The sequence below is a fragment of the Veillonella sp. VA141 genome (assembly GCF_003992175.1).
Classification (GTDB): Bacteria; Bacillota; Negativicutes; order Veillonellales; family Veillonellaceae; genus F0422.
Genome location: NZ_RQVM01000002.1, coordinates 57,672 through 115,342 on the forward strand (window position 1 = coordinate 57,672; position 57,671 = coordinate 115,342).

48 protein-coding genes, 7 tRNA genes and 1 other RNA gene (2 of these 56 cut by a window edge) are annotated in these 57,671 nt (G+C 39.8%); 4 read left to right on the forward strand and 52 right to left on the reverse strand.

The window, feature by feature from the left end:
* The 36 genes from EO112_RS02535 to EO112_RS02710 all read right to left on the reverse strand — a co-directional run.
* Positions 1-914 carry the 5' portion of a hydrogenase small subunit gene (locus EO112_RS02535; protein ID WP_126940718.1) on the reverse strand. Its footprint begins 229 nt before the window's first position, so the window shows 914 of its 1,143 coding nt (coding positions 1-914); its start codon is at positions 912-914; its stop codon lies beyond the left edge, outside the window.
* A 133-nt stretch (positions 915-1,047) separates the two neighbouring features.
* Positions 1,048-1,365: a co-chaperone YbbN gene (locus tag EO112_RS02540; protein ID WP_009353085.1), complete on the reverse strand. Its 318-nt coding sequence runs from the start codon at positions 1,363-1,365 to the stop codon at positions 1,048-1,050.
* 43 nt (positions 1,366-1,408) lie between these two features.
* An RNA gene (gene rnpB, locus EO112_RS02545) (RNase P RNA component class A) lies at positions 1,409-1,762 on the reverse strand.
* A 67-nt stretch (positions 1,763-1,829) separates the two neighbouring features.
* On the reverse strand, positions 1,830-2,939 hold the full coding sequence (locus EO112_RS02550) for a Nif3-like dinuclear metal center hexameric protein (RefSeq protein ID WP_127162777.1): 1,110 nt from the start codon (positions 2,937-2,939) through the stop codon (positions 1,830-1,832).
* Between the two features lie 92 nt (positions 2,940-3,031).
* Entirely contained in the window at positions 3,032-3,736 is a 705-nt protein-coding gene (locus EO112_RS02555) for a class I SAM-dependent methyltransferase (protein WP_127162779.1), read from the reverse strand.
* A 58-nt stretch (positions 3,737-3,794) separates the two neighbouring features.
* Positions 3,795-3,869: transfer RNA gene (locus EO112_RS02560), tRNA-Ile, on the reverse strand.
* Positions 3,870-3,874: 5 nt separating this feature from the next.
* Positions 3,875-3,960 (reverse strand) — tRNA-Leu (locus EO112_RS02565).
* A gap of 15 nt (positions 3,961-3,975) precedes the next feature.
* Positions 3,976-4,051, reverse strand: a tRNA-Phe gene (locus tag EO112_RS02570).
* A gap of 44 nt (positions 4,052-4,095) precedes the next feature.
* Positions 4,096-4,171: transfer RNA gene (locus tag EO112_RS02575), tRNA-Asp, on the reverse strand.
* 94 nt (positions 4,172-4,265) lie between these two features.
* Positions 4,266-5,054: a carbon-nitrogen family hydrolase gene (locus EO112_RS02580; RefSeq protein WP_127162781.1), complete on the reverse strand. Its 789-nt coding sequence runs from the start codon at positions 5,052-5,054 to the stop codon at positions 4,266-4,268.
* Positions 5,055-5,062: 8 nt separating this feature from the next.
* Positions 5,063-5,689, reverse strand: coding sequence for a serine O-acetyltransferase EpsC (gene epsC / locus EO112_RS02585; protein WP_009353111.1), 627 nt, complete (start codon positions 5,687-5,689; stop codon positions 5,063-5,065).
* A gap of 62 nt (positions 5,690-5,751) precedes the next feature.
* Positions 5,752-6,666: a cysteine synthase A gene (gene cysK, locus EO112_RS02590; protein WP_009353107.1), complete on the reverse strand. Its 915-nt coding sequence runs from the start codon at positions 6,664-6,666 to the stop codon at positions 5,752-5,754.
* Positions 6,667-6,769: 103 nt separating this feature from the next.
* Entirely contained in the window at positions 6,770-7,756 is a 987-nt protein-coding gene (locus tag EO112_RS02595; protein WP_127162783.1) for a molybdopterin-binding protein, read from the reverse strand.
* Position 7,757: 1 nt separating this feature from the next.
* Complete coding sequence (locus tag EO112_RS02600; RefSeq protein ID WP_062401384.1) at positions 7,758-8,135, reverse strand: CrcB family protein; 378 nt, start codon at positions 8,133-8,135, stop codon at positions 7,758-7,760.
* A 361-nt stretch (positions 8,136-8,496) separates the two neighbouring features.
* Complete coding sequence (locus EO112_RS02605; RefSeq protein WP_009353123.1) at positions 8,497-9,912, reverse strand: aspartate ammonia-lyase; 1,416 nt, start codon at positions 9,910-9,912, stop codon at positions 8,497-8,499.
* A gap of 360 nt (positions 9,913-10,272) precedes the next feature.
* Positions 10,273-10,503 carry a 30S ribosomal protein S18 gene (gene rpsR / locus EO112_RS02610; protein ID WP_009353119.1) on the reverse strand — a complete coding sequence of 77 codons (231 nt, stop codon included), beginning with the start codon at positions 10,501-10,503 and terminating at the stop codon, positions 10,273-10,275.
* Positions 10,504-10,541: 38 nt separating this feature from the next.
* Positions 10,542-10,952: a single-stranded DNA-binding protein gene (locus tag EO112_RS02615; protein WP_127062033.1), complete on the reverse strand. Its 411-nt coding sequence runs from the start codon at positions 10,950-10,952 to the stop codon at positions 10,542-10,544.
* Between the two features lie 21 nt (positions 10,953-10,973).
* The gene (rpsF, locus tag EO112_RS02620) at positions 10,974-11,258 is read right to left on the reverse strand and encodes a 30S ribosomal protein S6 (protein ID WP_009353064.1); all 285 of its coding nucleotides are present in this window, start codon (positions 11,256-11,258) and stop codon (positions 10,974-10,976) included.
* A gap of 178 nt (positions 11,259-11,436) precedes the next feature.
* On the reverse strand, positions 11,437-13,269 hold the full coding sequence (locus EO112_RS02625) for a carbon starvation protein A (protein WP_127162785.1): 1,833 nt from the start codon (positions 13,267-13,269) through the stop codon (positions 11,437-11,439).
* 266 nt (positions 13,270-13,535) lie between these two features.
* Entirely contained in the window at positions 13,536-14,546 is a 1,011-nt protein-coding gene (gene dusB, locus EO112_RS02630) for a tRNA dihydrouridine synthase DusB (protein ID WP_062401379.1), read from the reverse strand.
* Entirely contained in the window at positions 14,530-15,297 is a 768-nt protein-coding gene (locus tag EO112_RS02635; RefSeq protein ID WP_127162787.1) for a type III pantothenate kinase, read from the reverse strand. The genes dusB and EO112_RS02635 overlap by 17 nt, the downstream gene beginning before the upstream one ends.
* A 1-nt stretch (position 15,298) precedes the next feature.
* Positions 15,299-16,282, reverse strand: a complete 984-nt coding sequence (locus EO112_RS02640) for a biotin--[acetyl-CoA-carboxylase] ligase (protein ID WP_062401377.1) — start codon at positions 16,280-16,282, stop codon at positions 15,299-15,301.
* Between the two features lie 214 nt (positions 16,283-16,496).
* A complete protein-coding gene (ftsH, locus tag EO112_RS02645) occupies positions 16,497-18,404 on the reverse strand; it encodes an ATP-dependent zinc metalloprotease FtsH (RefSeq protein ID WP_126940725.1) in 1,908 nt (635 codons plus the stop codon).
* Between the two features lie 75 nt (positions 18,405-18,479).
* Positions 18,480-19,016 (reverse strand): hypoxanthine phosphoribosyltransferase, encoded by a 537-nt coding sequence (gene hpt / locus EO112_RS02650; RefSeq protein WP_009353069.1) that lies wholly within the window; start codon positions 19,014-19,016, stop codon positions 18,480-18,482.
* A 22-nt stretch (positions 19,017-19,038) separates the two neighbouring features.
* Positions 19,039-20,334, reverse strand: a complete 1,296-nt coding sequence (gene tilS / locus EO112_RS02655) for a tRNA lysidine(34) synthetase TilS (protein WP_127162789.1) — start codon at positions 20,332-20,334, stop codon at positions 19,039-19,041.
* Positions 20,321-21,229 (reverse strand): phosphatase, encoded by a 909-nt coding sequence (locus EO112_RS02660; protein WP_127162791.1) that lies wholly within the window; start codon positions 21,227-21,229, stop codon positions 20,321-20,323. The genes tilS and EO112_RS02660 overlap by 14 nt, the downstream gene beginning before the upstream one ends.
* Positions 21,230-21,327: 98 nt before the next feature.
* Positions 21,328-21,627 (reverse strand): septum formation initiator family protein, encoded by a 300-nt coding sequence (locus tag EO112_RS02665; protein WP_009353118.1) that lies wholly within the window; start codon positions 21,625-21,627, stop codon positions 21,328-21,330.
* A 163-nt stretch (positions 21,628-21,790) separates the two neighbouring features.
* Complete coding sequence (locus EO112_RS02670; protein ID WP_009353080.1) at positions 21,791-23,197, reverse strand: pyruvate carboxylase subunit B; 1,407 nt, start codon at positions 23,195-23,197, stop codon at positions 21,791-21,793.
* Between the two features lie 256 nt (positions 23,198-23,453).
* The gene (locus EO112_RS02675; RefSeq protein WP_009353121.1) at positions 23,454-23,774 is read right to left on the reverse strand and encodes a hypothetical protein; all 321 of its coding nucleotides are present in this window, start codon (positions 23,772-23,774) and stop codon (positions 23,454-23,456) included.
* Positions 23,775-23,893: 119 nt separating this feature from the next.
* A complete protein-coding gene (locus EO112_RS02680; RefSeq protein WP_127162793.1) occupies positions 23,894-24,796 on the reverse strand; it encodes a hypothetical protein in 903 nt (300 codons plus the stop codon).
* Positions 24,797-24,804: 8 nt separating this feature from the next.
* Positions 24,805-25,749, reverse strand: coding sequence for a phosphodiester glycosidase family protein (locus EO112_RS02685; RefSeq protein WP_127162796.1), 945 nt, complete (start codon positions 25,747-25,749; stop codon positions 24,805-24,807).
* 101 nt (positions 25,750-25,850) lie between these two features.
* Positions 25,851-26,330, reverse strand: a complete 480-nt coding sequence (folK, locus tag EO112_RS02690) for a 2-amino-4-hydroxy-6-hydroxymethyldihydropteridine diphosphokinase (RefSeq protein ID WP_127162798.1) — start codon at positions 26,328-26,330, stop codon at positions 25,851-25,853.
* Positions 26,330-26,692 carry a dihydroneopterin aldolase gene (gene folB / locus EO112_RS02695; protein ID WP_009353117.1) on the reverse strand — a complete coding sequence of 121 codons (363 nt, stop codon included), beginning with the start codon at positions 26,690-26,692 and terminating at the stop codon, positions 26,330-26,332. The genes folK and folB overlap by 1 nt, the downstream gene beginning before the upstream one ends.
* Positions 26,692-27,525 carry a dihydropteroate synthase gene (gene folP, locus EO112_RS02700; protein ID WP_127162800.1) on the reverse strand — a complete coding sequence of 278 codons (834 nt, stop codon included), beginning with the start codon at positions 27,523-27,525 and terminating at the stop codon, positions 26,692-26,694. Before folP ends, folB begins: the two co-directional genes overlap by 1 nt.
* Positions 27,518-28,084, reverse strand: a complete 567-nt coding sequence (gene folE, locus EO112_RS02705) for a GTP cyclohydrolase I (protein WP_127162802.1) — start codon at positions 28,082-28,084, stop codon at positions 27,518-27,520. The genes folP and folE overlap by 8 nt, the downstream gene beginning before the upstream one ends.
* Positions 28,085-28,093: 9 nt before the next feature.
* Complete coding sequence (locus EO112_RS02710) at positions 28,094-29,650, reverse strand: ABC-F family ATP-binding cassette domain-containing protein (RefSeq protein WP_127162804.1); 1,557 nt, start codon at positions 29,648-29,650, stop codon at positions 28,094-28,096.
* A gap of 172 nt (positions 29,651-29,822) precedes the next feature.
* On the opposite strand from EO112_RS02710, the gene EO112_RS02715 reads away from it, so the two are divergent.
* Complete coding sequence (locus tag EO112_RS02715; protein ID WP_127162806.1) at positions 29,823-30,665, forward strand: pyridoxamine kinase; 843 nt, start codon at positions 29,823-29,825, stop codon at positions 30,663-30,665.
* Between the two features lie 9 nt (positions 30,666-30,674).
* Positions 30,675-31,271, forward strand: coding sequence for an ECF transporter S component (locus tag EO112_RS02720; RefSeq protein ID WP_127162809.1), 597 nt, complete (start codon positions 30,675-30,677; stop codon positions 31,269-31,271).
* A 148-nt stretch (positions 31,272-31,419) separates the two neighbouring features.
* Here EO112_RS02720 and EO112_RS08425 read toward each other — a convergent pair whose 3' ends face one another.
* Both EO112_RS08425 and EO112_RS02725 read right to left on the reverse strand, forming a co-directional pair.
* Positions 31,420-31,518 (reverse strand): putative holin-like toxin, encoded by a 99-nt coding sequence (locus EO112_RS08425; RefSeq protein WP_370106508.1) that lies wholly within the window; start codon positions 31,516-31,518, stop codon positions 31,420-31,422.
* Between the two features lie 273 nt (positions 31,519-31,791).
* Entirely contained in the window at positions 31,792-32,175 is a 384-nt protein-coding gene (locus EO112_RS02725) for a thioesterase family protein (protein WP_127162811.1), read from the reverse strand.
* A 234-nt stretch (positions 32,176-32,409) separates the two neighbouring features.
* Between EO112_RS02725 and relB the strand changes: the two genes are divergently transcribed.
* Both relB and EO112_RS02735 read left to right on the forward strand, forming a co-directional pair.
* Positions 32,410-32,631, forward strand: a complete 222-nt coding sequence (relB, locus tag EO112_RS02730; protein ID WP_127162813.1) for a type II toxin-antitoxin system RelB family antitoxin — start codon at positions 32,410-32,412, stop codon at positions 32,629-32,631.
* Positions 32,616-32,882, forward strand: a complete 267-nt coding sequence (locus tag EO112_RS02735) for a type II toxin-antitoxin system RelE/ParE family toxin (RefSeq protein WP_127162815.1) — start codon at positions 32,616-32,618, stop codon at positions 32,880-32,882. Before relB ends, EO112_RS02735 begins: the two co-directional genes overlap by 16 nt.
* A 401-nt stretch (positions 32,883-33,283) precedes the next feature.
* Here EO112_RS02735 and EO112_RS02740 read toward each other — a convergent pair whose 3' ends face one another.
* The 14 genes from EO112_RS02740 to EO112_RS02805 all read right to left on the reverse strand — a co-directional run.
* On the reverse strand, positions 33,284-45,988 hold the full coding sequence (locus EO112_RS02740; RefSeq protein ID WP_127162818.1) for a YadA-like family protein: 12,705 nt from the start codon (positions 45,986-45,988) through the stop codon (positions 33,284-33,286).
* A gap of 1,541 nt (positions 45,989-47,529) precedes the next feature.
* Positions 47,530-47,606 (reverse strand) — tRNA-Arg (locus tag EO112_RS02745).
* Positions 47,607-47,712: 106 nt separating this feature from the next.
* Positions 47,713-47,786 (reverse strand) — tRNA-Gly (locus EO112_RS02750).
* 11 nt (positions 47,787-47,797) lie between these two features.
* A tRNA-Pro gene (locus EO112_RS02755) sits at positions 47,798-47,874 on the reverse strand.
* A gap of 276 nt (positions 47,875-48,150) precedes the next feature.
* Positions 48,151-50,235 carry a DUF4261 domain-containing protein gene (locus tag EO112_RS02760; protein WP_127162820.1) on the reverse strand — a complete coding sequence of 695 codons (2,085 nt, stop codon included), beginning with the start codon at positions 50,233-50,235 and terminating at the stop codon, positions 48,151-48,153.
* A gap of 78 nt (positions 50,236-50,313) precedes the next feature.
* On the reverse strand, positions 50,314-50,538 hold the full coding sequence (locus EO112_RS02765) for a DUF4911 domain-containing protein (protein ID WP_062401305.1): 225 nt from the start codon (positions 50,536-50,538) through the stop codon (positions 50,314-50,316).
* 27 nt (positions 50,539-50,565) lie between these two features.
* Entirely contained in the window at positions 50,566-51,798 is a 1,233-nt protein-coding gene (locus tag EO112_RS02770) for a U32 family peptidase (RefSeq protein ID WP_009352930.1), read from the reverse strand.
* Positions 51,791-52,399, reverse strand: coding sequence for an O-methyltransferase (locus EO112_RS02775; protein WP_127162822.1), 609 nt, complete (start codon positions 52,397-52,399; stop codon positions 51,791-51,793). The genes EO112_RS02770 and EO112_RS02775 overlap by 8 nt, the downstream gene beginning before the upstream one ends.
* Positions 52,389-53,396 carry an endolytic transglycosylase MltG gene (mltG, locus tag EO112_RS02780; RefSeq protein WP_127162824.1) on the reverse strand — a complete coding sequence of 336 codons (1,008 nt, stop codon included), beginning with the start codon at positions 53,394-53,396 and terminating at the stop codon, positions 52,389-52,391. Before mltG ends, EO112_RS02775 begins: the two co-directional genes overlap by 11 nt.
* Before the next feature lie 233 nt (positions 53,397-53,629).
* On the reverse strand, positions 53,630-53,902 hold the full coding sequence (locus tag EO112_RS02785; protein WP_009352989.1) for a DUF1292 domain-containing protein: 273 nt from the start codon (positions 53,900-53,902) through the stop codon (positions 53,630-53,632).
* A 10-nt stretch (positions 53,903-53,912) separates the two neighbouring features.
* Positions 53,913-54,323, reverse strand: coding sequence for a Holliday junction resolvase RuvX (gene ruvX / locus EO112_RS02790; RefSeq protein WP_126939628.1), 411 nt, complete (start codon positions 54,321-54,323; stop codon positions 53,913-53,915).
* Positions 54,323-54,583 (reverse strand): IreB family regulatory phosphoprotein, encoded by a 261-nt coding sequence (locus tag EO112_RS02795; RefSeq protein WP_009352873.1) that lies wholly within the window; start codon positions 54,581-54,583, stop codon positions 54,323-54,325. The genes ruvX and EO112_RS02795 overlap by 1 nt, the downstream gene beginning before the upstream one ends.
* 53 nt (positions 54,584-54,636) lie before the next feature.
* On the reverse strand, positions 54,637-57,246 hold the full coding sequence (gene alaS, locus EO112_RS02800; RefSeq protein WP_127162826.1) for an alanine--tRNA ligase: 2,610 nt from the start codon (positions 57,244-57,246) through the stop codon (positions 54,637-54,639).
* 127 nt (positions 57,247-57,373) lie between these two features.
* Positions 57,374-57,671: the final stretch of a metal ABC transporter permease gene (locus EO112_RS02805; protein WP_127162828.1), read on the reverse strand. It continues 506 nt past the right edge of the window; only the last 298 of its 804 coding nucleotides appear in the window; the start codon falls outside the window, past its right edge; its stop codon occupies positions 57,374-57,376.

Below are 57,671 nucleotides of genomic sequence, written 5' to 3' on the forward strand. Positions count from 1 at the left end.
TCCCAGAATCCCTTTTCAGAGCAACCAATACAACCATGTCCAGATTGAATTGGATAGGACAACCCATTCCACCAACGCAAATTACCACAAGAGTTATATGTTTCTGGTCCACGGCAACCTACTTTATATAGACACCAACCAGCTTTCGATGCATCATCATCAAAATGTTCCACAAACAATCCAGAATCAAAGAAAGGACGACGATAGCATGTATCATGGATACGATTGCCATAAAATTGTTTTGGCCTTCCTTCCACATCAAGCGGTGGAATTTCACCAAATAAAGCATAATGCATAATCACACCAGTCATGACCTCTGGAATTGGAGGGCATCCCGGTACTTTAATGATTTTTTTGCCTTTTACAATAGAAGAAACAGACACTGTATTCGTTGGGTTCGGTTTTGCCGCTTGAATACCGCCCCAAGCTGCACAAGAGCCGTATTCGATGATGAAAGCAGCCCCTTCAGCGCATTCTTTCAATACATCTACAAATGGACGTCCACCAACTTGGCAGTAAGATCCATTTTCATCCAATGGAACGCCACCTTCAACAGCTAATACATACTTACCTTTTTTACTTTCTAACAAGTGATGTAAATGATGTTCAAATGGTTCCCCTGCTGCGGCAGCCAAGGTATCATCATACTCTAAGGCAATCATATTTAAAATCACATCAGATGCGAAAGGCGATGTGGATCGAATGAAAGATTCGTCACATCCTGTACATTCATGACCATGCAACCAAATCACCGTAGGTAATTCTTTTGTTTCTGCCGCTGCCACGACTTTATTGGTCAATGCTGGCGGCAACCCTAAAATAGCAGTTAAAGCTACACAGGATTTCATAAAAGTACGTCGACTTAATTTACGTTCTTGGAATAATTTCCAAAGACTATTCAATGATTCTTTCACAAAAAAGCCCCTTTCTTGCAATAACTTTATAGCATCTCTACAAATTAATATACTATCCATAGTATATCATGAAAGATATTCCTTCTATAGAACATTAATCACTAATTTGTAAAAATAATTTTATATCCTCTATTTATAGTTTCAATAATTTACGTACAGAAGCTGCCTTCTTATAGCCTCCTACGCGATCTTTCTCTTTTCCTTTTTTATAGCAGATAATTGTTGGTACACCTTGCACATCTTCTTTTAAAGCAATCTCTTTAGCTACGTCAATATCAATAGCAATCATGCGTGCTACACCTTGCAATTCATCATGTAACACATCCAGTTCTTCTTTCATAGATTGACAAGGAGAACACCATTCTGCTGTAAAGCAAGCTAAGACGATTTCATCCTCACCTTTTACAACAGCTTTAAAATCTTCATAGTTGTTAATCGATTCTAGTTTCATCACAATACCTCCTACAATAACAAAACCGCTCCGAAGAGCGGTTTTGAGCAAGCAATCAATAAGCCGAGTTCTGTCCTGCTTTCGCAGTGGCGATTATCTTTCTAGGCGCATAGTTGCCTATACGCTCAAGCGGCACAACCCGAAAGGTAGGCGGGCAACCCTTAACCCTTTCCTATTCGGCCTTGCTCCGGATGGGGTTTACCGAGCATACATGTTACCATGTACCTGGTGCGCTCTTACCGCGACCGTTCCACCCTTACCACCCGAAGGTGGCGGTTTACTTTTCTGTGGCACTATTCCCTATGGTCACCCACGCCGGCCGTTAGCCGGCATCCTGCCCTATGGAGCTCGGACTTTCCTCAAGTCAAGTAGACTTGCAATCGCCTTTCATACTTACTGTTTAAGTCTAGCATAGACCACCGAGAGGGTCAATACCTCTCTTATACATTATAAACCGAAAGTGCTTAGACTTCAAAGAAAAAATCTCTTTGCACTTTACTTTCTATGACCTCTACTTCTTGAGTTGTGAAAATTCTTTCTATCATTCGTTTCAATACTGTTTGGCTCATGTATTCTGTACCATAATGGCCCGCATCCACAACTGTGATTCCTAATTCTTTTGCTAGTTGCATATCATGGTATTTGACATCCCCAGTAATATACACATCTGCTTTTTGCTTAGCTGCTATCTTAATGAACTCCGCTCCACTACCCGTGCATAGACCTACACGTTGAATGGATGATTGCTTAGCTCCACCCCAACGCAATGTACTATGAGGGAATGCAGATTGTAATACTTCTTTGAACTCCTCTATCGATAGTGGTTGCGGTAAATTCCCAATGCGACCAATATAGTGTGCATCATACGCATTCTCTAAGGCTACTATATCGTAGGCAATTTCTTCATACGGGTGGGCTTCTTTCATAGCCGCTAACACCTGACCCAATAGATTTTTAGGCACTACCGTTTCCACACGTTCTTCTGGCACAGTTTCAATCGCCCCTACCTGACCAATGAAAGGATTCGTCCCTTCTAAGGGCAAGAACCTCCCTTCTCCAGCAACAGAAAAACTGCAATGACTGTACGCGCCGATATGACCTGCCCCCGCGTTGCCCATGGCTTGGCGAAGTTGTTCACTATGTGTAATAGGTACATAGACAGCCACTTTATAAGCCACGTCACGTCCCGTTTCTTCTAACCCTTGTATATCTTGTAACCCTAGTCGTATAACCACTTCGTCATTAAGACCACCAGCTGTAACATCTAAATTCGTATGCGCACTATACACATTAATCCTATGGCATAATAGATCTTTAATCATCTTTCCTTGCATCGTATCCGTGTTGATAGATTTTATACCTTTGAAAATCATCGGATGATGTGTCACAATCGCATCTACCTGTTGCTCTATCGCTTCTGCTACTACTTCTGGCGTCACATCTAATGCCGTTAACACACGTTGCACAGTTGAACTCATAGATCCCACTTGTAATCCGCAATTATCCCAAGACTCTTGCAACTGCAATGGCGCTTGACTTTCAATGGCTTGAGCAATATCTTTCATAGTTACCATATATACCTCCTATCCACCATCTCAAGGTATGATGTAACGTTCCATACTCATCAATGGTTATACTTTTTTAATGGTGAAAGTTTCACCTGCACCTATTGTAAAATACCTTGTAATGCCTTCATTTCTTGTTCCATCACCTGAACAGCATCACTAGATTTCGCTGTATCACGCATATGTTGTAGGATAGATTGCAACGTTTCAATTCTACGTTGTATGTGCTGTGTCCAAACTTCAGATTGTTCTTGTTGTAACAAAGCACCATATTCCCATAACATCGATTCTCTAGATAGCTCATTATACACGGAAGTAGCGCCTCGTTGTACTAACCACATGTCATAATATTGGTTACCCTCTACTAAGCATGCTTCTTGGACAATACCATACCCTTGATCTACTAAAAATTGTTTCAACTCTCGTCGATGGCTTTGTGGTTGTAATACATAGGTATGTAACAATTCAGGACCTACCGTAATAATGTGTTGCATCAATTCTCCACCCATGCCGCAAATGACTGCGCAGTCTACTTCTCCTTCTTTTGTGACAGCTAATCCATCTCCTAATCTACATGTAATATAATTTTCTAATTTCCGTTCTTTTACCAATCCTTTAGCAGATTCCAAAGGGCCTTGATTCACATCAATAGCGATAACTTGTGTAGCCACTTTTTCTTCTATGCAAGCCACTGCTAAATACCCATGATCGGTACCCACATCTGCCACCGTTTGACATTGTGGAATCATATGTAATACTTGTTCTAATCGTTTTGAAAGTGCCATATCTGTAATCTTCTCTTTCATTATACAATGAACATCTATAGATAACAAAAACCATCTCACAATGTGAGATGGTTTCTTATGGTGGGCCCACCTGGATTTGAACCAGGGACCGACCGGTTATGAGCCGGTTGCTCTACCCCTGAGCTATAGGCCCTCGTTTGGTGCGGATGATGGGACTTGAACCCATACGAGCGTACGCTCACCACCCCCTCAAGATGGCGTGTCTGCCATTCCACCACATCCGCATGAGGATATGTATATGGTGCCTCAGGGCAGAATCGAACTGCCGACACACGGATTTTCAGTCCGTTGCTCTACCGACTGAGCTACCGAGGCAAATATATAAATCGATATATTTGCTTAAAAATAGGTAAAAAAAATGGCGACCCCGATCGGATTTGAACCGACGATCTTCGCCGTGACAGGGCGACATGTTAACCGCTACACCACGGGGCCGTGTACTGAGTACTTATATACTATACCATAGGTATTACATCTTGGCAATACCTATGGTCAATTATATATATTCCTAAAATGCATACTAATTCTATTAATAACAATTTGGTTTTCTATCACGGAACACATTAATTTTAGAGCGAATGTGGTCTACAATGTCTAAATCAATAGTTACTATGTGAGTTTGCGGCGTTTCATCACATTCTAATAACACTTCACCCCAAGGGTCTACTACCATCGAGTGACCTGCCATTGGTAATTTACCAATAGTTCCACAACCATTAACACTACAGAAAAACATTTGATTCTCTATAGCCCTAGCTTGATTTAATATTTGCCAATGATGTAAACGTAACAATGGCCATTGAGCTGGCAAAAAGAATAATTCTATCCCTTGTAATGCTGATTTACGAATTAGTTCGGGAAAACGAATATCATAACATGTAGCACTGGAGCAAAGCACACCATCTAATGTAAAGTTATGAATCGAATTACCACCTGTAAAATATTTATTTTCTTTGGCAGGACTAAACCCATGCATCTTATCATACGTAGATAGCACTTCCCCTTTGCGGTTGTATACATAGGTTCTATTGTAGATAGAGTCTCCTTCTTTAACAGCTACTGATCCACCAAAGATATTCACATGTTCTGATTGTGCCAATTCACCCAACAAAGCTTGCGTCCGTTGACCTGATTCATCTGCCAATGCATGTAACTGTGGACCCGTCATAAAGCCCGTATTCCAAGTTTCTGGCAATACTACTACATCCACGCCTTGCTTAGCAATCGCTCGTACACAAGTTTCCACTGTTTCAAAATTACTATCTATTTGTCCAATCTCTGTAGCTAATTGAATGATACCTAATCGTAACTCTTTCATAGTTCCTCCTAAATGTGCCAAGCCATATGATCAGTAAAATCATTTGGCTCTAATGGCAACGCATGCCGTCGTGGTACATAGGATCCTTTGTCAAAACGATCTACTTTAGGGCGACGATATATAATATGCTCTGGTTCCGTTTCAAAAATGATCACATTCTTTGGTACATCTCGTTTAATGACCAGATTACAGCCTATTTTTGAACCTTTTCCTACCGTAATATCACCTAGCACCTTTGTGCCTGCACCGATAAGCACATCATCTTCCACCGTAGGATGACGTTTTATCTTACGAGAATCCATCCCTCCGAGAGTCACCCCATGAAACAGTGTCACATTATCTCCTACAATAGCAGTTTCACCAATGACAACCCCCATACCATGGTCAATAAATAAGCCTTTACCAATTTTCGCACCTGGGTGAATTTCTATGCCCGTTACTCGACGTGCATGTAATGCTACTCGCCGGGCCAAAGTAAACCAACCTTTTCGATATAGACGATGCGCAAAAAAATGCCAAAATAATGCTGTTATATGAGGATATGTCCACACTACCATATACCAAGAGGTAGCAGCTGGATCAGATTGTAATACACGCTGTATATTGTATCGAATAGAATTCCATACCTCTCTCATAAATTCCTCCCTATACACAGATAGCATGGCCTAGACCATGCTATCTTTTGTATCACAATCGATTAAGAATGAATCCAATCTACACTTTCAAATTGAATCATAGATAGATATTTTTCTACTCCATCTGGAGCTACCACGACAACGTCTACATCTGGGAATTTACGACCATATTGACGAGCCACAAAAATCGCAGCTGCTGATGAAATACCAATACCAATACCAGTTTCACGCATGAAGTTAGCTACTTCTTCGATGGCATCTTCATCGGTTACTGTTTGTACTTCATCCATCAAAGAAGAGTCGAAGTTTTCTGGAATAAATCCAGCTCCAATACCTTGAATTTTATGAACCCCACCAGTACCGCGAGAAATAACTGGAGATCCTTCCGGTTCTACGGCCACCGCTTTAATATATGGGTGTTGCTCTTTTAAAGCTTTTGTTACACCTGTGAAGGTGCCACCTGTACCAATGCCAGCTACGAAGATACCTACGTTAGGCACATCGCGCAAAATTTCTTTCGCTGTTGTTTCATAATGTGCATGTGGATTTGCTGGGTTAACAAATTGCCCCAAAGTCACTGCATTAGGATAGTTATCAAGAATTTCTTGTGCCTTTCCAAGAGCACCTTTCATACCTAATTCTTTTGGAGTTAAAATTAATTGTGCTCCATAGGCTTTAATTAATTCACGACGTTCCTTACTCATACTTTCAGGCATAATAATGATTGTTTTAATGGACAACATAGCACCTAGCATAGCTAAAGCAATACCGGTATTACCACTTGTGGCTTCTACAATAATAGTATCGTTTTTAATTAAGCCTTTTTCTTGCGCATCTTGCAACATACCAAGAACAGCACGATCTTTTACACTGCCACCGGCATTGTATTTTTCTAATTTCACATATACATTAGTATCTGGAATTCGATAAATTGGTGTGTTTCCAATTAAGTCAATTGCATTTTTTACAACAGCCATACTTATTCTCCTCTACTTAGACTTCAATATAAAACACTTAATTTTATTCCTATTCTATAGATAGGATTTGATTTTGTCAACTACATTCTTCTCAAAATTTTACTTATTTTGATTGAAAGCCACCATGCCCCATACGAATGCAATCTTCTTTTGTGATTCGTACATCTGCTAATAAACGTGGCGTTATCACATCAAAAGCGCTCGGATTATTATACAACACACCACCTGGTACCCCCAGTACTGGCGTACCATCTTCCAAATACGCAATGCACACCATCGAGCCTGGCAACACTGGTAGCCCATAAGTAACTACTTCTTTCGCACGACGTGCAATGGCACCTGGAGTTAAATCATCAGGATCTACACTCATACCACCCGTGCAGAATATAATCTCTGCCCCTTGGGACTTTACTTTGTCTATGGCCTCCACAATTTGATCTGTATTATCTGGCACAATTTCATGAGCTACCAGTTCCACACCATAGTCCGCTACACGGTCTTGGATAACTGCTGTGAAAGCATCTTGAATGCGCCCTACAAAGACTTCACTACCTGTAGTAACAATACCCATTTTTTTACGCACAAATGGATAGACTTGTAAGATAGGCTCCTTACCTTCACGTAATCGTTTCGCTTCTTCTAACTGCCATGCTTCTAATAATAATGGAATACATCGCATGCCTGCTACCGGTTGCCCAGCTTTTACAGGTGTGCCGTGTAATCTTGTAACAATGGTCAACTCCCCAATACTATTGATCTCATGCAATCCTTCCACATCCACGGTCAATACACCATCATGATTTGCCAAGGCTTCAATTTTGCCTTGTTGTACTGGGGTAGGGCTGAGAGATGGATGTTCACAGAAACGATATAATTCTTCTGCTACTTGCTCCTCATGAACCAAATTATAGTCGGATTCTTCCATTACATAAATATGCTCTTTTCCTAGTTGCAATAATAATTCCACATCTTCCGCTCTGATGATGTGTCCTCGTTTAAATGGTGTGTCTTTCACCTCTCCAATGACGATGCGCACAATATCGTGGCATAGCGCTTGACCCACTGCATCTTTTACATGTATTTCTTTCATTTTAGTATCCCCACATTCGTTTACCAATGGTGAAAGCTAGCCCGCACAGGCCATACCCAACCAATACCTGTCCACCCATGTAGGATAGCATATACCACAAACCTTTCTCTTGCAGCATATATCCTTCAAAGATAAAGGTAGAAAAGGTTGTCAGCCCACCTAAAAACCCTGTAATACATAACAGTTTAACCCAAGGTGATACATTAGGTTGCCCTTCAATATATGCCATACCCAATCCAATGAACATGGACCCTATGATATTTACTAGCACCGTTCCCCAAGGATACAGTGCTCCTTTCGTGACCATATACTGTCCAATGCCATACCGCGTCATGGCACCAATAGCCCCACCAATAGCCACTGCTATATATACATTCATAATCAAACTCCTTTATTCCTTTATTATACACCACCCTACGCGGATTATATACTAAACTGCGAATTTTTCTCTCTCGATTTATATATAAGTTGTTATAGTTACACCCTATATTAGAAGCACCCACTATTTTTTTCACTATATGTCGTACCAACATTGTACACACATTACATCTCTCATGTAGCATAAGCTAGTACGTATACTAGATTCATACAAGCTCCATACCAATATAACTCCTACTACGTGTTACAGAGAGCTTATCTATAAGAGCTATACTAAAGAATGCCCACATAGAGTACCTAGCTCAACTACTTTGATACAACAAAAAAGAACTGCCTATTTCTAAGCAGTTCCTTTATATACATTAGTTTCCAGGATTTTTTACTAAATCTTGACCCGCAATACCAGGGCGCGTCATTTCTTTCGGAGAAAGAATATAATCCATTTCTTCTTTCGTTAACAATCCTTGTTCTAGAATGATTTCTTTTACGCTACGATCAGTTTCCAACGCTTCTTTTGCCAAAGCAGAAGCATTTTCATAACCAATATGTGGTAACAAGGCCGTTACGATACCAACAGAACGTTCTAACCAATATTCACATTGTTCTTTATCCACTTCAAGGTCAACTAACAATTTATCTACAAATGTGTTTACCGCATTTTTTAAGTAGCACATAGAGTTGAACAAGTTATAAGCAATCACTGGTTCCATAACATTTAATTCGAATTGTCCATTTTCTACGCCAAGAGAAATTGTCAAATCATTACCGATAACTTGGTAACAAGTTTGGTTCAATACTTCCGCAATTACTGGATTTACTTTGCCTGGCATGATGGAAGAACCCGGTTGACGTGGCGGTAATTTTAACTCACCAATACCACAACGAGGGCCAGATGCCATTAAACGGAAGTCATTAGCCATTTTAATTAATACTAGGGCTGTTACTTTCAACCCAGAAGAAATATCCGCAAACACATCTGTATTGTTCGTAGCATCAATTAAGTTGTCCGCTGTAATGAACGGTTCTCCTACAACACGGGATAATTCATCTACAACAGCTTTGATATACGTAGGCTCTGCATTCAAGCCTGTACCCACAGCGGTAGCTCCCATATTCACAGTATGTGCTTCTAACATAGCAGATTTGATACGACGAATACCACGGCGCACGCCAGATGCATACGCACCCATTTCTTGACCTAATGTAATTGGCACCGCATCTTGCAAGTGAGTACGACCCATTTTTAAAATTTCTTTGTACTCTTCTGCTTTTTTATCTAATTCATCCGCTAAGCGACGAAGTGCCATTAATAAAGGTTTACTTTTCATAATCGCACATACTTTGATAGCTGTTGGGAAGGTATCATTTGTAGATTGTGCCATATTCACATGGTTATTCGGAGATACGATGTCATATTGACCTTTTTCATACCCTAAAATTTCCAAAGCACGGTTCGCTAATACTTCGTTCATATTCATATTAAAAGAAGTACCTGCTCCTCCTTGGATAGGATCTACAGGAAATTGATCATTGAAGTTACCACGTACTACCTCATCTGCAGCACGACTGATAGCTTGACCAATTTTTTCATCTAAACGGCCAGTACTCATATTCGCCAAGGCACAAGCTTTTTTTACCATCGCCATAGCTTTTACGAAGTCTAAGTCAATTTGTTTACCTGTAATAAAAAAGTTTTCAATACCACGTAATGTTTGTACACCATAGTACAACTCATCGGCTAATTCTAATTCACCTAGAAAATCATGTTCTTTTCTCATAGTATACCTCATTTCATATAATATCATATGTATCTACTGTATAAGCTTTGTGTATATGATATACCTGTATTATATCATGTATCTTGTATACAAAATAGGTGCATGCTTTCTAGTTCCGAATAATACCTCCTTGTACATCTAGACAAATAACTAAAACTCATAGCAATCATTAATTTTGCTCATTTTTGTATATTTCTATAGACTATATAGGAATATATATGGTTGCAACAGTAGGCAAAAAAGCCTGAAAAGTGGTGCCAACCGGGAGCCAACGAACTCAAACTATACCCTTTTAAAGCCCTTTTAGAAAACAAGAAACCCAGTAACTAAGTTAGCTACTGGGCTTATATTTGTATTGAATTATTCTGCTGTGAATGGCAACAACGCGATAGCACGAGCACGTTTAATTGCAAGTGTCAATTTACGTTGATGTTTAGCACAAACACCAGAAATACGACGTGGAAGAATTTTGCCACGTTCAGTCGTGAAACGACGAAGTTTAGCAATATCTTTGTAGTCGATTTGATCAGCATGGTCAACACAGAAGTTACATACTTTTCTTCTTGGTTTTCTGCCTCTATCTCTTCTCATTGAGAAACCTCCTTTGATATAGTTGTGGAGTTCTTAGCTTAGAACGGAATTTCTTCACCTGCGCCTGTACCGGAACCTGCACCAAAATCATCAAAATTGGATGCACCACCGTCAAAGGCATCAAATGATTGCGTATCTAAGGCTTGTCCCACGAAATTAGCAACTACTTCTGTTACATATCGTTTTGTACCATCTTGTGCTTCGTAAGAACGAGTCGCAATACGACCTTCTACAAAACAACGGCTGCCTTTACGCAAGTTTCCCGCAGCTTCTCCTAATTTTCCCCAAGCTACACAATTTACAAACGCTGTTTGTTCCTTAGTCTCGCCATTTTGATCCACATATGTATTGGATGCAGCTACTGTGAAAGTAGCAACAGCACGACCAGTTTTTGTGTAACGCACCTCAGGGTCACGAGCTAAATTCCCTAAAAGTTGTACAGAATTCATATCCTCAACCTCCTTAGGCTATTATTCTTCGTGTTTTACAATCAGGTGTCTAAGAACGTTATCGTCGATTTTAAGTACGCGGTCGATTTCTTTGATTTCGCCAGGAGCTGCTTCAAAGTTAATCAATACGTATACGCCATCAGTATGTTTATTTACTGCATACGCTAAACGGCGTTTACCCCAAACGTCAACTTTCTCAACTGTACCGCCAACACGAGCAATTAAAGCCTCAATTTTATCAAAAGTAGCTTTGTTTGTCTCTTCATCAGCTGGTTTCACAATCACCATGACTTCGTATTTGTTCATACAAAATCACCTCCTCTTTCGGACTAACGCCCCTATCTTACATAGGGGTAGGAAGATGCTTACCATCAATAAGCCTTATTATTGTACAACATTCTAGTCTGAATTGCAAGAAAAATATGAAAATAGACATAGTCCCCAAGGAACCATGTCTATTTCATTAACACACTAATTATGTATATTATGCTTCTGCTTGTTTTGCTAGTTTAGCGTAACTTTCAGCTTCTACTTCTTCTTGTGTTCTAAAATCTTGTGGTAATGTAGATAATCGAATCCAACTACGAATTGCCTCTACTAATACAACAAGAATCATAATAAACATAGCTACAGAGAAGGCCACTAAAATCCATTTACCAGCTGGAATATAGTTGAAGAATACGTTTTCAATATCAGCAGCGACTGCTACAATCGCCATAAGAATAGTTGGAACACCTGTTACCCAAGCATACCGTTTTTTCCCTAAACGCATGATGATTGTTGTACTTACTGCCAATGTCATTGTACCTAATAATTGGTTAGATACACCGAATAATGGCCAAATTGTACCAATGTTACCTTGTAATACTAGGTATCCCCACATGATACAAATCAATGCAGCACAACCATATACACCAGGAGCCCAATGTTGATCATTGAATTTAGGCCAGTATAAGCCAAGTAATTCTTGTAATAAGTAACGACCTACACGAGTACCTGCATCAATCAATGTCATGATGAACAAGGCTTCAAACATAATACAGAAGTGATACCAATAGCCCAATAAATGATCCATATTAGGTAGGCGAGAGAAGATATGTGCCATACCTACTGCTAAGGATACAGCGCCACCAGGACGATGCATCAAGTCTTCCCCTACTAGAGCAGATAACGCTGGTAATTCATGCACTTGAAGTCCCAAGGCTTTAAAAGATTCTGCCGTAGAGTTAATTGCAAAATAATCATCTGGATGAAGTGCAGTAGCTGCAATCATTGCCATCATAGAAATGAAAGATTCTGTTAACATACCACCATAACCGATAGGTAATACTTCTCTTTCATTAGTCAACATTTTAGGTGTTGTACCTGTTGCGATAACCGTATGGAACCCAGATAAAGCACCACAAGCAATGGTAATGAATATATATGGGAATACAGAACCTTTCAATACAGGACCACCGCCCCAAATATATTCTGTCACTGCTGGCATTTGGATTTCAGGCATAACAATAAGAATACCTAGTGCTAAGGCTCCTATAGTACCAATTTTTAAATAGGTAGATAGGTAATCACGAGGAGCTAATAACAACCAAACTGGTAATGCTGCTGCGAAGAAGCCATAGACAGCTAACATAATTTCAATTGTTTTCAAATCATAAATAAACCAAGATGCATATTCACTAGCCGCTACATTGGGACCATAGATAATAGCTGCAAAAATAAGACCAACCCCAATGATTGTTGCTTCTTGAATTTTTCCCGGACGCAACCATTGTAGATAAATACCAATAAAAATTGCAATAGGAATTGTTGCAAACACTGAGAAAAATGCCCAAGCAGAGCCGTGAAGCGCATTGGCTACTACTACTGCCATACCTGCTAATGTAATAACAAGCAAGAATAACGTCGCTAGCATAGCACCTAAGCCTGCAATTTTGCTAATCTCTTCACGTGTAATATCCGCAATGGATTTACCATCATAACGAATAGACGCAAATAGAATAACCATATCATGGACTGCACCAGCAAATACGGAGCCGATAAGAATCCACAGAGTACCTGGCAAGTACCCAAATTGTGCTGCAATTACTGGTCCCACTAAAGGACCTGCCCCAGCAATTGCTGCAAAATGATGACCAAATGTGACCCATTTATTCGTAGGCACATAATCGTGTCCATCATTGTGAACCATAGCCGGCGTCATTCGATACTTGTCTAAAGTTAACACCTTCGCCGCTATGAATGCCCCATAAAAACGATATCCTAACATTAAGATACACGCTGAGGCAATAACTAAATAAATACCATTCATGACCATACATACACCCCCTAAATGTTGGATGAGTCACGCTATATATACCCATTCATTGCATGACATCACCCTATGATCTATGCAAAAAAGTAAATTGGTATTTCTGATTTAATTATAGTTACAAATATCATTCATGTCAATTTACTATTTCTCATAATGGTACTGATTTAGTCTTAAAGAAACTCCGTATTTACAATACATTCTAGGCTTATGAAGTTTCTTTATTCTCAATATAATAAGATTTCATGTCCTTTCAGAATGCACAAAACACCTTACATTGTATGCCCAGAACGGCTTTCCAAGTATGTTTTATAGTCATTTACAACGTTGATAAATGATTCACGTCCCATAGCAACATTGAGAGCATTTCTCCATCTTGCTGCCTCTGGCAATCCTTTGATATAAAAGCTAGCATGCGTTCGAATCTCACGAGTTGCTAAGTCCACACCTTTATAGTGACATAGCAACTCATAATGACGTAAGAGCATAGTAATTCGCTCTGATCCCGTTGGACTAGGGCTGTAGCTACCTGTTTCTAGGTATTCTTTAATTTGTCGAAATAGCCACGGATTCCCTTGCGCTGCACGTCCTATGAGCATAGCGTCACAACCCGTGTATTCCAGTAATGCCTTGGCACTCTCAGGAGAGTTCACATCACCATTACCTATCACTGGAATCTGCAAAGCAGACTTCACCTCTTTAATGTAATCCCAATTGGCCTTACCACTATACATCTGTTCACGAGTACGACCATGCACAGCTACTGCAGCGACTCCTACAGATTCCATGCGTTGTGCCATATCTACTACATTGATACACGTCTCATCCCAACCTAGACGCAATTTAACAGTCACTGGAATATGTACTGCTTTCACAGCTGCCTCCGCCACCTTCATGGCTAACTCTGGAGTCTTCATTAACGCAGAGCCATCTCCAGAGGATACTACCTTTTTCACAGGGCAGCCCATATTAATATCTACTATAGGCGCTCCCGCTGCCTCTACTACTTTTGCTCCAATGGCTATGGCTTCTGGATCTGACCCAAAAATTTGCATAGAAACAGGCTGTTCTACCGCTTCCATATAGAGCAATTCTTTTGTATGTTCATTATTGTATTTAATCCCCATGGCACTCACCATTTCCGTACACACGAAAGAGGCTCCCATTTCTTTTGCTAATAAGCGATAGGACACATCGCTAAATCCAGCCATGGGCGCTAACCCAATACGGCCAGGAATTATGACATGTCCTATGTGCCAGGATGTATTATTGATTTCTTTCATAAATAAGTCGTAATCCTTCTAATGTCATCATTGGATCAATGTGGTCAATCACATCAGTTTCAGCACTAATGAGAGGCGCTAAGCCTCCAGTAGCCACCACTTTTGTATCCTCTGGCATTTCTCGTTTCATACGAGCCACAATGCCTTCCACTTGTCCAACATATCCAAATAATACGCCTGCCTGCATAGCACCAACTGTGTTGCGACCAATGACAGGACCAGGATTTTTAATTTCAATTCTTGGTAACTTAGCAGTGCGACCAAACAGGGCTTCTGCAGAGATGCCAATACCAGGAGATATAGCCCCACCTAAGTATATACCACCGTCTAATACAGCAGAATACGTCGTAGCAGTACCAAAGTCAATGATAATTAAGTTTCTACCATACTTTTCATAAGCAGCTACCGCATCTACAATTAAATCGGCTCCCAGTTCACGAGGGTTTTCGTATTTAATAGAAATACCTGTTTTAATACCAGGACCTACAAATAATGGTTTTTTATGAAAATAGCGCAAACACACGCGCTCTAACGTAGGGTTTAAAGGAGGTACTACAGAAGAAATAATAACAGCTTCCACATCTTCTTTATTCACCTTTGGATCGTGAAGAAATAAATTGCTCAATAACATGCCATATTCATCAGTGGTTCTCCCACGATCTGTAGAAATGCGCCAATGAGCCATAATTTCTTTTCCCTCATATACGCCTAATACGATATTCGTATTCCCTACGTCTACAACTAATAACATCTTAATATCCTCCTCCAGTGGAGCGTATAGACACATCTCCTGCTATGATACGTTCCTCACGTCCATCCTCTAATTGAACGATCAGATTTCCATCTCTATCTAAATCTTTAGCATACCCTATATAATCTTTATCTGGCGCTTTTACCAGTACTTCTTTATATAAAGTTACACTATACTCTTTCCATTCTTCCAAAGTAGAGTCAAAGCCTTCTTGACACACCTTTTCATACTGATCCTCTAAGGCTTTTAAAATTACAGCGAAGGCCTCTTTGCGATCTATCTCTATCCCAGCTATAGCAAAAGACATGACTTTATCTTTCAGATCCTCGCTAACTTCTTCTATCGTCGTATGCGTATTGATACCAATCCCTAAGACAATATAGTTAATCTCTTCCATAGTGCCATTCATTTCTGTTAGAATACCCACCATTTTACGAGACCCTACCAATATATCATTCGGCCATTTGATGCCCGCCTCTGAAAGCCCCAAGGTACGGAATGCTTTCACTAAGGCAACTCCTGCCATTAAGGTACATTTTGACGCTTCCATAGGTAAGAACTTGGGTCTTAGAATTAAACTAAACCAAAGCCCTTTTCCATAGGGAGAATACCAACCTCTAGATAAGCGACCACGACCGGAAGATTGTTCTTCTGCACATACCACTGTACCTTCTGGAACTCCATCCATAGCCAAGGCCTTTGCGATACTATTTGTGGAATCTAACCGTTCTTCATATACATAATAACGGCCAAAGGATTTTGTTTGTAATACCCCTTCCATCTCTTCAGGACTAATCAGATTCGGCTCTTCTAGCAACCGATACCCTTTTTTTGTAAAAGATTCTATCACATAGCCTCGTTTACGTAGTACTTCTATATGCTTCCAAATCGCTGTACGTGACACCTGGCAAGCCTCTGACATCGCTTGTCCAGATACAAATTGATCTCTGTTTTCTTTTAAAAAGTCTAGTATTTCATCTCTCACGGCTTGTCGCCTCCTTACCTTTATCGAGGTTTACAATACGATTGTACAGAGGTCCTACATAAAAAGCAAGTCTTTTCTAAGTAATTCCTCATCCATAGCTATGCCAATTTGGTACACCTACAAAAAGGGATCTCATAATACACCTTGATTAAATCTAATATGCACAAAAGGTACCTTCCCCTAGGGGAAGATACCTTCCTATTAGCATCTTAGATTATTCTTTTGATACATCAATTTTATCTGGCATCACGATACCTGCCACTTCTAGAGGAGTTTTCTTACTATTCTCTTCCTCTTCTGCTTTTGCTTGTACTTCTTCTGGACTTAGTAAAGTACCATAGCGATACAAGTTTTCCACTTGCTTAGCATCAATTGTTTCTTCTTCTAATAAAGCTTTCGCCATATTATGTAAGAAATCAATATTTTCTGTTAACAAGTTCATTACATCACCGTATGCTTCTGCTACAATGCGATGCATTTCATTGTCAATTTTTTCAGCTACTGCTTCACCATAATTACGTTCAGAGCCTAAGCTTTTACCTAAGAAGACTTGTTCTTGATGTTCACCAAATACCAATGGTCCTAGCTCATCACTCATACCCAAACGAGTAATCATTTCGCGAGCAATGTTCGTCACCATTTGTAAGTCTCCAGAAGCACCACTACTGATTTCTTTCAGTACAATCGCCTCTGCACAACGTCCACCCAAAGCCACGCGAATCTGTGCTAGCAATTGGGAACGTGTCATATAGTTTTTCTCTTCTTGTGGAAGCATCATAGTGTAACCACCTGCGCTACCACGAGGAATGATTGTTACCTTATGAACTGGATCTGCATTGGGCCATAAATGAGCTACAATGGCATGTCCAGATTCATGGTAGGCTGTCAATTCACGCTCTTTTTCACTTACCACATGACTTCTGCGCTCAGGACCATAGCTTACTTTCTCACTAGCCTCTTCTAAGTCATGCATGGAAATGGATTTGCGATCTTGACGAGCTGCTAACAACGCTGCTTCATTTAATAAATTGCTCAAATCAGCACCAGTAAAACCAGGTACTTTTTTCGCAATCGTTTTTAAATCCACATCTGGATCCAACGGTTTATTACGAGCATGAACTTGTAAAATTGCCTCACGACCACGAAGATCTGGACGACCCACTGTCACTTGGCGGTCAAAACGACCTGGACGTAATAAAGCTGGGTCTAAAATATCTGGGCGATTTGTAGCCGCAATGGTAATAATACCTTCATTGGCACCGAAACCATCCATTTCTACCAACAATTGGTTCAAGGTTTGCTCGCGTTCATCATGACCGCCACCAAGACCTGCACCACGTTGACGACCTACTGCATCAATTTCATCGATGAAAATAATGCATGGTGCATTTTTCTTAGCTTGACTGAATAAGTCCCGCACACGAGAAGCACCCACACCAACGAACATTTCTACAAAGTCAGATCCACTAATGGTAAAGAATGGAACTCCTGCTTCCCCTGCTACAGCACGTGCTAACAAGGTTTTACCTGTGCCTGGAGGGCCAAACAATAAGACCCCTTTAGGAATTTTAGCGCCGATCGCATTAAATTTACCAGGATTACGTAAGAATTCAACGACTTCTTCCAATTCTTGCTTAGCTTCATCTGCACCAGCCACATCTTTAAAGGTCACATTAACTTTACCTTCTCCCTGCATTTTAGCACGAGATTTGCCAAAGTTCATGACGCGACCAGATCCACCTTGTGTAGACTGCATCATAAAGAACCAGAATCCAATAATCAATACAATTGGTAAGGCAGATGTTAATAAGCTAACCCACCAAGCTGGTTGCTCAGGTGGTTGCGCCGTTACATCAACACCACCTTCAGACAGTTTTGCAAAAATACCTGCATCACTTGGTGCATAGGTAGCAAATTCTGTACCAGATTTTAATTTACCTGTAATAGAATGATCCCCTGTAATTGTGACACTCTCTACATTTTTTCGTTGCACCTCTTGTAGGAACGATGTATATGTAATTTCTGATTTATTTTTTGTACCTTCAGAAAAAGAGTTAATCGCTGCCACTGCTGCGACAATTATCAACAAATAGAGGAGTACGTTTTTTAAGCCTCGCTTCAAATTTTTCTCCTTTCTCATCTATAATCTAAATTGATACTTATTTATCATATCAAATTTTGTCGAATATATCAACGATTATTGATAGACTTCTTCTTTTAAAATGCCAATATACGGCAATTGACGATATTTTTCATCGTAATCTAAACCATAACCAATGACAAACTCATCTGGGATGACAAAGCCTTCATAGTCTACATAAACATCTACTTTACGACGATCTGGTTTATTCAACAAGGAACAAAGACGAACACTAGCCGCTTTGCGGGATTGCAAGTTTTCTAGTAAATAGGACAAGGTTGTACCAGTATCCACAATATCTTCTACTACAATCACATGTTTCCCTTCTACAGGACGATCTAAATCCTTTAAAATACGAACTACGCCACTACTTACAGTACTACTACCGTAACTAGAGCAGGAAATAAAATCCATTTTTACATCGCCTTCAATATGACGTGCTAAATCTGTAAAGAATACAATGGCCCCTTTTAATACACCTACAAGGACAATTTCTTTACCTTTATAATCTTCTGTAATTTGACGACCTAATTCCGCCACTCGTTTTTGAATTTGTTCTTCCGAAAGCAATAATTCTTTCACTTCTGGTATCATAGTAACTCCTTATTAGTTAGCTCTATTTCTTTTCTATGTCACTACATAGAACAACCTTAATTGTATCATATGACGTCAAAACTTGCACCTGACGGAAACGAAATTCTTTTCCCTTTGGACCTTTGACTAAAGAACATAAACCATCTATAACTGCCTGATTCAATTGTTCTGGTTTCACATAAAGGCTTAATACTCGTTTCCATAGTCGGCTCACTAAGGCATCATGCTCACCCATCAGCCCTCGTTTATCCAACACTATGCCAGTTTCATCATGACTGACATAGTCCGATTCTAACCGTGTCACCTCTTGCTCAAAATAGGAGGTATCACATTGCGCCAATGCACCTAATCGATACAAGGCATTTACTGTTTGTGGATACCTTTTCGTACAGGTAGGTATCAGGACTTGTCGAATCCAATTCCTATCATAGGTCGTATCTTGGTTAGACGCATCTTCTCCATGAAAACACTGCAACCACTTAGCATAGTCTTGTAATACCTGTTTAGATAAAGATATACAAGGTCTCCACAGATTTCCTGTGATAGTTTTCATTCCTTGTAAACCCTCTAGTCCAGTTCCACGTAACAAGTGAGCTAAGATTGTTTCCCCTTGGTCATCTAAATGATGGGCCGTCACAATATATTCATATCCCTTATCTTCTGCAATATCTTGTAGATGAGTATACCTCAATTGACGTCCCATCATCTCAAAGGATATACCTTCCTCTTTGGCCTTATCACCAACATGTTCATGCACTGTATAGCAGGGCATACCAAATTGTAAGGCATACCATTCTACTAACTCCACTTCTTCTAAAGCCTCTACTCTAAGTCCATGGTCCATAGTAAATACGCCTACATTCGTGAATCCCTCTATATAAAAATAATGTAATAAGGCTATAGAATCTACCCCACCAGAACAGGCTAACAATAGAGGCGTATCTTTTGTTATTGAGTCCCCCATCGCTGCAGTCACTGCCTGCCGAAACCGCAATACAGTAGCCCACATATCTCCATATAAGGCTTTCTCTCGACTACGATTCATAGGGATAGTAGATTGATACATACGGTGTCGATACGTATGATACTGATCAATACAATTTTCTCCATAGTATCTATTCAACACGGTGCGACTGTTATCTACTTGCTCAGCCAATTCTTCCATCGTCAGCAAGGGCACAACCATCTCCACATATTTGCGTGTTTCATTGGCCTTTTCCACTTCTATACTGGTGTGCAAATCTCCTTGACTTTCATAGGCATCTAACAAACTAGTCACCAAAGGCGCCCAAGAATAATAGGATTTATTTTGCACCATATTGCGCTTGCCACCCTTCTAATCCATCAGCTTCACTGACCACAATCGACCCAATTTGATAGATATCCATAAGAGATGTAATGATCTCGGCCCCTGGCACAATAATATCTACACGCCCTGGTTGCAAACCTTTTACTTCCAACCGTTCTTCACGACTCATATACCGAAGCTGTAATATCATAGCTTCAATAGCACCGCGGTCCATACGATGCCCCTGTATTCGTCTAGGATCGTAACGTTCCATTTGCAAATCTATCGCCGCCAAGGATGTTGCGGTGCCACCAATACCAATAAACTCGCCAAAGGTCCCTTCAATGGGTAATTCATCCCACATGCGCACAGTTTCTTCCCATACACGTTGGGGTCCCTCCCTAGATATATCTTGCATACGCACAGCACCAGCAGGATAGGATTTTGTAAAGTACACATGGTTCGCATCACCCAAGGCAATTTCCGTACTTCCTCCCCCTACATCAATAGTAGCATAGTGAAAGTCTGGATTTTCATAAACCGTGGCCCCTATAAATCCATAGGTAGCCTCTTCTTCACCACTTAGTACACGGTACTCCATAGGACACACTTGCTTGGCTTTCTCTAAGAAGTCCTTGCCATTTCCTGATTCTCGAATGGCACTCGTAGCAAGACCAATGCAGATAGTAGCCCCATAGTCAGTGAGTACCTCTTCTATTTCTTTGAGAGCCTGAACACCACGCTCCATAGCTTCCTCTGTTAATAGTCCATTACTATGACGTTTACCTAATTGTGTGGTCCATAATTGCTTAGGTTCATTCTGCCACTGCGAACCATCATAGGTCCCCAACAATACCCGAAACGAATTAGAACCTAAGTCCACAATTCCAATCCGACTACCTTGTTCTACTATACATTGTTCCATTTCTATCGCTCAACTTTCTATCCTTAGTTATTTATAATCATATCTATAGTCTATCCATGGTACACACAAAAAAAGTGATACTCTTGTATCACTTTCCCTTATCGAACATAGGGAACTTCCCCTGGCTTCACTAAGCCCAGTTCTTCCCGTGCTACACCTTCGATATGTTTATCATCTTCTAATAACTTCTTTTGTTCTGATAAATTTTCATTTTCTTTCTTTAATTCTTGCAACTGCTGTTCAAGTTGATGTTTTTCTTGATGTAAACTATAGATTGTATATACTTGCTGCACTACTACTATGGCAAACAAGATAAACAAGGCTAAGCGAACTTTGTCTAATTTTCTATTTACTTTTCTCTTTGCCGATCCTTTCGGTTTTCCATTTACATTTGCCATACCTATCACTCCTGTATTGTATCTATAATTGTATTATAGCATATGTAGGCATTTCCGTGTACACTTCCTATAAAAGAGTGCAACTACTACGATGTCTCCATGATATACAATAAAAAGCGACCCCACTAGGGGGTCGCTTTTTATATGTGAATGTAAGGATTAACTATTCACCTTTGTAGTTCAATACTTTTTGAGTTACAGGTGTTGCATGTTTTTCGAAGTATTGAAGAGCTACTTCTGGGAACATTGCGTATGTTAATACGTCTTCTTCTGTTACGCCAGTGAAGCCTTTAGCTTCAAGATCAGCACGCATTTTTTCCATTTCTGGAGCTACGTCATCAGCTGGACGATGAGTGATAGGAGTTTCGTCGCCAATGATTAATTCTTTGATTTCTGGTTTTACAGCTGCTGGAAGTTGACCGTATTTACCACGAACTAGGTCTTTTACTTCAGCTGGTGTAGTGTTGTAACGAGGCAATCCTTGGGATTGGAACAACACGTTCATCATAGCCATTGTACCAACGATTTGAGATGTTGGAGTTACCAATGGAGGGAAACCAAGATCTTCACGAACGCGAGGCATTTCATCCATTACGTCGAAGAATTTGTCAGCCATACCCATTTCTTTCAATTGATTTTGAGTATTGGACAACATACCACCAGGAATTTGGTAATGACGAACTTCTGGCAATACTTCATGAGCTGGAGTCAAGCCGAATTCATCAGCGATTTCTTTACGAACGCCACGGAAGTATGTAGCTAATTCACGCATTTTAGCAAGATCTAAACCAGTATCGTATGGAGTGTTTTTGAAGATTTCAACGATAGATTCAGTAGCAGGTTGGCTAGTTGCATGGCCGAATGGGCTCAATGCAGTGTCGATGATATCAACGCCAGCTTCTACTGCTTTTAAGTATGTAGCAGATGCTAAACCGCAAGTGAAATGGCTGTGTAAGTCGATATCAAATTTTTCGCCAAATTCTTTGCGTAAGTCTTTTACTAGGGATTCTGCATCGTATGGAGCTAATAAGCCGGACATATCTTTGATGCAAAGGGAATCAATACCCATTTCTTTCAATTCTTTAGCTACTTTTACGAAGCTTTCGTTAGTGTGTACAGGGCTGATTGTATAAACCATAGTACCTTGTACATGAACGCCTGCTTTGTTACCAGCTTCGATAGCAGCACGCATGTTGCGAGGATCGTTCAATGCGTCGAAAATACGGATGCGGTCCATACCATTTTCTTTTGCTTTGCGAACGAATGCTTCTACTACATCATCAGCATAATGTTTGTAACCCAATAAGTTTTGGCCACGAAGTAACATTTGCAATGGTGTGTTTTTTAAGTTTGCTTTTAATGTACGAAGACGTTCCCATGGGTTTTCATCCAAGAAACGGATACAGCTATCGAATGTTGCACCACCCCAGCATTCCAAAGCATCATAACCAATTTCATCCAATTGTTGTAATGCTGGAAGCATATGGCTCATACGCATACGTGTAGCCAAGATAGATTGATGACCATCACGAAGAACTGTTTCTACTAATCTTACTCTTTTTGCACTCATAATCCTTCTCCTTCACATTGACCCTTTTCTATCAAGACTCTACCACCTGATAGAGAGGGAATTATTAAATACATGAGTAACAGTTATCTCATGTATAATGTACATAACTATATTAGACTACTAAACGCCATCTTTGTCAACCTAAATACATGCTTTTTAATCATATGAATTTTATCGATGTAGTTACATGTATAGCCACTATTTTAGAGGAATTTCACCACTTTTGTTTCGATATTCATTGTCAACTGATGTATATCTATTTCACTTTTTTAGGCGCTGTTTCTAACACAATATGTTGACCATTTCGTTTTACCTGAATAGAAAAGTCTTTTACATCCTCTTTAAAATAATCCATTTTTATCGCTAGCAACAACTTGCCAATTTCTGTTTTTATCCGCTCTGTTAAAAACTCTTGATAAAAATCATCTTCCGTTTTATGTGACTTTACTTTGGCCCCTAGTTTGTTACCTGTACTGGCATTATCTTTCAATATAGCAGTCTCAAAGGTTTCTGTTTCCACAAACCCTTTCATCATGTCCGCATCACTTAATCCTTTTTGGATTTTAAATTTCGCCATTTTTTAGTTCCTTCTTTCCATATGTCCCACAATTTTGTTTCTATTATGACTAATTGTTATAGCTTTTTATGAAAGACAGTGAATTTTATTACTGAAAGTTACATGTATCGTATAACTCTTTATTGCTTTTTCTCAGAAGAACCGCTATCTTTAGCAGACTCTTTATCCTTTAAAATAGAATCTACAGTAATTTCTGATAATTCTGTTGGGTTATCATAGGTATAAACTTTATTAAACCCTACCCCTAGTTTACCTTCATAGGCCTCTAAGGCACGATTTTTATCATCAACTTTAACAATATAGATCATTTGTCCTTGGGTAACACCAATTAAACGGAATTTCCCTGGAGGGTTGATGGCACGCCAGCCACCTTCTGTACCATTGAACATAAATACATCTCCAGTACGTACATTATCATAGAAGAATCGATCTTCATTGTAGAACATGCCGATACGCCCAATATCAGAAGCTTGCATATAGACACGACGCGTATCATAGTTTGCATCTGTGCGATATACACGATATGCACCGTCTCCGACACGGACCTTCATATAGACTACATTCGTTGCCGCAGAGTATGCCACATCTGTAATACGCGATCCATTAGGAACAGAATTAATAGTTGTATCAATTTCATGTTCTGGTGCTTCTGGGTCAATACGAGCTAACATCACATCATTATGACGGCCGCCAAATAAACCAACAATGGCTAAATTACGATCTGACATCCATTCAAAATAAGATACTTCCCGTTCTTTTAAATCCAATGTAACAGGTGCTTCTTTACCAGCCGTGTATATATCCACACGATTTTGTTCCACTACAGCCATATATTTATGGTCATGAGAGTAATAGCGAGTTCCCTCTTTCACATCTGGAAAGTTTTTATCTACTTCCTCGCCATTGATCACCTGAAAATTTGTAGTAGGCGCTAAGTATACTTGGTCTAAATACAGGTAGACACCACCTTGCAAAACTAAGCCTAGCAAAAAGGCTGTTGTTACTTTTCCAAAGGTATTCATAGACTCTCCTATTTCACGATAAATACAGTAGGAATCATGCGTTCACCTAACAAATCTGCAGGCTTGTTCACAGTTTTACCATTATAGAACAACGTGGTGCTAGAACCACCATCCAAATTAGCTGCAATCACAGCCCCTTCTTGGTATAAAATATCTTGCACATCACGCAAAGTAGCTCCAGCAGAGTAGGCTTGACGTCCATCAATGACTAAGAATAGGACCGTCCCATCTTTCTTTTGAGCAATGGCTGTTCTAGGCCCAATGCCCCAGCCACCATCACCATCAGTAATCATCTTCTTACCATTTACGATAAGCGGTGGCCCGAAAGTTAAACCTTCTTTGGCTCCCATCTCTTTCAATTCACGCTTGTTGTAAGTACCCGCAATTAAGTTACCAGATTTCGTAAAACCAATGAAATCTACCTCTTCATCAGGTCCTACATCTTTACCTAATACATACTCTCCATCATGCAAGATAAATCCATACGGAGAACGCCCTGTTCCTGTCCCATTAGGGTCATGAAATCCACCCCCATTAATAGCCGCTACTGCCCCATTTAAACGAGCAATATTACTAGTAGTCTCGCCTTTTTCATTAAGATGAGGTGCTGTAGCTACCTGAACTCTTCGTGGATCTGGAATTTCTAGTAAATATCCCGTATACCGATTAGACTCAATTTTACGCAAATTCAATGTAGTATCTTCTTTTACATCAAACTTAAATAATTCTTGATTTTCACCAGTCCCAACTGTACCCACAATTTTTTGTATTTCTTCAGGCGTATAGAGCCACGTAATATAATGTGGATGTCGAGACCGTAAAATAGCGCCTACTACGGTGCGTTTAATGTTATCAAAAGGGCCAAACAACACCACGATAGGTGATGTAATAGCTGTAAATATAAACATGAGAAGGATAAATTTTACCCATCCTTTTCTAAAAAAAGAACCCATATAATATGCTCCTTTATCTATTCCTATCCTATACTGCAGATATACTGTTGTCGCAATACCAACAGGCCTAAGTAAATACAATAGGCTATGTGTAATGTCTGTTAAGACTCCAATACTCGTAACTCTTCTATTCGATCAGAAATAGATACTCCTTCATAGGAAAAGTGAGGATACACCTCTCGCAACGGTTCCAACACAAATTGGCGTTCCCAAAAATAGGGATGAGGTACCACTAAATTAGCTTCTTCCACGCACACAACTTGACCTGCTTCAGTTTCTATCCACACAATATCTAAATCTAATGTTCTAGGTCCCCAATGGATCTCTCTCTGTCTACCCGCTAAACGCTCAATATGCCATATAGTTTCTAGCATGGTCAGAGGTTCTAAGGTGGACTTTACTTTCAGAATCCCATTTAAAAAAAGTCCTTGTTCCACTGGCCCCCATGGTGGCGTTTCTATCCAGTTCGAATGCTCTACGCCAGTTACACCTTGTATACCTACTAGTTGATTCACCGCAAATGCTAAATATCCTTCTCGGTCACCTAGATTAGAACCGATACCAATATAATAGGTATACATTATAATTGCCCTCGTGTAATCACTACTTCTACATAATCTAGCACACCTGGGATCGGCGCTTCTGGCTTGCGCACTGTCACTGAAAGCCCTACAATCCCTTGATAGGTATTCCATAAATCATCTGCAATGAGTGTACCCACCCGTTCAATCAGTCGTTGTGACGGTCCTTCTACAATCGCTTTTGTCCGTTCGTATACATCTGCATAGTTAATAGAATCTTCAATACTGTCAGATTGTCCAGGTTTCGTCAAATCTACACCAATAGAAATATCCACAAAGAATCGTTGACCTAATTCATTTTCGCTTGGTAGATTACCATGATACCCATAGAATGCCATGTTTCTCAAATTAATTCTGTCCATTACTCACCTCGTAATAGTACATCTGCTACGGTAATTGCCCTCTTATGCATTTCCACATTATGAACTCGCACCATATCTACACCTTGAATCATCCCTGTAATACAAGTAGCTACCGTTCCTTCATCTCGTTGATCCACGGGAATATCATTTAGTATGGTTCCGATGAAACGCTTACGGCTAGGCGCTAATAAGACAGGATATTCATACACTGTAATTTCTCCTAACCGTTGGATCACTTCCACATTTTGAGCATAATCTTTGCCAAAACCAATGCCTGGATCAAGCCAAATATTTTGCGGTTTTACTCCTTCTTTCAAAGCTAGATCCACCGAGGAGAAGAAAAATGCCTTCATATCATCGATAATGTCATCGTAATCAGTACTATTTTGGTTATGCATAATAATGACTGGCACATCATATTTTGCCGCTACCGCTGCCATGTCCTTATCATATTTTAAGCCCCATATATCATTCAATATATGAGCCCCCTGCGATAAGGCAAAATCAGCTGTTTCTGCTCGGTATGTATCCACAGATACAGGTACAGTAGAGCATTCTAGAACTGGCAACAGTACTTCTTTCATACGCTCTAATTCTTCTGCTACAGAGATTTGTGTATGCCCAGGACGCGTAGATTCTACGCCTACATCAAGAATATCTGCCCCTTGTTCTATCATTAGTTTTGCATGGGCTACGGCTGTGTCAGAAGTATTGTAACGACCTCCATCAGAAAAAGAGTCTGGAGTTCCATTCAAAATCCCCATAATTAATGTACGGTCTTTTAGCTCTAATTGTTTATCATCTTGCCAGTTGTACTTGCGGTACTTAAACATGATCGTTACCTCCTAATAACACCAATGCTTCCTCGCGTAATGTCCCCATGGGTTCTAATATACCTGTAGCCACTATTGTTTTGGCTACAGTTTCCTGTGCCACTTCACCTTTCATAAGCATGCATAAATGGGTGGCTTCTACCATTACCATGGCACCCAATGCATCGCCATCTTCCACTAAAGATGTGGCAATGTCATGGGTCAATCGTTCCTGTAATTGTGGACGCTTGGCATAGACATCCACTAATGCTTTCAATCGGCCCAACCCAAATACTTTACCATCTCGTGGTTGATACACAATATGTACTTTGCCATAGAAAGGCATTAAATGATGTTCGCAAATCGAATAAAAGGGGATGTGATTCACTGATACAAGGCCTGTATGCTCCGTAGGATATACATCACCTAACGCCTCTTTTCCAGTGCTATGACACCCAGAAAACAAGCCTTCAAACAGCGTAGCTACACGTTTGGGCGTATCTGTCATGCCCTTTGTCTCTAAGTTGATATCAAGACCTTCTAATAATTGGCGCACACCCATTATAGCTTGTTCTTTCATAGTCATCTCCTAAATAATTTTCGTGGTCCAATCTTCGATAGTCCAAATATCCGTTACCCAAGATTCGTAAAACTCAGGCTCATGACAAACTAGGACAATGGTTCCTTTAAAAGCTTGTAATGCCCGCGCCAATTCTGCTTTTGCATCCACATCCAAATGGTTCGTCGGTTCGTCCAAGACAAGCACATTATAGGACTCTTGCATCAATTTACATAGGCGAACTTTTGCATTTTCCCCTCCAGATAAGACGCGCATTTGACTGGTAATATGCTCATTGGTAAGTCCACAACGAGCCAAAGCCGCACGCACCTCAGAATTAGTCAAGGACGGATAGGCATCCCAAATATAGTCTAAAGCCGTTTTAGAATTATCTCGACTGTCTTCTTGAGCGAAATATCCAATTTGTAAGAACTCACCTTTTTCTATCTTGCCAGATAGAGCTGGAATCATACCTAATAAGGTTTTTAATAAGGTTGTTTTACCTAACCCATTCACACCTTGGATGGCAATTTTTTTCCCTCGCTCAATGACTACTTCAACTGGTCGTGTCAAGGGCTCATCATAGCCCAAGACAAGATCCTTCGCATCCACAATAAAACGGCTTGGGGTGCGTCCCTCTTTAAATCCAAAAGATGGTTTTATCTTTTCTTGTGGTTTCTCCAAGATTTCCATTTTTTCTAACCGCTTTGCTCTCGAGTTTGCCATACCACGAGTCGCTACACGGGCTTTATTTCGCTGAATGAAATCCTTCATATCTGCCACTTCTTGCTGTTGTCGCTCATAGGCACGTAAGGCTTGTTGTTTTTTTACTTCGTAGGCAGCTAGGAATTGGTAATAGTCTCCTGTGTATCGTGTTAGCTGAGCTTGTTCAATATGGTAAATCACATTCACCACAGAATTTAAAAACTCCACATCATGAGAGATTAAGATAAAGGCATTTTCATAATTTTGTAAATAGTTTTGCAACCATTTAATATGGTCCACGTCTAAATAGTTTGTCGGTTCGTCCAACAACAGTATAGTAGGTTGTTCTAACAACAACTTTGTGAGCAACACCTTCGTCCGTTGACCACCACTGAGATCCATCACATCACGGTCTAGACCGATATCCATCAAGCCCAAACCCTGCGCAGTTCGTTCAATGGTAGCATCGATTTCATAGAATCCACGCTGCTCTAGCATCTCTTGCCACTCTCCAGTGAGCTCCATAAGCTCATTCATTCTGTTCTCAGAGCAATCGCCCATCTCTAAATAGGCATCTTGCAGTTGTTGTTCAATACCGTATAGAGAATCGAAAGCCCCTCGTAATACATCACGAATGGTCATCCCTTTCTCTAATACACTGTGTTGATCCAAATAGCCCACCGTCACTTGATTGGACCATTCCACTTTTCCTTCATCAGGCATCAAGTGGCCTGTTATGATATTTAAAAATGTTGACTTTCCTTCTCCGTTGGCGCCGATCAGGCCTACGTGTTCGCCTTTCAGCAAACGGAAGGAGGCATCATCTAGTATTTGTCTTGCCCCAAATCCATGGGTTACATTGGTTACAGTTAAAACACTCATATTCATTCTCCAAACTAACGTTATGTATCCTTTTATTATACGTTAACATGACAATAATTTCTAGTTTTTAAACATCTGTCCTGTTATTTTTATATTTTCTGTGTATTTACGCATGACACTGTGAAAGTGTATACTAATAGTATTCTAATACTAACAAAAAGGAGTATATCCCATGAATCATGTACCTACTATCTTATCTATACAAGATATGAGCTCTGTAGGCCGTTGTTCACTAACTGTATTCATACCTTTAGTGAGCGCTTTACGGTGCCAACCTATCCCATTACCAACAGCGGTACTTTGCAATCATTTAGAATATCCTAATTTTGAAATGGTGGACATTACGGATCACCTTGAAAGTTTCTACAACTGTTGGAATAAAAATAATATCACTTTCGACGCCATCCAAAGTGGTTTCCTCGCATCACCTGAGCAAATTCGTCTTGTTGAAGATGCCATCGAACGATTCGGCAAAGATAAATTAGTTGTCGTAGATCCCGCTATGGCAGATGACGGCAAACTCTATTCCATCTACAACGAGGAAATGGTGAAAGAAATGCGTAAACTCATCACCAAAGCTTTCATCATCAAACCGAACTACACAGAGGCTTGTTTCCTCTTAGACATGCCCTATGACCCAATACCACAATCGGAAGAGGTTATCTATGATATGTGTCGCCGCTTACATGCGCAAGGCCCAGAATATGTGGTCTTATCTAGCTTACCATCTGAGGATTCCGCCCTCATCGCCGTCTATCGGGGTAGTACAGATACTATCACTTGGGTATCCAATCCATTAGTGCAGGTAAAAGCCCACGGCACAGGAGATACTTTCACAGCTATTTTAACAGCCCTCGTATTACGTGGCTATACACCAGAAGAGGCATCTCGCATTGCCGGTCAATTTACTACAGAGGCAGTCAAATTCACCCACAAAACAATCGGTTCTCTTCGTGACGGCTTAGCGCTTGAATTATTATTAGATCGTTTAATTTTTATTCCAGACCCACAATAAGGAGGTTTCATGAACACTAACAAAACAAACAATGATATGACTCAAGCTACTAACACAGCAACATCTCAGCATACACAACCGGCTATATCTACTAGCTCAAGATCCACAACAAAAGATATTATCTATATCGGATTATTATCTGCCTTATGCATCGTGTTTACGACTATTAAAGTACCTTTACCAACAGGTGCCATGGTACATCTTGGTTCCGCTGCCCTATTCTCCATAGCATCCGTATTCGGCGGATTCTATGCAGGGCTCGCTGGCGCCATCGGGTCTGGCATTTTTGACCTCATCATGGGCCATTCCCAATACACCTTATTCTCCATCGTAATCAAAGGACTAGCGGGCGTGATTGTAGGTCTATTAACAGTAGGTTGGAGACCTTCCATTCCTGCTCGTTCCATATCTACCCCTCGCATCTTATTAGCTATGCTAGTAGGTGCTATTTGGACAGCTGCAGGGTACTTCATAGCATGGTGGGTTGTACTGGATAGCTACATCGCTGCCGTCACAAGACTCCCTGCATCCTTCCTAACTAGCGGCATCGGCATCTTAGTAGCCTTGCTATTAATCCCGATCCTACGCCGTATCCCTCGTAAATAATTTGTCATACCATTGAAAGTATGGTATACTAGACACAACAAAAGAGAGCCAGTAACGTGTCGAAGGCGTTAGGCTCATCTCAAAATGCTATGAAATGAAATTGCCTAACGTGTTGAGGTGGCTAGACCTCATTCGTTAGGCTTTTCACTTACATGTTTAAGTAAGTTAAAAATGCTATAACAAGCATAAGAAATTGTATCAATAAAGATAAATATTCAAATGGTGTCATAGTATCACCTCCTCCCATTATAGGAAGAGACGAGCCCAACACACGTTACTGACTCTCTTGTTTATAAGTATAGCATATTTTGTGCAAATTGTTTATATTTTTAAAAGTAAATCTCATGAGGAACGCCCTTATGTGTAGTAGCCTTGTGGCGTTCTTTACTATCTAAATAGCACTAATATATGAAGAGCAGTGCGTGTTCCTGAGCAAACATTATGAAATACCGTTTGCGAAGGAATATGCACTGCTCTTCCCTTTATATAATTTAGTTACAAACGCCACAGGCTACATAACTTAACCAGTGACGATCTTGGCCATGAACTTCTCATTATTAATAATAAAACGTTCATGTGTACCACGGCCGATAACTTTTTCACCTTCTTTAGCTACTACCTCAAAGGTTACTTTTCTACCGTCCACTGCTACTACCGTTGCCATTGCCGTTATAGTTGCTCCTAATGGGCTAGCCGCTTCATGACTTGTTTCCATGCGAATCCCAACGGACCCTTCATCAGCTCCTAAATCACCTTGAATTCCTGTATAGGCTGCTTTCTCCATCAATGCCACCATCGCAGGTGTGGCAAATACAGGTAACGTACCACTCCCCATATACTCCGCTGTATTATTAGCTTCCACTACCACCGTAGCCATACCAACTTGTCCAATCTCGATTGCCATAGAAACTCCTTTCTAATATTAACAGTAATCCAAACTATCATTTGATTTCATTCTAGCACTTTTGAGGGATTTTTTCTATTTTATTTCCCTAAAATATTTTACACTAACTCATAATATTTTCTTCTTAACTACATACATGTATAAATTTTAATCATGTATTACTTTCAAACTCAAATTTCTTGACTTTTTCCCTCTCTATGTTTACAATGTAAACATAGAAGTGAGGTGATTATCGTGGCTGTTATATCTGTACGTTTTAATGAAGCAGAAGATAAAATTGTTCGTCAATATATTGAAAGCAAAGGAGAAAACCTCTCTCAATATATCAAAACTATGTTATTAGAGCGAATTGAAGATGAATACGATATTTCTATCGTCAATGAATATTTACAAGAAAAAGATTCTATGGAGTTCCTAACATTTGAGGAGGCTACTAAAGAATGGGATATCAAGTAGTTATTCCAGTTAAGTTACATAAGAAAATTAAAAAAATGGATTCTTCTACTCAAAAATTATTATACTCATATATTAAAAGAAATCTTTGTGGTACAGAGGATCCTCGTATACATGGGAAGCCTTTAAAAGGAAATCTTAAAGGCTTTTGGAGATATCGTATACTTAATTATCGATTAATAGTAGAAATTAAAGATGACACATTAGTTATCATAGCCGTTGATTTCGATCATAGAAATAAAATTTACACATAAGCAAAGTGGGTACCACGTCTTTCGACGTTGGTACCCACTTTTTGGTATGCATAGTTAACTTTTAACTATTGTTATTCAGTTTTAACTATTGTTATTTAGTTTTATGCCATACCCATGCGTTGCATAAGCATTTTAATTTGTGCTTTCATTTCTGCATTTTCTGCATCTTTTCTAGCATTTTCTGCTTTTAATGCAGAAATTTCATCTTGCATTACATATACGGAGGAGGTTGGACCACCTTTGTAACGTTCTGGGATATTGTCGTCATCACCAGTACCTTCATCATTTTACCAATAATCACTATCACATACTGTAGTCCATTTCTAGCATGTAAAATGGACACCACGTCTTTCGACGTGATGTCCATTCTTTCATATAGCGATAAGCTATCTCCTATTGAGTTATTTTGCCGCTAACATTTCAATACGTTCCATAAGCATTTTCATTTGTGCTTTCATTTCAGCATTTTCTGCTTTTAATGCACTTACTTCGTCTTGCATTACATAGACAGAAGAAATTGGACCGCCTTTGTAACGTTCAGGAACCGCACTGTCTTCTCCACCAAATCGATATGTCACACCTGCATTGACCATGTTGCTTCCATCGCCAACGGCAACACCTACATTAAATAGAGTATCTTCGTTAGCATAATGAGCCACACCTAATGCTAAGGCTTTGTTACCTTTATAGGAGCCAACGCCTGCCATGACTTGAGATTTTTTAAGAGGATCATAGCTCAATGGATTCATCGCTGCTAATGCCGCTGCATGAGCACCTGCCTCATTCACACGGTTATTTAAAGCATGTGCTGCTGCACGTACTTGACCTACTGTGGCTGCATCCGTATTAAGAGTACCTGCTGCTACATTGTGAATTTGGTTGCCGCCATTGTCTAGACCATCCGCTGTTAAGGAAACAGTCGGTTTATCTAATCCTTTCACTGGTGCAATCGTTACCCCTTCACCATTAACTGTAGTTGTCACTAAGCGAATTGGATTACCATCTTTACCCAATTTGTATTTCACAGATCCATCTGCATTCTTAACAATTTCTTTAGAACCATCTGGATTTGTTTTTATTTCAGGTAAGTAGTAGTCGTAGGATGTGGAACCATCTTTCATTTTCACATCTTTTGCCAATTTCACAGTCATTGTAGCTGGCTTGCCATCTTTTGCTTCAGTAGATACTACACCAATATTATTATCTGTTAATGGGCCAGTAGCTCCACCTTTAATACCTAACGTATCGCCTAACGCAACGCTAACTTTTTTATTATCATCTCCTTCAAATCCGCGGCCATTAACAATTTTTTCTACCACGTCTTTGATTTGACCTTGTGTCGCTGCTTTACCACGTTCTTTCGCTGTCGCAGATGTTGGATCTTTCTTCGCATCTTCTGCTGTAGCTACTTTCGTAGAATCCCAATCAGTATTGGTTAAGCCTGAAATCGTACCATCTTTGATTTCTACTTTAGACTTATCTGTGCCATCAGCATTTTTAGTCGTTACTGTCACACCTTCAGGAGTGATAGCTGTATTCGTTTTATCTTTGTCACCTACAGTAATAGTACCTTTAGTTCCATCGATAGCAACGGCTTTATCACCCTTACCAAATGTAGCAGAATCGCCAATCTTCACTGTGAAAGTTTTTACTTTTGATGTTGCATCAGCGCTTGGTGTAACAGTCACACCATTTTCACCTTTCACATCAATTAAACCAGTAATAACTTCTTTACCTTTATCGGATACATTATCTAAGTCTTTAGTCGCTGTATTACCTTTTAAGGCTTTAATATCTTCATCAACAGCTTTTTTATTAGCATCGATAGCGTCTTTATTAGCTTTAATAGCATCTTTATTAGCTTTGATATTATCTTTATTAGTATTAATAGCGGTTTTGTTATCAGCAATTGCTTTTTCCGCTTCACCTAATCGTTTATCGATACCTGCTACTTTAGCAATTTCTGCTTTCGCTGCATCCGTTAAATCCACTGTGTATTCACGTTCACCTTTGTCGTTCAAAGTGCCGCCAGAGACAGAAACACTTCCATTTTCAGCCGCTTTTACCGTTGTATCACGACCATTAACCGTGTATGTAGTAACACCATCTTTTGTTTCAGGTGTTACGGTCACATTGTTACCAGAAGCTACTTTCACAGATTCTTGAGCCGCTGTCTTAGCCAATTCTTTTACTTTGTTTTTACCATCATCAGATAAATTGCTTAAATTTTTATCAGCTGCATTATCGATAGCATTACGAGTTGCTTCATTTAAGCCAAATACAACTTTACCATCTTTATCGGCTGCAATTGTGATGCCTGCTTTTGCTGTTTCAGCAGTAGCTGTTGTGCCATCACCAGATACGAAGTTCAAGCCTTTTTGTAATTTTACAGTCTTAGCATCCGCATCTTCTGCACTATTAGCACGATATGTAATGGACGCATCTAAGTTAGATGCTACTACTTTTGTATTGCCAAAATCGACTGTAGCTGGTGTAGCAGGGTTAGTACCTTCTGCCTCTTTTTTAGGTTTCAAGGTAATGGTAGCATCACCATTTTTAATCACTAGGTTATCTTTGCCATTACCAGCGATTTCTTTAATGTTACCAAGGTTTTCTGCTAATTTCACATCAAAACCATCACCTGCAGTATTTTTCACTACATCAATATTATTCTTAGCATTAGCCTCACGAGTGAAGTTTTCTGCACCTTTCACTTTTAAAGCTTCACCAAGGTTGCGATGTACTTTATCTGTGTCAGCAGCATCTTTATTGCCATAGAAATCTAAGCCTTTATTACCAAGAGCCGTGTTCGCATTGTTGATACGACCATCTAATTTAGAAATCGCATCCCCTACATTCTTAACTTCTTCTGTACCTGTGCCATCATCTTTAGTGATGTTATATGTAGGACCTGTGAAAGAACCATCTGCATTCACTTTAGAATCTCCACCAAGTGCTGTAGCTAGGTCAGATTTCACAGTGTGTAATTGACCACCGTTTACAGCATCCTTGGAGTTTGCTGCTACTTTGCCATCAGCGATGTTGGACAAGGTAGTAGGAGCTGTAGTTTCTCCATTACCATTCACAACACGTGCTTGTGGATTCTCTACTACTTTTGGTGCTTTACCGTTATTTTCCTCAGCAGTTTTTACAGTGCCGTCAGCTTTTACTTCATCAGCTTTATAGTATTTACCATCTTTTGCTTTTACCACACGGTCACCAGCATCATTAGTATATACCACAGATCCAGCTTCGCCGTTACGTAATGCATTCACTTTATCTGTTAAAGTTTTGTCATTTAAGCCGTCTTTACCAGTTAAGCCTTGTGCGCTAGATGTACCATCTTTGCCATCACGACCGTTAGATGCTGTGTCACCAACATTGTTAATAGCATTTAATTTTGCTTTTACTGTGTCAGATAAATCTAATGTATACGCACGGACTTTAGTTGTAGCATCTAGGTCACCACCAGCAATAGCTAAGCTATCTGCATTCACTGCTACTGTTGTATCGTTAGCATTTACTTTATACGTAGTTACGCCTGCAGTTGCTGTATCTTTTTCAACAGTTGTATTAATACCATCTGCTACTTTCACAGCATCTTGTGCTGCACCTTTTGCTAATTCTTTGACTTTGTCTTTACCAGCATCAGATAAATTGCTTAAGTTTTTATCTGTAGCATTATCAATAGTGCTACGAGTCGCTTTATCTAAACCAAATGTAACTACACCATTATCGCCTGTTGTGATTGCTAAACCAGATTTAGGACCTTCTGCAGTAGTCGTTGCATCTTTGCTTGCTACAAAGTTAAATCCATCGGCTAATTTAACAGATTTAGCTTTGCCTACCTCTTCATCGTTGGCACGATATTTAATGGATGCATCTAAGTTAGATGCTACTACTTTCGTATCGCCAAAATCTACTGTAGCTGGTGTAGCAGGGTTAGTGCCTTCTGCGTCTTTTTTAGGTTTCAAGGTAATGGTAGCATCGCCGTTTTTAATCACTAGGTTATCTTTGCCATTACCAGAGATTTCTTTTATATTAGCAAGGTTTTCTGCTAATTTCACATCAAAACCATCACCTGCAGTATTTTTCACTACATCAATATTATTCTTAGCATTAGCCTCACGAGTGAAGTTTTCTGCACCTTTCACTTTTAAAGCCTCACCAAGATTGCGATGTACTTTATCTGTGTCAGCAGCATCTTTATTGCCATAGAAATCTAAGCCTTTATTGCCAAGGACAGTGTTCGCATTATTGATACGACCATCTAATTTAGAAATCGCAGCACCTACATTATTAACTGGTTCTGTACCTGTGCCATCATCTTTTGTGATGTTGTATGTAGGGCCTGTGAAGGATCCGTCAGCATTAACTTTAGAATCTCCACCGAGTGCTGTAGCTAGGTCAGATTTCACAGTATGTAATTGACCGCCGTTTACAGCATCCTTGGAGTTTGCTGCTACTTTGCCATCAGCGATGTTAGACAAGGTTGTAGGAACTGTAGTTTCTCCATTACCATTCACAACACGTGCTTGTGGATTCTCTACTACTTTCGGTGCTTTACCGTTATTTTCCTCAGGAGTTTTTACAGTACCGTCAGCCTTTACTTCATCAGCTTTATAGTATTTACCATCTTTTGCTTTTACCACACGGTCGCCAGCATCATTAGTATATACTACAGATCCAGCTTCGCCGTTACGCAATGCATTCACTTTATCTGTTAACGTTTTGTCATTTAAGCCATCTGCACCAGTTAAGCCTTTCGCACCAGATGCACCATCTTTGCCATCACGTCCATTAGAAGCAGTATCACCAAGTTTATCTAACTTATTTGTCACTTTTTCATCTAAGGATAAAGTAATGGTTCCATTATTAGCTACAGTTTTGATTTGATCAGCAGTACCAGCTACTTTTAAAGTACCTGTGGCCAATGGTAAGTTTAAGTGATCTGCATCAGCTGCTGCACCTACGTTAGTATCACCAGCATAACGTAGATTTGCATTATTCGTCACTGTTGTATTCAAGTTAGTAATTGCATCATCTACATATTTTTTATTCGCTGCATCGCCATTATCTTTAGCTTCTCCTACATTAGTGATTTTCATGCCACCAGCATTGATACCATCTTTACCGATTGTTACAGTTTTAGTTTCACCCGCTGCTCCACCTTGGCCTGCTGCAGTATTAGCGATGGATACACCATCTGCATCTAATGTAACTTTAGAGCCCGTTGTGCCATCTCCACTGCTGATAGATGTGATATTTTTCAAATCACTAGCAAGTTTTACATTTAATGTATCTACTGCAGTACCATCTTTTTTCACAGTGATGTTGTTTTGACCATGGATATTTAAAGTTTCTCCTAATTTACGAGTCACTTTATCTGCTGTTGCATCATCACCAGCAAATACCATGCCTTTCTCAACGATACCATCTACTTTTCCATCTAAAGTAGTAACTTTTTCTGCTGTATCGTTAATTTTTGTGTTTTGTGCTTCATTAGTAGCATCTAATTTTTCAATAGCATCCTTAATTGTAGTTGCATCATCTTTAGTACCAGCCGCATTTGTAATACTGAAAGTTGGTCCTGTAATTTTGCCATTTTCATTAATTGTTGTGCCACCGATGATAGCACCAATTTCAGATTTAGCAGTATATAATTGACCACCGTTCACAGCGTCTTTGGAACCTGCTGCTACTTTGCCATCTGCGATGTTGGACAATTTGGTAGGAACTGTAGTTTCTCCTTTAGGATTTACTAAACGAGCTTCTACAGTAGTAGCTTTTGTTGCACCATTCAATACATTGCCATCTTTATCTACATCTGCAGCTTTATAGTATTCTCCATCTTTAGCTTTTACTAAACGTACGCCATTTTCATCTGTATATACTACAGATCCAGCTTCGCCATTACGCAAGGCATTTACTTTTTCTGTTAAAGTTTTGTCATTTAAGCCATCTTTACCGGTTAAACCATTAGCACCATCACGCCCGTTGGAAGCTGTGTCACCAAGTTTAGCTAATTTGTTTGTCACTTTTTCATCTAAGGATAAAGTAATGGTTCCATTGTTAGCTACAGTTTTGATTTGATCAGCTGTACCTGCTACTTTTAAAGTAGCAGTCGCTAATGGTAAGTTCAAGTGATCTTCACCATTTGTTGCACCTTCGTTAGTATCACCAGCATAACGTAGATTTGCATTATTAGTCACTGTTGTATTTAAGTTAGAAATCGCATCATCTACATATTTTTTGTTTGCTGCATCGCCATCTGCTTCTGCTTTCGTTACATTAGTGATTTTCATGCCACCGGCATTGATACCGTCTTTACCGATTGTTACAGTTTTAGTTTCTCCTACTGCACCATCTTGACCTGCTGCTGTATTAGCAATGGATACGCCATCTGCATCTAAGGTGATAGTAGAGCCTGGTTTACCTGCTCCCGTAGCATTACTGATAGATTTGATATTAGCAAGGTTTGCTGCTAATTTCACATCAAGATCATTGTTATTTTTCACAACTTTGATGTTGTTCTCAGCTGCTTCACGAGTAAAGTTTTCTGCACCTTTGATTGTTAAAGTTTCACCTAAATTACGGTGTACTTTCGCAGTTGTATCATTACCTGTGAAATCTAAACCTTTATTAGCAAGCGTAGTATTAGCATTGTTGATACGGCCATCTAATTTACTGATTGCTTCACCAACATTAGATGTTGCTTCTGTGCCTGTACCATCATCTTTTGTGATGTTGTACGTTGGTCCTGTGAATACACCGTTTTCTACTTTAGCACCACCACCTAAGGCTGTGGCTAACTCAGTTTTAACAGTATTCAATTGACCGCCGTTCACAGCATCTTTAGAACCTGCTGCTACTTTGCCATCAGCGATATTGGACAAGGTTGTAGGAACTGTAGTTTCTCCATTACCATTCACAACACGTGCTTGTGGATTCTCTACTACTTTTGGTGCTTTACCGTTATTTTCCTCAGCAGTTTTTACAGTACCATCAGCTTTTACTTCATCAGCTTTATAGTATTTACCATCTTTTGCTTTTACCACACGGTCACCAGCATCATTAGTATATACCACAGATCCAGCTTCGCCGTTACGTAAGGCATTCACTTTATCTGTTAAAGTTTTGTCATTTAAGCCATCTTTACCAGTTAAGCCATTTGCACCATCACGTCCGTTAGAGGATGTATCACCTATTTTTGCTAATTGAGCTTTTACAGTTTCAGCTAATCCAACTGTAATTGTATCTCCTTTTGCTGTCGTAGTGATTTCGTTATTAGCACCATTCACATGTAATGTACCTGTTGCCAAGGATAAACCTACTTTTTCAGTTGCGTTATCTTGTGCATCTTTTGTCACATTACCAGCAAAGTTTAATGTAGCATTACCTCTAATAGTAGTATCTAAATTAGAAATAGCCTCATCTACATATTTTTTGTTTGCTGCATCGCCATCTGCTTCTGCTTTCGCTACATTAGTGATTTTCATACCACCAGTATTGATGCCATCTTTACCGATTGTTACAGTTTTAGTTTCACCCGCTGCTCCACCTGCACCTGCTGCTGTATTAGCAATGGATACACCATTTGCATCTAATGTAACTTTAGAGCCCGTTGTGCCATCTCCACTGCTGATAGATGTGATATTTTTCAAATCACTAGCAAGTTTTACATTTAATGTATCTACTGCAGTACCATCTTTTTTCACAGTGATATTGTTTTGACCGTGGATATTTAAAGTTTCTCCTAATTTACGAGTCACTTTATCTGCTGTTGCCTCATCGCCAGCGAATACCATACCGTTATCAACGATACCATTTACTTTACCTTCTAAGGTTGTTACTTTACCTGCAGTTTCAGAAATCTTAGTGTTTTGTCCAGCATTCGTAGCATTTAACTTATCAATAGCATCTTTAATAGTAGTTGCTTCTTCTGTTGTACCATCTGCTTTAGTAATGTTGAAAGTAGGTCCTGTTACAGTTCCATCTGTTGTAATATTAGTACCACCGATAACAGTAGATAAACCATCTACTGCTTTTAATTTACCTTTTGTTGCATCAGATAAATCTAAGGAATACTTACGTACTTTATCTGTACCTAAATCTCCACCTTTAATCGCAAGTCCATCTCCTGTAACTGCTACTGTTGTATCGTTAGCATTTACTTTATACGTAGTTACTCCTGTAGTCGTTGTATCCGTAGTAACAGTTGTGTTAATACCATCTGCTACTTTCACAGCATCTTGAGCTGCGCCTTTTGCTAGCTCTTTAACTTTATTTTCACCATCATTAGATAAATTACTTAAGTTTTTATCCACTGCATTGTCAATAGTACTACGAGTCGCTTTATCTAAACCAAATGTTACTTTGCCATTATCTTCTGCTTTAATCGCTAAACCAGATTTAGGACCTTCTGCAGTGGTAGTAGTGTCTGTGGCTGCAGTGAAATTAAATCCATCTTGTAGTTTCACTTTTTTCTTAGTATCTTCACTACCAGCTTTATAAGCGATATTCGCATCTAAGTTAGATGCTACTACTTTCGTTTCACCAAAGTCGACTGTAGCTGGTGTCGCAGGGTTAGTACCTTCTGCGTCTTTTTTAGGTTTCAAGGTAATGGTAGCATCACCATTTTTAATCACTAAGTCATCTTTGCCATTACCAGAGATTTCTTTCATATTAGCAAGGTTTGCTGCTAATTTCACATCAAAACCATCACCTGCAGTATTTTTCACTACATCAATATTATTCTTAGCATTAGCTTCACGAGTGAAGTTTTCTGCACCTTTGATTGTCAAAGTAGTACCTAAATCACGGTGTACTTTGCCAGCATCAGTTGTGTCATTACCAGTGAAATTCAAGCCTTTGGTAGTAAGTGTATTAGTTATATTCGTAGTACCATCACTGATTTTTTTAGATAAATCATTATAGTTGGTAGTAACAGTTTCACCTAATTTTGTTAGTTTTTCTGTATTTCCAGAAATCTTAGTATTTTGTCCTTTATTCGCTGAATCTAGTTTTTCGATGGCCTCTTTAATAGTTCCAGCATTTTCAGCAGTACCATCTGCTTTAGTAATACTGAAAGTTGGTCCTGTTACAGTACCATCTGTAGCAATTGTAGTTCCACCAATTACATTGGTTGCTATATTTCCTACCGCAGCTAATTTACCTTTAGTAGCTGCAGATAAATCTAAGGAATATTTACGTACTTTATCTGTACCTAAATCGCCACCAGTAATGGCAAGGCCATTTCCAGTAACTGCTACTGTTGTATCGTTTGCATTTACTTTATATGTCGTTACACCTGAAGTTGTCGTTGTATCAGTTGCAACAGTTGTATTAGTACCCGCTGCTACTTTCACAGCATCTTGTGCTGCTGTTTTCGCCAATTCTTTGACTTTATCTTTACCAGTGTCAGTTAAATTACTCAAGTTTTTATCTGCTGCATTATCGATAGTATTGCGAGTCGCTTTATCTAAGCCAAATGTAACTTTGCCATTATCCTCTGCTTTGATAGCAAGGCCAGATTTTGGACCTTCTGCAGTGGTAGTAGTGTCTGTAGCGGCTGTGAAGTTAAATCCATCTTGTAATTTAACTGTTTTCTTAGTATCTCCATTACCTGCTTTATAAGAGATGCTCGCATCTAAATTAGGCGCTACTACTTTAGCATTACCAAAGTCGACTGTACCATTGTCTCCATTAGATGGAGCTTTTACAGTGACTTTAGTATTACCATTATTGATCACTAAATCTTGCGAACCAGTGCCAGAAATTTCTTTTATACCTGTTAACTTATCAGATAATTTAACAGCTAATCCAGTCGTACCGTCTTTTTCCACACGAATATTAGTATTCGGTATAGTAGAGGTGTAATTCGCACCACCTTTTACAGTTAATGTTGTATCTAATCTACGAGCTACACCTTGGTTGTCATCACCTGTGAAAGTAATAGCTTTTGTTTTGAAAGTATTATAATCGGACTGCAATGTATCTACTACAGATTTTTTAGCAATATCTTTAATCGTAACGCGAGTGCTTTGATCTTGGTTATTACCATTTTGTTGAGTCAAAGAAGCTGTACCATCAGTATTTACTGTATACTCACCTGATTTGATGTGCATCTCAGCTGTTTTATCAATTTTATCATCAAGAGCTGTTTTTACAGTACCTGCCGTTACTAGTTTATTAGCCTCTCCTGCTGCATTCACAGAACTCGCCAATTTAGGGTTGATTTTAACAGTCCCATTAGTATTAGAAATATCTAATGCATTTGTATTATCAGTAGCCACAGATTTTACAACATTTGTTACATTCAACGTAACAACACCATTAGTATTAGAAATGGCAATATTGTCACCTGCTTTTAAAGTGACAGCTTTTTTAGTTAAACCATTCACTGTTTGAGGTGTAGCCACTGCCGTAGTATTTCCATCTTGTGTCCGCAATGTCCATTCATCAGATTTTTTGGCTACGTCTTTAATCTCTGTCACTTCATTAGGGACATCCTCGCCTTTACCATTTACATAGTTTAACGTTATTTTACCATTCGCATCTGGTGTATATGCAGCATTTCCTGTTTTAACTTTAATATGGCGTTCGTTCGCTTCTAATGCTTTTAATTGTTTTACATTAACCGCATCATAATCATCAGTACCACCCGCTACACTGACAATACGACGTGTAATAGTACCTGTATCAGAAGCATTTCGCTTATTACCAACAGATATCACACCATTACCACTATTGTTAGTAGATTCATTAGTTAAATATGCTATTTTTCCAGCTCCATCTGCTTCCGTTGTAGTAGACCCTTCACCTAGTGCTACCGAATGTGCTAAGGCAGCATTTGCATTAGTACCTAAAGCCATCGCGCTAGATGCTGTCGCTATCGCTTCTTTACCAATAGCTGTTGCACCTGTTGCTTTACCTTGTGCTCTTGTACCAATGGCAATAGAGCTTTCACCTGTAGCCATTAATTTTTTATCATCAGCAATACCGTCATCACTGGAGCCAATTCCAATAGCATTTTTTCCACTTACACTTAAAGTATAACCAATAGCTGTGGAATATTGACCTCCTGCTTCAGTATATACAGTAGAACCAATATTAACAGACTGATTAGCTTTTGTATACGAGTTATAACCTAGAATCGTACTAGCAGAAGCATTATCACTAGCGGTGATATTCATACCCACTGCTGTGGTATATTCCCTCAAGACCTTTACATTTCTACCCAAAGCTACAGATCCATCACCCTTAGACTGTGCAGCGGCACCAATGGCAATAGAAGCTTTACCAGTCGCTTGATTCGTTATATTGTTAAATGTACTACCAATACTAATAGATTGTAAACCTGAAGCAGTAACCCCTGAACCAATGGCCACTGTATCAGTTGCTTGTGCTTTTGCTTCTGTACCTGCTGCAAAGGCATTGTCTTGACTTGCAATTGCACCTTTACCTATAGCTGTAGAAGCGCTGCCTGTCGATTGCACGCCTGAACCAATAGCAATTGCTTTTTCACCAGAGGCCTGCGTCTGAATAACTCCATTATCATTACCAATGCTAATGGAGCGATTACCTGATGCGGTTACTTTATAGCCAATCCCTATTGCCGCTGTACCAGATACCTCTGAATTAGAGCCAGCACCAAAGGCCTGATTACCAGTAGTTTTTACTATATAACCGATGGCTGTTGAACCACCACCACTAGCTTTAGCTGCATTACCAAACGCACTATCATTTACATTTTCAGCGCGAGAAGTACTACCTACAGCAATTGTATCATTAGCCTGCGCCTGTGCATCATTACCTATCGCTACACCATTAGCGCCACCTGAAGTAGCAGATGTACCAAGTGCTACTGCATTAGTCTGTTCTGCAGTCGCACCCTTACCAATGGCTACTGCTTGCTCTTCGCTGGCGTCAGCCCCAGTACCTAGGGCAATCGCATTTGTTTTTGTTGCTTGTGCACTGTTACCGATAGCTGTAGAAGACGCTCCTTTACCTTCTGCAGATGTACCAAGTGCGATAGCATTTGTATTCCCAGCTAGTGCTTCTTTACCAATTGCAGTGGAACTATCATTATTAGCTTGCGCCTTTGTACCAACAGCAATAGCACTTTCCCCAGCAGCCACTACTTTTCTAGCATTCGTGTCGCTAGAACCAATGGCTACCGCATTGTTTCCTGTGGCTCTAACTTCATAACCAATCGCGGTGGATCTAACTTTACTTGCCTGTGCATCCGTACCTATAGATGTAGCATTTTTATCAGATGCTAAGGCTTTATAACCAATAGCTACTGCTTTTTCCGCTGTAGCTTGGGTTCTTTCTGTATTATCATCATAGTTATTGCCATTACCACCGCCGATAGCTACAGCATTTGTCGCTGTAGCTGCAGCATTACGACCTAACGCTGTAGCATTACCACCTGTTGCCAAGGCACGCAAGCCTACAGACATATCACCCCATTTATTATAATCATTAATCTTGCTCGAGCTATCATTATTAATATCATTACCTGGTACACCTGCAGTATAGACATCGGCACCCGCCAGGGATTGCCAACCAATAGCAATGGCACCTTTACCATAGCCGCGGGAACTAACACCTAGTGTAGTAGCCCCTTCTTTCAGAGCGCGAGCTTGTTCACCAACTGCCACACCATGTAAATCAGCTCTAACATTATAACCTATACCAATACCATAATCATCAGTGGCTTTTGTATATCGTCCAATAGCTACTGCATAAGACTTTTTATCAACAGTCGCACTTAGACCAATTGCTAATGATGAATTACCCTCAGCTGTTGCCCCAGTGCCGATTGCAATACTAGGGTCAATTTGTGTATTTCCTCCCTTAGGAAAGGAAGTCCCCTTTGCAAAAGATCCAGTTCCTATTGCAATCGACCCTTCAGTTTCTGCCGTACCTCCTCCTAAATTTACTTTTGCAGCTTCAACAAACACTGTTGTTCCCACAGCCATAGCCGCCAATATACTAGCCACAACTATTTTCTTTTTACCAGAATGGTTTTTTGCCATTTCAGATACAACAATATAACATTGTTTTGACTTACTCCAAATGACCTTAAAAATTTTGTTCATACTAAACTCCTATACACATATGTTGACAACATTTATATAACAAACTAGTGATGCTCACTTACCATACATACTGCTAAGCTGAGCATTTATGGCACAAAAAATTGAATGCTTACGTATTTCATAATCAACTTATTAAAATAGATAAACATTCATTATTATTTTATTATATATTTACACACCATCCTTTGGGGGACCCTCATCCGGTCTCTCTTTTCACACTAAACGCCTAACACAAACTACTTTGTTAAAAAAATAATTTTTCTATTCTATTATACACCAATCTGGTGCATATTAGAATAGTTTTTTTACAAAAATTAATTTTTTATCCAAATTTACATCTAATAATATCGATGTATCAACATTTTTTTGCGTCTATTCGTGTACATATATATTAAAACAGCATAACCATATCGAATTAATTGGAAATAGATATTTTTTCTCTTCCTACTTTTATAGGTAATTCTATTTCTCAATTATGCTAATTACATATATACGCCTTTATAAGCTTAACTGTACCAATACAAGAAAGCATCACTTACTTCGCATAAAAATTCAAAGTGAAACTACCAAACTATCTTCAAATACAAAAGCTTCAACTATCTTGGACACTTGTTTCTTATCATTCACCGAGTTTTGCCAATACCGTCAAAGTCAAAGTTCATGACTGCGTCATAAGCATCCTAGATATCTCACCAATAGAACCCTCTAGCCTTATTCGCCACGGAAATAGAGTAGCATTTTTTCTTACACTATGCTATACTACAGGTACAGACAAGAAGAGCCATCAACGTGTGAACGGCGTTAGGCTCATCTCAATGGCAAAAAGAAATGGACCTAACGTGTGAGGTGATCAGACCTCTTTTACGTTAGGCGTTTTCATTAATTAGAGAAATTAGAATCCAAAAAAGGACAACACATAGTGTTGTCCTTTTTCAGTAGGTGATGCCTCCATCACCAAGAGCTCTTAAGAGCCATATCTAAGTATCTATTATACTATCAGAATTACTATATTCAGTCAATTCGGTGATTAGAATAGAAGAACTTTTCATTAAAGGATTCTAGAAAACATAGAATCTTTATTAGTGGTGATCCAGGAGGGATACGAGGGCAACTTAGGATTCTAGGAGCAAAGCGACGCAGAATCCTTAGTGCCTCGATTCCCTGAAATAGCGGCAAGCTTAGACCTTTAGGAGCCATAGGCGACGCGAAGGTCTTAGCGATAGCATCCCTGCCACACAAAAAGGATCCTACATCAAGTAGAATCCTAAATACTTGGTGATCCAGGAGGGATACGTAATCGACTTAGTGTGCTAGGAGCATAGCGACGACGCACGCTTAGTCGATACGATGTTCACCCCGAAGCGTAGCGAAGGGCCCTCCAAATGAAAAAGCACCTTGTCGAAACAAAGTGCTAATACTTGGTGATCCAGGAGGGATAGCGGTAAGCTTAGTTCTCTAGGAGCATAGCGACGCGGAGAACTTAGCGATAGCATCCCTGCCACACAAAAAGGATCCTACATAAAGTAGCATCCTTCGTACTCTGGTGATCCAGGAGGGATTCGAACCCCCGACCCACGGCTTAGAAGGCCGTTGCTCTATCCAACTGAGCTACTGAACCATATGTAATTACAATCACATCCAATTTACCCATACATAATAAAATAACCCATCACATAGACATTGTCTCTGTATGGGAGCGTATTGAATACAATCACATGTATAAGTGGAGCGGGTGAAGGGAATCGAACCCTCGCAACCAGCTTGGAAGGCTGGGGCTCTACCATTGAGCTACACCCGCACATAAGAAAATGGTCGGAGCAGCAGGATTCGAACCTGCGACCCCCTGGTCCCAAGCCAGGTGCGCTACCAAACTGCGCTATGCCCCGATATCTTCTATCCATAGTAGTGATTCATCTTAACTGTCCTTGGGAAACACTGTTTCACTACCGTTTGCTACTTGCTGTAACAACAAATATATAATATCATATCCATTACATCTATGCAAGTATTTTTTTATAATTTATTTAACTTTTTTCTAACCGTACATGGCAAGTGGAAGTGGAAATGGAACACGGTACTCCCTACTCATAGCACCAATGATTCCATATATAACTAAAAGAAACGGGTGCGCTAGTATTCCAACGCACCCTTTCATCTTGTATTTATTCTTCACTTTCAGTAAAGAAAACTTGTATGCTTTGTTTTCCATCTGCATGGACCGGCTCATTGATATGAACCGTTAATTGTTCTTCCTCTGTTCTACCAACGGAATCTCCATCTTCTACCTGCTTACCAGATGTCAAGATATAATCCGCTACACTTAGGATATAGTTCCAAGCTTTCTCTGGATCCCATGGACAATGAAGGAACTCCACATTTAATTGGTTGAACAGTTCCATCCCACTCGTAGATAAGGAGATGGTGCCATCCTCTTCAAAATCCATATCTACCCATATCATATTCGCCATAGGCAACATATCATCTCGTAAGTTTTCCGTTTCTTCATGGAATTTATCAGCTTCATATAGCACGCCATTCGTGTACACTGCACTAGCTCCCTCTTGCTCTGTAGCCACTGCAAGTAGCTTGGCTAGCAACATGCCTTCTTCCAAAGGATTACCCGGACCTTCCACAATGCTAATCGCCACATGGTACGTATGTCGTGTTCCTATCTCTACAGCAGATTCCCAAAGGTAATTTCTCATGCCACCTTGTTCTACCGCCTGTAGTGGCATAGGAAAGGAGAACGGGGCAACTACCACTTTATAGCCATCAATCACTAAGAAATGAGCTTCTTCCATGTCATCTTCTTCTACTGAATCCACATCCACTGTCGCAATAGCAGCTCGAACTTTCATCCCTTCCGGACTGGTAATCGAATCAATATCCCATCTTGCAAGCAGGTCCTTCTTAAATCGATTCACATCAAATACTGTATCTTCCAGCAAGACCATCCCCATAAAACCACGTTTACCTATCATAGGTCCCATATCGCCTATACTATCTAAGATCCTTTCAGATAAATTCCGCATAGCTTCAAACAAGAGTTGGTTTTCCGCACTTTGTACATCCATGGTATCTACATCCAAACTCATAGTTTTTTCCATAATAGACTGAATCAGATAATCTCCAGATCCATTAGAAGCTTCTTTCATTAGCACTAACAATACATTACTAAAAGATGGCCCTAGCAATGTCAACGTTTTCGTTTCACCGTTAAAGTATAATACTTGTCCCACTGTACCAGATTTGGTTGGGTTAAAGTCAAGGTATAGCCTAGATGCACTTTCCCCTTCACCAGTAGCCGCAAACAAGCATAAATCCCAGCTAGCAGGGGTAGCACGCACTTGTGATGGTCTATCCGTAGGACCCTGAATATCTAGTTTTCTTGTACTCAATCCATCCCGATCAAATGTTAACATTTGACGAGCCGACAATAAATAAAATTGTTTATTATCATGTATAAATAATGGAAATGTTACATGTAAAGAAGTATATTCTTTTTGGTATGTTCCATTTTCCACATTCAGCAAGAAACTAAGCCCTTCTGGTGTCTTAGGATATCGCTTTAATAGGTGCATCCATTCTTGTGGTGATATCCCTTTCCATTCACCTTGAATGACGTTCCATACATCGGGAACTAACCCACGATACACTCGAGATATATCTGACATATACCGTTCATGAATGGTCAGCCCTGAATCGATGACATCAATGGTAGCACCTACCCCTAAGTCACTTCTACGAAGATAGGTATTGATCACTTCCACCGCTAACTCTTTATCTGCTACATAATACACAAATCTTGCCATTCCCTTAGGAATATCGATACATGTTGTACTTACAATACTATTTTCTTCCAATGCCGCTGTAATTTTAGCATCCAATCGTTTGAATTTTTTTGTATCCCCTAGGGAAGCATCCAGCATCACATGTACATGATGTAAATTACCTAATTCTGCAATGACCTTTCCATTTTGATACAACTTGGCACCATAAGGAATCCCTAATTCATCCAAGGAGATAAGCATTTCCTCTACTAACTCAGAACCTTCATCCATAGAAAACCGAACTACACAATGGTCAATTTCACCATTCTCTTTATATACCGATTCCCCCTCATGAACCTCTCCTACATCCGCCAACTTATGTTCTATCAATATTTCTAAAGAACCTCGACAAGATTCATCAAATTGAGCTGGAATATATAGTTCATATTGCATCCGTTTCTTATTGTCTGCTGTCATATCTCTTAGATCTCCACTTTCAATCACCAATACTTACTACCAGTACAACTCATGTGGTGTCTCTCTGTTACAATTCACTCACTCCAAGAGAGTCACAGAAATCGGTAGGGATTGTAAAATTTCTTTTGCCAGTTCACGTGTTGATTCTGTAGTACGAACCATACACAATCCCTCCGCATTCACCGTTGTCATGACCCCTACGTATTCATAGCCTTCTAAAATCCGATTCACATAATTTGTATATGTCCGTTCAATTTGAAAGTACACATACTCTGGATCATACACAATCTCTTGTTCTTGCATCTTGGTCCTCCCCTATGTCGTAAGGAATTATTTTTGTTTCGTTTCACGACGCATCATGGAATATTCCTCCAATGGCGTATCGATGTACAAACGCAATTTCATTTGTGCATGTTTTGCCACATCAATGTCATTGCCATCTTCATCAGTGATACGTGTAATCACATGTTTTACCAATGGTCCATGAGGTTGGCAAAACTCTACTTCTTCCCCTACTTTAAAGTTGTTACGTTGTTCCATGTAGGCATAGCCTTCTTCTGCATTGTATCCTTCTACTAATCCAATGAAATCATGGGTTTGCGTATTGGAAGATTTACCATAGTTTTGTGCTTCTTCCCCTGGTTTTTCCATGGCAAAAGCCTCTGTGTATGGACGGTGAGAGATTTTTTCTAATTCTGCATACCATTCATCACGTACATACCAGTCATCTCCTTCTTCTAGGAATTTATCGATGGCTTCACGGTATACTTTGGATACAGTAGCTGCATAGTGTACAGACTTCATGCGACCTTCAATTTTTAAACTATCTACACCCGCTTTATAGAGCTCAGGAATATATTTTAATAGACATAAATCTTTAGAGTTAAAGATATATGTACCATGTTCATCTTCTTCGATTGGATAGTATTCACCAGGACGATTTTCTTCCACCAAATTATATTTCCAACGGCACGCTTGTGTACAAGCCCCACGATTCGCATCACGGTTGGTCATGTAATTACTCAACAAACAACGACCAGAATAGGAAATACACATAGCTCCATGTACGAAGGCTTCAATTTCAACATCTGCTTTCTCACGCATAGTTTTGATATCTTCAATGCTCACTTCACGAGCTACTACTACACGAGCAGCCCCTTGTTCTTTCCAGAACTCTGTAGTCAAATAGTTCGTTGTATTTGCTTGTGTACTCACATGCAATTCTAAGCCTGGAGCCACACGCTTTGCCAACAAGAAAATACCCAAGTCCGCTACGATGATCGCATCGACCTTAATACTTTCCAAGAATTGTAAATACTCTTCAAGGCCTGTTAAGTCCTCATTATGCGGAATAATGTTACAAGTGACATAGATTTTTTTGCCATGGCTGTGTACAAATTCTACAGCCTCTTTCAATTGATCATTGTCAAAATTGGAGCTAGCTGCGCGTAAGCCAAAGGCACGGCCTGCACAATATACGGCATCTGCACCATAGCGAATAGCCATTTTTAATTTATCCATATTACCAGCAGGAGCTAGTAATTCCATATGTCGTTTAGTCATGAATCTTTCCTTTCCATATACTTACACTCATACCATCTCCCATAGGGTAGATAGTAGTATTGTAATATTCTTTTTGTTCTACATAGGTTAAATACGCTTGCAAGCGTTTCACAATAGTTTTAAAGCGCCGAGGTGGTTCTTTCTCTCCCCGCACATAGCCACGGAATAAGACATTATCCGCTAATACCACAGCCCCTTCTGCTAATTGGGGTTCAATGAGTTCCAACTGTTTTAAGTACTGACCTTTAGGGCCATCTAAAAACACTAAATCAAAGGGACCTTCTAGGCCTTCGAGCAATTCTGTAGCATCTCCTTTTAATAGAGTGATTTTCTCTGCATAGTCTGATTGTGAAATGAAATGGCTAGCCATCCCATGGCGTACATCATCTAATTCTATAGTGATGAGCTGTCCCTCTTTGTCCATATGCTTTGCCAGTAACAGCGAAGAGTACCCAATAGCAGTGCCCACTTCTAAGACTCGCTTTGGTTTATATAAACTGATTAAGTCTTCAAAGAGTTCTACTTCTGACTCTCGTAAAATTGGCACATCATGCAAAAGCGCATAGATACGTTGTTCATTTAAAATATCTTTAATTTTCATAAATTTGATCCACTATTTTCAAATGTTCATCATAGGTTTTCGTAAAATGATGATGTCCTTCTTTGTCAGCCACAAAGAATAAATACTCCGTTGGTGGCGCATACAAAACTGCCTCCATAGATTTGATGCCTGGGTTTGCAATAGGTCCTGGTGGTAATCCTTTATGAAGGTATGTATTGTACGGACTTTCCAATTTTGTATCCTCAATACTAATCAAAGGCTTAGGATACCCCAAAATATATTGAATACTAGCACATGATTCTAAGGGCATGCCAGTTTTTAAGCGCTGACGAAAAACTGCGGCAATGATGGGTCTATCTTCATCGAACTTCGCTTCTTTTTCCACCAAGGATGCTAAGGTAATAAATTCAAATATGGTCATTCCTTGCGCTTCAACATCTTGGCGCATTTTTGGTGTTAATTGGCGATTCATTTCGTCCGCCATGATGGCCATCACATCTTCTGCTTTGCTACCTACAGGAATTTCATAGGTGCTAGGGAATAGAAATCCTTCCACCCGATAGGTAACAGGCTTCGTTCCCACCATATACTCATAAGGTGTATAGGTCTTTCCTTTTTCCATGAATGCATACTGCGTATCGATGCCTTGTTCTTCAATGCGTTTTCCAATTTCACCAATGGTAAATCCTTCTGGAATGGTAAGTTTCACCGTTTGTAATCTACCTTGTTGGAGCAATCCAATAATCTCACTTAAACTAGAATGGTGTGGAATTTGATAATATCCATGTTGTAACTTATCCATGGTTCCCGTTAAGCGTAGAGCACCACGGAACAGAGTAGGTGATGTGATAAGCCCTCTTTCATAGAGTACATCCCCAATCTGTGCACCAGTTTGATTCTCACTGATAACAACTGTTTCTACATCTTCCTTTGAACCACCAGTCCAAGGAATATAATATATACCTGCTAAGATTCCAAGCAAAATTACGATTAGAATTGCTACACATCTATAGATATAGTTTGCATATTGTTTCATAGCACACTCCTTTTTCAACGAATACTATATTATACCATTTTAGCAGTATATATAGCAATTTTTCTATATAGTATAGGTCAATCTATCATCGATACACTCACCTAGACCATATATCGTAACGCCTTTAGGTACAATACTTTTTTACCTAGCATGTATGTAATCCATCTTCTCTTATACAGAAAAGGCTGTAACCACACTGTCTTTCGACAGTCTGTTACAGCCTTGACTAACGATTAGTCCATTTCTTCGTATAATTTAATGACTGCATCGAATTCTTCATCAGTAGGAGCTACGTAAACTTGTTCTCCTTCTTCTTCATCAATACGCGCAATAATCACTTCTGGTTCATCATGTTCAGTGTCTTCTTCTGGAGGAAGAGATACTAAAATCGCAAATGCTTTTCCATCATGTTGAATTAGCATTTCTTCTTCATAATACATTTCTTCTCCATTTTCGTCTTCAATGACAATCACAGATACTTCACCTTCATAACCTTGTTCGATCATGGTAACCTCCTTATGAACGACTATCTAAATAGCCTTGTAAAATGACAACTGCTGCCATCTTATCAATGACTTCTTTCCGTTTTTTACGACTTACATCAGCAGCAATTAAAGATTTTTCTGCCATCACTGTAGATAGACGTTCATCCCAAAATACAACTGGCGTGGAGATGACTTCTTGCATCTTTTCCACAAAGGCTTCCGTTTTTTCAGCCCGTTCTCCTTTGGTGCCATTCATATTTTTTGGCATGCCTACCACAATAGTGTCTACCTCATATTCACGGATTAACTCCGCAATGCGCTGAAAGTCTTTTTCATGAGATGTGCGGCGAATAGTTTCGATGCCTTGCGCTGTAATATACAGCGCATCACTGCATGCGACACCAATCGTCCGACTTCCCACATCGAGTGCCATAATTCGCATTATAATTGTTTCGCTTTCACATATTCTTTCACAAGTTCTTCAATAAGCTCATCTCGTTCAATGCTACGAATATCACTACGAGCATTATTATAACTTGTAATATACGTTGGATCTCCAGAAATGAGATATCCTGTGATTTGACTAATTGGGTTATACCCTTTTTCCGCCAAGGCTTGGAACACATGTTGGAATACTTCTTCTGGTGTCAACGGTGTTGTTTGTACCGGTTTAATCACCATTGTTTTATCTGAAAGATTCATATAATCCCTCCTTATCATGAGTTTTCTAGTGAAAATCTCATCTATGAGTAAACTTATCCAACCATGGATTGGATTGCCTCTTTACCTGCTGCTAAGGCTTGGTCCATCGCTGCTGGATCTTTACCACCAGCTTGTGCCATATCTGGACGACCACCGCCATTACCACCAGCTGCTTGAGCCGCTGCTTTTACGATGTTACCGCAGTGGATACCTTTGCCAACTACATCTTTCGTAGCCATGCAGACAAAGTTTACTTTATCGCCACCAGCTGCACCTAATAATACTACGCCAGAGCCAATTTTATCGCGAACCATATCCGCCATGTCACGCAATTCGCCCATATCAGATACTGGTACGGAGGCTACTACTGCTGTTACATCGCCTACTGTAAATTGACCAGCTAAGACACCATCAAGGTTACCGCTATTCAATTCTTTTTTCACTTGATCTAGCTCACGTTCTACAGCTTTTGCATGGTCTAATACTTGTTGTACTTTACCTACTACTTCTTGTGGTTTTCCTTTCACAAGAGAAGCTACTGCTTTTAATGTTTGTTCTTCTTGTTGTGCTAACATAAGCGCTGCTTTACCTGTCACCGCTTCGATACGGCGTACGCCAGAACCAATACCACCTTCGGAAGTGATACGGAATTGACCGATGAAACCAGTATTTTCTACGTGAGAACCGCCACACAATTCGATGGAGAATTCTGGCACAGATACAACTCGTACTTCGGAACCATATTTTTCACCGAACAACGCCATAGCGCCTTTTGCTTTCGCCGCATCAATGGACATAGTTTCTACTTCCAATGTGGAAGCACGAAGAATTTGTTCATTTACTATGTTCGTAATGGTTTGCAATTCTTCTGCTGTTACTGGCGAGAAATGTGTAAAGTCAAAGCGCAAATAGTCTGGTGTTACCAAAGAGCCCGCTTGGTTTACATGCGTACCCAATACGGAACGCAATGCAGCATGCAATAAGTGTGTTGCTGTATGATTACGTGCCATATGCTGACGGCGTTCTACATCAACTTCGAATGTCACTTCGTCGTTTACAGAAATGCTACCTTCTACGACAGTCCCTACATGGTAGGTAGTGCCTTCTGGTAATTTTTTAGCCGTGTGTACTTCTAATTTACCCAATGGGCCTACGATGAAGCCAGTGTCACCTAATTGTCCGCCTCCTTCTGCGTGGAATGGAGTCGTTTTTACGATGATCGTAACATCTTGACCATCTTCAGCACGTTCAATGGCTTTTGCCCCTTCACCGATTAACAAGACTGTGGATGCTGTGGCACTTTCATCGTCAGAAATATGTTCGCCAGATAAATGGGTAATATCTGGAGTAGCTACTTTTGCGTCTACGTCTTCACGAGCTTCACGAGCACGAGTACGTTGTTCATTCATAGCACTTTCAAAACCAGCTTGGTCGATAGTGAAACCAGCTTCAGAAGCGATTTCTTCTGTCAATTCCCATGGGAATCCGTAGGTGTCATACAATTTGAATACGTCTTGACCTGGTACTGTCGTAGCGCCCTCAGCTTTCAATGTATCCAATAATTGGCTCAACATGTCTAGGCCAGATGCCAATGTTTGGTTAAAGCGTTCTTCTTCGTTCGCCACCACTCGTTTTACGAAGTCTTGTTTCTCCACGATGTTCGTGATAGCTCCGCCCAAGATATCTACTACGATATCTACTAATGGTACCAAAAATGGTCCTTGAATACCTAATAGACGACCATGACGAACAGCACGGCGCAAAATACGGCGAAGCACATAGCCACGGCCTTCATTAGATGGTAACACACCATCTGCAATCAATGCCACAATAGCACGAATATGGTCAGCAATAACTTTCAAAGAAACATCTGTATTCGCATCTGTATGATACGTAACACCTGCTTTTTTCGCTGTAGCCTCAATGATTGGGAAAATTAAATCTGTTTCAAAGTTACTTTCTTTGCCTTGTAATACAGATGCCAAACGCTCTAAACCAGCACCGGTATCGATATTTTTCTTAGCCAATGGTTCGTATGTACCTTCTGCTGTACGGTTGAATTGCGTGAATACAAGATTCCAAATTTCAAGGAAACGGTCGCAATCACAACCTGGTGCACAGTTTGGATCATCGCAGCCACGCTCTGGTCCTAAGTCGAAGAAAATCTCGCTATCTGGACCACATGGACCTTCGCCAATTTCCCAGAAATTATCTTCCAAACGGCTGATATGGTCTTCTGGTAAGCCAATTTCATTATGCCAAGTGTCATAGGCCTCTTGATCATCCGGATATACAGTAACGTACAATTTTTCTTTATCCAATTTGATGACTTCTGTTAAAAATTCCCATGCCCAATGGATGGCTTCTTTTTTGAAATAATCACCAAAAGAGAAGTTTCCCAACATTTCAAAGAATGTATGGTGACGTGCTGTACGTCCTACGTTTTCAATATCCCCTGTGCGAATTGACTTTTGGCTTGTCGTAATTCGTGTGCAAGGTGGTACTAATTTACCTGTAAAAAATGGTTTCAAAGGCGCCATACCAGCACCAATTAATAATAAAGATGGGTCGTTATCTGGAACAAGAGAATAACTCTCTTGCTTTAAATGTCCTTTACTTTCAAAAAAATTCAAATACGCTTGGCGTAATTCATTTCCTGTCATGATTTCCCTCCTAAAATTGTCTATTGCCTTTATTATACCACAGATTTTGATGAAAGTATGCATTTAGGTGAGGTCATTGACTTATATAGGATGATGATACTTTCCATACTAATTTTTTATTTTAGGGCTACCTACACTTCACCAAATTCACTAAGAATGTCACCACATAGAGTCCAATAGCTGTCAGTACAATGGTCCCCCCTGGTGCAAAGTCTAGCCAAAAGGCGCTGCACAGTCCGCCTATGACGGATATTACGGAATAGACGGTAGCGATACCCCAGGTTTCTTTGAAGCCCCGTTTCCATAAATGAGCAGATGCAACAGGAACTATCATCAACGCACTAATCAATAGAATCCCTACTACGGTCATCCCCATGACAACTACAAGGGCTGTTAAGATGGCAAAAATCATGTTCACACGATTC

Coding starts and splice junctions, on each gene's coding strand:
- EO112_RS02540 (WP_009353085.1), bottom strand. CDS start 1,365: ATGAAACTAGAATCGATTAACAACTATGAAGATTTTAAAGCTGTTGTA.
- EO112_RS02550 (WP_127162777.1), bottom strand. CDS start 2,939: ATGGTAACTATGAAAGATATTGCTCAAGCCATTGAAAGTCAAGCGCCA.
- EO112_RS02555 (WP_127162779.1), bottom strand. CDS start 3,736: ATGAAAGAGAAGATTACAGATATGGCACTTTCAAAACGATTAGAACAA.
- EO112_RS02580 (WP_127162781.1), bottom strand. CDS start 5,054: ATGAAAGAGTTACGATTAGGTATCATTCAATTAGCTACAGAGATTGGA.
- epsC (WP_009353111.1), bottom strand. CDS start 5,689: ATGAGAGAGGTATGGAATTCTATTCGATACAATATACAGCGTGTATTA.
- cysK (WP_009353107.1), bottom strand. CDS start 6,666: ATGGCTGTTGTAAAAAATGCAATTGACTTAATTGGAAACACACCAATT.
- EO112_RS02595 (WP_127162783.1), bottom strand. CDS start 7,756: ATGAAAGAAATACATGTAAAAGATGCAGTGGGTCAAGCGCTATGCCAC.
- EO112_RS02600 (WP_062401384.1), bottom strand. CDS start 8,135: ATGAATGTATATATAGCAGTGGCTATTGGTGGGGCTATTGGTGCCATG.
- EO112_RS02605 (WP_009353123.1), bottom strand. CDS start 9,912: ATGAGAAAAGAACATGATTTTCTAGGTGAATTAGAATTAGCCGATGAG.
- rpsR (WP_009353119.1), bottom strand. CDS start 10,503: ATGAGAAGAGATAGAGGCAGAAAACCAAGAAGAAAAGTATGTAACTTC.
- EO112_RS02615 (WP_127062033.1), bottom strand. CDS start 10,952: ATGAATTCTGTACAACTTTTAGGGAATTTAGCTCGTGACCCTGAGGTG.
- rpsF (WP_009353064.1), bottom strand. CDS start 11,258: ATGAACAAATACGAAGTCATGGTGATTGTGAAACCAGCTGATGAAGAG.
- EO112_RS02625 (WP_127162785.1), bottom strand. CDS start 13,269: ATGGTCATGAATGGTATTTATTTAGTTATTGCCTCAGCGTGTATCTTA.
- dusB (WP_062401379.1), bottom strand. CDS start 14,546: ATGAAAGAAATCAATAATACATCCTGGCACATAGGACATGTCATAATT.
- EO112_RS02635 (WP_127162787.1), bottom strand. CDS start 15,297: ATGTTATTAGTTGTAGACGTAGGGAATACGAATATCGTATTAGGCGTA.
- hpt (WP_009353069.1), bottom strand. CDS start 19,016: ATGATACCAGAAGTGAAAGAATTATTGCTTTCGGAAGAACAAATTCAA.
- tilS (WP_127162789.1), bottom strand. CDS start 20,334: ATGGTGCAAAATAAATCCTATTATTCTTGGGCGCCTTTGGTGACTAGT.
- EO112_RS02660 (WP_127162791.1), bottom strand. CDS start 21,229: ATGGAACAATGTATAGTAGAACAAGGTAGTCGGATTGGAATTGTGGAC.
- EO112_RS02665 (WP_009353118.1), bottom strand. CDS start 21,627: ATGGCAAATGTAAATGGAAAACCGAAAGGATCGGCAAAGAGAAAAGTA.
- EO112_RS02670 (WP_009353080.1), bottom strand. CDS start 23,197: ATGAGTGCAAAAAGAGTAAGATTAGTAGAAACAGTTCTTCGTGATGGT.
- EO112_RS02675 (WP_009353121.1), bottom strand. CDS start 23,774: ATGGCGAAATTTAAAATCCAAAAAGGATTAAGTGATGCGGACATGATG.
- EO112_RS02680 (WP_127162793.1), bottom strand. CDS start 24,796: ATGAATACCTTTGGAAAAGTAACAACAGCCTTTTTGCTAGGCTTAGTT.
- EO112_RS02685 (WP_127162796.1), bottom strand. CDS start 25,749: ATGGGTTCTTTTTTTAGAAAAGGATGGGTAAAATTTATCCTTCTCATG.
- folK (WP_127162798.1), bottom strand. CDS start 26,330: ATGTATACCTATTATATTGGTATCGGTTCTAATCTAGGTGACCGAGAA.
- folB (WP_009353117.1), bottom strand. CDS start 26,692: ATGGACAGAATTAATTTGAGAAACATGGCATTCTATGGGTATCATGGT.
- folP (WP_127162800.1), bottom strand. CDS start 27,525: ATGTTTAAGTACCGCAAGTACAACTGGCAAGATGATAAACAATTAGAG.
- folE (WP_127162802.1), bottom strand. CDS start 28,084: ATGAAAGAACAAGCTATAATGGGTGTGCGCCAATTATTAGAAGGTCTT.
- EO112_RS02710 (WP_127162804.1), bottom strand. CDS start 29,650: ATGAGTGTTTTAACTGTAACCAATGTAACCCATGGATTTGGGGCAAGA.
- EO112_RS02715 (WP_127162806.1), top strand. CDS start 29,823: ATGAATCATGTACCTACTATCTTATCTATACAAGATATGAGCTCTGTA.
- EO112_RS02720 (WP_127162809.1), top strand. CDS start 30,675: ATGAACACTAACAAAACAAACAATGATATGACTCAAGCTACTAACACA.
- EO112_RS08425 (WP_370106508.1), bottom strand. CDS start 31,518: ATGGGAGGAGGTGATACTATGACACCATTTGAATATTTATCTTTATTG.
- EO112_RS02725 (WP_127162811.1), bottom strand. CDS start 32,175: ATGGCAATCGAGATTGGACAAGTTGGTATGGCTACGGTGGTAGTGGAA.
- EO112_RS02735 (WP_127162815.1), top strand. CDS start 32,616: ATGGGATATCAAGTAGTTATTCCAGTTAAGTTACATAAGAAAATTAAA.
- EO112_RS02740 (WP_127162818.1), bottom strand. CDS start 45,988: ATGAACAAAATTTTTAAGGTCATTTGGAGTAAGTCAAAACAATGTTAT.
- EO112_RS02760 (WP_127162820.1), bottom strand. CDS start 50,235: ATGACAGCAGACAATAAGAAACGGATGCAATATGAACTATATATTCCA.
- EO112_RS02765 (WP_062401305.1), bottom strand. CDS start 50,538: ATGCAAGAACAAGAGATTGTGTATGATCCAGAGTATGTGTACTTTCAA.
- EO112_RS02770 (WP_009352930.1), bottom strand. CDS start 51,798: ATGACTAAACGACATATGGAATTACTAGCTCCTGCTGGTAATATGGAT.
- EO112_RS02775 (WP_127162822.1), bottom strand. CDS start 52,399: ATGAAAATTAAAGATATTTTAAATGAACAACGTATCTATGCGCTTTTG.
- mltG (WP_127162824.1), bottom strand. CDS start 53,396: ATGAAACAATATGCAAACTATATCTATAGATGTGTAGCAATTCTAATC.
- EO112_RS02785 (WP_009352989.1), bottom strand. CDS start 53,902: ATGATCGAACAAGGTTATGAAGGTGAAGTATCTGTGATTGTCATTGAA.
- ruvX (WP_126939628.1), bottom strand. CDS start 54,323: ATGCGAATTATGGCACTCGATGTGGGAAGTCGGACGATTGGTGTCGCA.
- EO112_RS02795 (WP_009352873.1), bottom strand. CDS start 54,583: ATGAATCTTTCAGATAAAACAATGGTGATTAAACCGGTACAAACAACA.
- alaS (WP_127162826.1), bottom strand. CDS start 57,246: ATGACAGGAAATGAATTACGCCAAGCGTATTTGAATTTTTTTGAAAGT.